A 57,671-nucleotide genomic window follows, 5' to 3' on the forward strand; every position below is an offset into this window, starting at 1 on the left:
CCGCCATGCCCGGGGCCACCGAGTTGATGTCCACGGCGCCCGCCATGGCCGCCACGACGAACACCAGCATGATGCCGATCACGGTGCCGAACAGGCCGACATACGGCGCGCCTTCGATGGTGGTCGAGAGCCAGATCATGCGTTTCGACATGCGTTCGCTTTCGCGCACCATCACGCCATCCATGGCGGCGCGGATGGCGCCGATGGTCGCGTTCGAGACGGCGTTCAAGTCGTAGCCGCGGTCGTGGCGGCGGCGCATCTCGTCGATGGCCACGTCATACAGACGCCACAGCGAGGAATCCGTTTTCACGGAAGCGCTCAGCTTGCCGTTGCGCGCCAGGTGATCGAGCGGCGCGCCGGCCGCTTCGTGGAACGACTGCATGAACTGGGCATTGGCGCGCGAGATGGCGCCATAGCTGCGGCCCTTGCCGATCATGATGATCCACGACAAGACCATCATCAGGCCCAGCACGCCGACGACGATCCAGGCGTCGAGCGGCATGGCGGCGATGATGAAGCCGAAATGGCTTTTGCCGGCCTGCTGTTCATCGGCGCCAAACACGGCCAGGCGCGATTCGGAGCCTTGCGAGACGGCGTCGGCCAGCAGCAGGGCGTCGGGACGGGCCGTGCGCGACAGGCGCAGCTCGTCGATGGCGCCCGTGAAGTTGGCCAGTGCGGCGCCACCGGCGACCGGCGGCGCGTCGGTACCCACCGAGGCGGCCGTGCTGAATGCCGGCAGGGCGGTGGCCAGCGAGACGGCCGGACGGCCGCCCACGTACAGGGCCACATTGTTCTTGTCGGCCTTGACGGCCAGGTGCGACCATTGCGCGGCCTGGATAGGCTGGCCCGGCTTGCTGCGCTGGCCATTGACCTGCACGAAGGGCACGCCCTGGTCCACGCCGATCAGCAATTCATTGGCGCCGTCGCGGCGCGCATACAGCACTTGCTGGGCGCCCAGGCTGTCCGGACGCACCCAGGCGGAAAAGGTGAACGGCGCGCCGGCGGCCAGCGCCAGCGAAGGCGAGGCGGGCAGCATCAATGGCGTGGTGCCCAGGCGGGCGCCGGCGCCGATGACGGAACCGTCGAGCGCCGGCACGGCCGTCTGGGCATGGTTGCCGTAGGCGGTGCTGTCGCGCGAGGGCACGCCCGGTTCGCTGAAGTGATATACGAGGCTGTAGTCGGGGTCAAACGTACGCTGGCCGTTGCCGGAGGCGGGCGCCTTCGGATTGCCGTAGTACATCCACAGCTGCTGCGGCGTACCGGCCGTCAGGGCCGGCACGTCGACCCAGATCAGGGCGATGCCCAAGAGCGGATTGAATTGCTCGATCTGGTGGTTCAGCACCGTTTTATCGTCGCCCGCCACGAAGCGCAGGTCGGCGCCGTTATCGCTGACGCCTTCGAAGTTGAAGTTACCCGAATGCAAGCGCAGCAGCACGGGGATGCGGCCGGGATCGCCGCCCACCGCGCCCGCCTTCGGGCCGGCGTCGACGGTGACGGGTTTGCGGTAAGCCCAGTCGGGCTGCCACCAGGCATGCGCCAGGCCGGGAACGAGCGTGCCCAGGATCGTGAGCAGAAAAAGAAAACGTTGCATGACAGTGATTCTCCGAAGAAAAGTCTAAAAAAGTGCAGTGCTGTTGAGCTGGCCCGTCAGTAGCTGGCCGACAGGTTGAAATTGATGCGGCGCACGTGTTTGTGCGTGCGCGGGCCATCGCGCAGCGGATACGAAAAATCGATGCGGCCATTCAGGTAGCGCAGGAACTGGAAGCTGCTGCCCACGCCCACGGAGGCCAGGCCGAACAGGTCTTTCTGCTCGATCATCGGATCGCGCAGGCGCAGGCGCGCGCCATCGGCAAAGGCGAATAAACGCCAGTTTTCCAGGCGGCTGAAATACGTCAGCTGAGGCGTACGCCATTCGACGGTGCCGGACACGCCGTAGTCGCCCGTCGCTTCGGCCGACAGGTAGCCGCGCACGGAATTGGCGCCGCCGGCCGCCATCTGCTCGCCCGACACGAGCGCCGCATCGGCCAGCTGGCCCGCCAGCTTGCCGTACAGCTGCGCGCCGCTGCCCAGGGTATAGGTGGCGTTGGCGTCGCCCTTCAACACGAGGAAGCTGGGCGAGGCCTTGTAGCGCTTGTTGTCGTAGGCGGCGCTGTCGCTGCCGTAGCCGAACGAAGCGCGCGTGCCGGCCACCAGCGACAGGCCGAGGCCATACGTCGCCGCCTCCGTCTGCGCAAAGCCGTTATACGACACGCTGAGCGGCACATATTTCAGGGGAACGCTGGAACCGGCGCCATTGAGCTTGAGCGCTTCCTGGTTATCCTTGAAATCGATGCCGGCAGAAAAACTGTGCCACCAGATGCCGCTATTGGGCACCGTGTAGTTGACTTTCATGCCCAGCGCATGGCCCTTGCCCAGCACGCTGGTACCGCCCGTGCTGGCCACATTGCTGTTCGACTGGTAGCCGGTCGCTTCCACGCTCCAGCCCTGCGTGCCGATCGGCGCCACGTACGAGGCGGACCACACCTTGGTCTGGTTCAGGTCGCCCGGCGTGCCGAAAAAGCTGATGGTGGCGCTATGCCCGAGCTGCCACAGATTGTCGTGGCCGACCGACATGCTGGTACGCAATTTCTTCGTATCGGCGCTGTAATCGTTGTTCAAGCCCACGCTGGCGCGCCACGGGCTGCTGTCGTCCACTTTCAGGTCCACGTCCATGGTGCCGGGCAGGCTACCCTGCTTGACCAGCGGCATCACCTGGCGCTTGGGACCACGGTTCAGGGCCGTCAGTTCCACTTGCGCCTGCGTAAAGTCGGGCACCGTGCCTTCCGTCAGGGCCGGCACTTGCTGGCGCACGTCGAGCGGCGAGTTGTATTGCGCGCCGACCACGCGCAAGCGTCCCACCTTCGTTTCGCTCACCTGCAGCACCACCACGCCCTGCTCCACCTGCTGCTCCGGCAAGTCCACGTAGACGGACTGGTAGCCCCGGGATTGATATGCAGCAACGAGGGCGTCGCGCGCCCCTTCCACGTCCTTCAAAGTGCGGCCCGGCCCCAGGAAGGGCGTGACCGCCTCTTCGATGGCGCGGGCGTCGAGCACGGTATTGCCGCGCACCAGGTATTCCTCGATCGTCACTTGCCGTTCCGGCGCGGCCACGGGGGCCGCCGCCGGCACCGCATCCTGCGCGCGCGCCATGCCGGGCAACGCCAGCATGGCCAGGCACAGCATCGTCAAGGCGGTTGCAGGCGCCGCTGGCGGCACGCCCCTGCCCTTGGTTGTCATTTCACGCATCTTCCATTCACCTTAAAATCAAACGGTTGCCCTGTATTGCGGCGCTGGGCCGGCGTTTTTTTGTTGCTGATGTTCATCTACTGATGCCTAGACAGCCGCCGCGCGCGACGACTGCCGAATGTCATCAAATGTTCATAAAACTCACGGTTGCAGTCCGCGCCGCTCGTTCGGCGTGAGCGCCTGCAGCTGCGGCGCCGTCAACGGTCCCGCGCCCAGCACCTGCACCACGCCGGCCGGCTGGTAGCTGGACGCGTGCGGCTCGCCGCCCTGCTGCTTGCCGGTGCCGCCCTCATCCGCCTGCTCGTTGCCAAAACCCAACACTTTCACGGTGAACAACGATGGCTGCGCCTGGCGCGTGGCGGCCCGTTCGCGCTGCAGCACGTCCTGCGCCGCCGTCACGGCCTGTGTCGCGGCCGCGCTGGCATTGCTCAGTGCTCCCACGTTCACCGAGGCGACGGTTGGCACGCCCGTGGACTTGCCCTGCACCTGGATGTTTTCCGCATTCACCACCTGCAGGGCGGCCAGATTGACGTTGCCCGAGACGCGGATGCCCGCCTCGCCCGCATCGATGCTGCCCAGCGGGGCGATCAGGTCGATGTCGCCGGGCGGCACCTCCGGGATCGGATTGAGCGTGGCGATGCCGGCGCCCGTCGTCGGCGTGCTCGGCGACAGGCTGACGAGGCCGATGCTGTCGTACGCGCGGCGCTGCGGCGTGTAGACGACGGTGGACTTGGTGCCGCGGCCCGCGTTGATGTCGCCCGTGGCCGACCAGGCCAGGATGTTGCCGCCGAAGGTAGTAAAGATGCGGCTCTGGCCCAGCAGGATGCTGTCTTTCGCATACATCTGGATGTCGCCCTGTCCCTGCGTCAGCACGCCCGAGCCTTCGCCCGGCGCATAGCCGCCGTCGACGCCGATCAGCGCGCGGCCGCCCGGCACCGTGATGCCGATGTCGCCGCCGAAATCCGTGTGGATGCCGGCATCATTGACGGTCACGTAAGGCACGTTGTAGTCGGGACGGCCCGCCTCGGCCCATTCCTGCGGGCTCAGGTAGCGCACGCCCGCGACGGGACGCTTGGTGAACACGCCGCCGTATCCGCTGACGGTGTACAGCGCGCTGCTGAACATCGTCAGATCGCCCTGGTACTCGATCTTCTTGCCCGCCTTGTCCTGCGCCGGGAAGAGGGTAGCGATGGCTTCGCGGCCGCGCAGATAGCTGCCGCGGCGCGCGCCGTCCGCATCGTTGTACTCGCGTCCGGCCGCCTTCAGCTCGGCAAAGTAGACATTGCTCAGGTACACCTGCTGCTGTTCCTTCGGCAAGGCGGCAAAGAAGCTGCGCGCATCGGTGGCCGGGTCGTAGCGGATGCCCAGGCCGCTGTCGCCGCCAAAGCGCGTCGTCAGCCAGTTCACCAGGTGCAGCTGGCTGACCTGCGCGTATTCGCGCGCCAGGTCGCGCCGCACGCCGCCCGTCTGCGCCCCTGCCTTTTCCAGTTCGGCCTGCTTCGTGCCGAGGAAGGCGGCAGCGCCCGCCTCGTCGCCGCTGTAGGCGAACTGGCCGCGCAGCCAGTCGGCCAGGGTCAGCTTGCCGCCGTAGACATACACGGCGCTGCCGGCCTGGTCGGCCAGCGGCTTGCTTGGGTCGGCCAGCTTGGCCGGGTCCAGGTAGCGCGCCGCGAAGGCCGCATAGTCGGGACCGTTGCGGCCCACGCCGGCGGCCACGCTGATGCCGGCGCCATCGCCGCGCTTGTCCTGGCCGACATTGACGATGGAGCCGAGGCTGCGCAATTCCGCCTTGTCGGCCATGTACAGGTCGCGCCCGGCGCTCACATTGAGCTGGCCCGGCCCCGCCACATAGAAGGTGCTGTAGCGGATATCGCGCCCGGCGCTGACGACGGAAACGTCGTCGGCATGGCGGTGCACGAACAGATTGCCGCGCGCCGACGAGCTGCCGAAGACGACCGGCTTTTCCGGCAGCTCGGGACTGTTGGCAAAGGGCTGGCCGGTCCATCCCGCCGCGCCGTCCGGCACGCTCTCGACCGTTCCCAGCGGCGTGCCGGAGTTGACGATGTCGCGTCCGGCACGCACGGCCACGGCGCCGCCGCCCTCGTACCACAGGCCCAGCGGGCCCGTTTCGCCCTTCAGCTTCGCCCGGTACACGATGCCGCCCGTGCGCAGGCCGACGATGTCGCCGCTGTTGGCATAGAAGTGCGCGGGCAACTGGCCTGCCGGCACATAGTCGGAGACCGTCGGCGGCGTCATGCTAAACAGCGGATACACTTGCTGATTGGCATCGCTGGCGCCATTCGACGTCGTACCAAACCATTTCAATGGCCCCGGCGCCAGCGCATCGGCGCTGACGTTATGCAGCGGCAGCAGGCCAAACCAGACCTTGTCCAGTGCGCCGACGAAGCCCGGATTGAACGGATTCGGCAGCAGGCGCGGGTCGGCGCCCGATGGCGTGATCGGATAACCGGCCGCATGGATGGAGTCGGCGGCCAGCATTTCCAGCTGCCCCGTGCCCGTCCTGACAAATTGCGGCGCCACTGGCGACGGCGCCAGGATCACGCCGTTTTGCGGCATGTCCACCTTGCCGCCATCACCCAGCCTGCCCAGGCTGGCATTGCCGTAGTACAAGCTGCCGCTGGCGGCCACGGCGCGCAGCACTGATGGCATGACGAAGCGCCCGTCCGTCGGCGCGTGGTTGTCGCCGGCCATCGCATTGATCCAGGACGAGGTGGGCGTCAGGTTGCCGCCCGCGCTGAACAGGTCGATGGCCGTGGCCGGCGTCCACAGCGAGAACCAGCTCCAGCCTTCGCCCGTGCGCTCCACGCCCTGGTAGCTGAACGGCGAACCATAGCCCAGTTGCTTCACGCGGCCCGCATCGGCCACGCCGCCCAGCACCACGTCGCCGCGCGCATCGATGCGCACGCCGCTGTCGCCCGGCACCAGGATGGGCCCGCCGCTGGCGATCGCCGTGCCCGCCGTGTAGGTTTCGTACGGCCGCGATTCCGTCGGATCGGCGCGGTCGAAGCGCAATTCGATGCCGCCCACGGCGCCCGCCTCCAGGCGCAGCGCGCCGCGCAGGTTGGTGAAGGTGCTGTTGAGCGTGGGGTACTGGCGCTCGAAGCGCGTATCGGCATTCGCGAAGTCGCCGTTGCGGTCGAAGCTGCGCACCTCGGCCACGGGGTTCAGCCCGCCGCCGATGCGGATATCGAGGTCGCCGCCGCCCGTCAGCAGCAGCTTGCCGTCCGGCGTCACCCTGCCCGTGCTGCCCACGGCCACGTTCAGGCCCTGGCTGCGCGGCGCGAACTCGCCGCCCGGATCGGCGCGCGAGGCCAGCATGCCGGCGTCGCCGCCCGCCTGCAGCAGCAGATTGCCGCCGCCCAGGGTGCCGATGCCCGTGAAGCCCGACAGCCCCGGCAAGCCCGAGAACAGGTCGACGCCTTCGGGACGCGCGACATAGGTGCCGAAATTGATCCACCATGCCGTCGGCACGCCGCCCCCCGTGCTGCCGCTGCCCTGGCGCCACAGCCAGGTGCCGATGTCGCTGGTGTCCTGCTGCGCGCGCAGCCAGCCGATGGCATCCTCGCGGCGTTGCGTGGAGGTGCCCAGCGTATCGCCCTTGACGTCGCCCTGGGCGCGCAGCAGCAGATTGCCGCCGTGCTCGGGATACCAGGCGCGGTACAGGCTCTGGCTGCCGCCATCGACAAACGGCGTAAAGTCCGTGCCCAGCGCACCGAGCAGCTGGCCCTTGGCGTTCAGGCCGCGCGGCAGGTTGAACAGATCCTTGCCGCCGACCAGCGGCGAGGCCGACTGCGTGCCCGCCGTGTAGACGCCATACAGCGAACGCATGTCGAAGTCGCCCGCGGCGAGCAAATCGAGGTCGCCCGTGCCCGTGCGCAGCACGCTGAACAGGGGCTGGCGCGCCGGCTCCACGCTGGTCACCTTCTCAGGCGGCGTGCCGTCGGCCACCTTGACCACCAGATACGCGGCAAACTCCAACATGGTCTCTTCATTACCAAAGTACATCTCGATATCAACCTCGCCTTCGGGATATCCTTCGAGGAGAGCCGCTTCGCTGAAGATATATTTGGCCGGCGAACCCGTACCCGGCACGATGGAAGTCACCGCGTCCAGGCCGTAATGCGTATCGGCCAGCATCAGATGGGCGTCCTTCGCATGCGGTTTCAACGCGCGCGTGTCGGCCGCCGCCGTATCGGCGCCGCCCACCAGGCGCAGCGACCACGCTTGCGAACCCTGGGCCAGCATGGGCGCCAGCGCCAGGTTGCGGCCCTGGCTTCCGCTGCCATCCGCGCTGCGCAGCGACACCATGGTGACGTCGCCCGGCAGCCTGACCACGGTGCCGGCGGGCAGCACGCTGCCCTTGTCCAGCGCCAGCGCCGAGGCCAGCACCACGCCATTGACGGCATTCGTGCCATCGGCCACGTCCCACGGCCGGCCTTCCGGGAAAGGCAGGGCCACGTTCGCCGGCCACACCATGGCCGCCACCTGGGCCGCGCCAGGCAGGCGCAGGCCGGCATCGAGCTGCATGCCGCTCGATAAGGTCAGCGCCTTCGGCAAGACGGTGCCGGCCGCGTACAGCACGCTGCCGTCGGCATTGCGCACGGCGCCGCCCAGCACGCTGCCTGCAGGCAAGTTCAACTCCGCCGTCAAGGTGGCGCGCGCCGCCAGCAAGGTACCGCTGCGCAACTCCATGGCTTTCATCGGCACGGCGAAATTGACGCTCGTGCCCGATTTGAAATAGGTGTTTTCGGCCAGGGTCACCAGGCCCGCTTGTGGCACGACGACCTCGCCGCCCCACGGCAACCGGCCTTTCACCAGCTGCCAGCCCTTGTCATCGATCGTGACGGGCAGGACGCTGGTATCGAAACCATCGGTGATGCTGCCAAAGACGCTGAGCTTGCCGCCGGCGCGCAGCACCAGCGCACCGGCTTCGCCCGAGCCGTACACGCCGCTCAGGCGCGCCAGCGGATTGACGCCGTCATAGCGGTGGCCGGACAGGTCGATGTCGCCATCGATATGCAGGTCGCCGCCCGGCGTGGCGCTGACGATCTCGACGCCGGGGCGCAGGTGGAAAGCATTGGCGTCGCCGCGCAAGCCGCGCAGCTTGTTGTTCATCAAGTTGCCGTTCGCCAGCGCATTGGCCATGAAGGCCTGGCTGTCCCCGTGTTTCTCGTTCAGGTAAGCCTGGTTGATGCCCTGGTAGCTGCGGCCGTCCGCATCCTTGCCCGTGCCCGCTGGCGCATCCTTGTATTGCCAGAAGGCATTGACGTTGATCGTGCGCGCGCCGGCGATGTTCAGCGCACCGGCCGCGTCGATGTCGATGTCGTCGCCCGTGGCGCCGCCGAGGCGGCGCGCGTTCAGGTCGATGCTGCCGTAGTTGCCGCCCTTGTCTCCGCTGCGCAGGTCGAAACGCGCGCCGTTTTCCAGGGTCAGGCGGCCGCCAGGCGCGGCCAGTTCGATCACGGCGCGGTTCGGCGCCTCGATCACCTGGCCATAGCTGTCCGTGCGCAGCACCGTGCCGTGCGCATCGAGCACGGCGCCCGATTGGATGGTGACGCCGTCGCGGCCGGCCAGGCGGATGCTGCCCACCTGTTCGCCGCTGGCGTCGATGCGGCCGTTCACCGTCAGGCTGCCGGCATCGACGGAGACGCTCACTTCGCGCGCCTTGAGCTCGTCGCCGATGGCCAGATTGCCCTGTTTGAGCTGGAAGCTGCGGCTGCCGAACACCTTGCCCGTGGTCAGGCGCTGGTTCAAGCCGGCGAAATCGCCGACATGCTGGGCGCGCAGTTCCAGGCCGCCCGCCGCGTAGGCCACCTGAGTGCCGCCCGCGTCATAGCTGCCGCTGGCGCCGCCCAGCAGGCTGCCGCGCAAGTCGGCCGTGCCGGCCGCCTCGCCCGTGGCGATTACACTGAGCTTGCCGGCGCGGTTGTTCACGGCCGACACGTCGATCACGGAAGCGGCCGCCTGACGCACGTCGCCCTCGCGGCTGTCGAGGATCACGTCGCCGCCCCAGCTGTACTTGCTGGTGTCGTAGAAATCGATCTTGCGGCCCGCCAGGTCCAGCTTGGCCTTGTCACCCAGCAATACATCGCGCTCGGCCGACAGGGTCAATTTTCCGCTCGGCAAGACCACCGACGTATCCACGCTGACACTGTTACCGCTGAGGGCCACTTCTGCGCCCAGGGCACCGGCCAGCGCCGCATTCGTCGGCGTGGCGGCGGCGGCACCGGCCGGTGCGCTCACCTTGACGGCGCCGCCCGCCGTGATGCGGTTGACGGAACCGGCCGCGCCCGTCAACAGCGGCGTGTTGATCAGCAAATCGCCGCCGCTGTAGCGGTAGCCATTGGTGGCCGTATCCCACGCGCTCTGCGACTGGTAGACGGACAGGCTGCCCTTGTTGTTGGCCGTCAGCTGTTCGCTGGCATTGAGCGCCACCTGGCCAAAGCCCAGCACCAGACGGTCCAGCTTGTGGATGGTGTCGGGACGGCTGTCCGGCGTGAAGCCGAATTCGATGCGCCTGGCGTCGACCTGCAGGCGGCCGCTGCCCGTGCCGGGGCCATTGGCGACGACGGCGCCGGGCGCATTCGTCGCGCCCTGCCACACGAGGGTGTCCGTGTGGATGCGCGCCAGCGCGTCGGTGCCGCCATAGCCGTAGATGGCAGGCGTGTTGAGCACCAGGCGCGACAGCGACGACTTGCCCGTGGCCGCATCGATGGTCGACAGCTGCGACGAATCATAGAAATTGAAGGAATTGCGCGCCGTCAAACCCAGGTTTTCCAGCGCCGGTGCGCCCGTGCTGGTGTCGCCGCGCAGCAGGCGGTCGAGCACGCCCTGGTTCAGCGCCAGGCCGTCCGGCAGGGCGCCGCGCGCGCTGGCGTCCGCCAGCGACGCCTCGCTGCCGACATTGATCGACCCCATCGCCAGCACCAGGTTGCGCGTACCGTAGCGCACGTTGTCGCGCAGGGTAAACGCGCGCTCCGTCACGGCGGCGATGGTGCCCTCGGAATACAGCGAGGTGCTGCCGCCGCAGGCGCCGCCCGTTTTCGCACACGCGCCGATATCGATGATGCCGGGGCCATACGATTCGGACGACGGCGGCGCGGCCGGCAGCATGTCCAGCCAGCCGTTCGAGACGGCCAGCACGCTGCCCATCGGTTCGTACACATAGCCGTCGCGGGAATCCCAGGCGGCCTTGCCGCGGCCCAGCGTATTGATGCCGGAACCCTGTTCCAGAATGATGCCGTCGTCTTTTCTCGCCGTCACCAGAAACACTTCGGCCGCCTTCAGCACGGCGCCGTCGCGCAGCACGATGCCGCCCGCCGATTCCTTGATGGCGGCGATATTGGCGCGCTGGTTGCTGCCCGTGCCAAAGTCGCTGTAGGTCACGCGCGGCAAGCCGCCGATGCCCACGCGCTGGGCGCCGAAGGCATTGATCTGTGACGCATGCACGGAGACGCCATTGAAATCGGCCAGCGGCGCCGTGCCGTCGGCCAGCACCTCGTAGCGCGTCGACGCATGATTGCCCGTGCCCAGCAGCAGGGAGCCGCCGAAGCCGCCCTCGGCCGGCGCATACAGGGCGCTGCCATCCATCATCAACGGCGTATGGTTGTCCTTGACGCTGTGCACGGACGGGGCGATCAGCTGCACGCGCACGCCCTTGGCATCGCGCTCCAGCGCGGCGCGCGGCACGCCGTCGCGCGTGGCCTGCGCCACGGCGAAGGCGGCATAGCCCGTCTCGTTGTATTGGGAATAGGTGCGCAGCACGTCGGCCGGCGTGAGGATGGCCTGGCGCGCCACCACGTCGCGGATCGCCGTGCCGGCCACGCCCGTCTGCGCCGCCGTCGCATACGAGCCATTGCGCATGGCCACCGTGCCGCCCGCCTCGACGGCGCCCGCCAGGCCATTCAATTCCACGCGGAACGCACCAGGCAGCAGGGCGAAATTCGACGGCAGCAAGGTGTAGGTGCCGGCCGCCAGGCCGGGCACGCCCGCGCCGATAGTGATCTGACGTCCCACGGCGGGCTTGCCCGCGCCTTGCTCGGCCGTCAAGGGCGCCACGTCCGGCTGCACGCCGGGAAGGATGGCGTACACGGGGTTGGTGTTCAGGCCGGGCAGGGTGAAACCGCCGTTCGGCTTCATCTGCACCAGCGGATTGAGGCGCGCGTCGGTGGAGCCGCCGCGTCCGGCCAGGAAGGCCGCGCCCGTCAAGGTGCCGCCGCCCGACATGTCGAGCACGGCGCCTTGCTGCACGTCGATGGCGGCGCCCGTCAAGGCGATCTCCGGGCCGTTGCCCACGCCCTTGAACACGACATCATTGCCGTCATACAGGTAGCTCAAGCCATCGAGCGTGCCGCCGTAGGGCATCGTCAAGCCTTTCGCGCTGACCGAGGTCAGGCTGCCAGGCAACAAGTTGACGCGGCCCGTATTGGCTTCAAAGCCTTCGGCGCCCAGGTTGATCTGGCCCAGCGGCGCGCGCAGCACGCCATGCTGGTTGATGGTGGGCGCAACCAGGCTCAGGGTGCCGAACACGGAGAACGGCTGGTTCGGCATGGCGCCGTCGCCGCTGCGCCCGATATTGAGCGTGCGCAACGGGTCGAGCGTGACGCGGATATTGCCGTATTCGTCGATGCCGCTCTTCTGGCCCACCGTGACCATGCCGCTGTCGCCCGTGGCCGGGTAGATCTGCGCGGCGACCAGGGTGGCATTGCCGGGCTGGTACAGGGCGGCGCTGTTCGACAGGCGCATGTCGCCGCGGCTGCTCAGGGTCAGCTGCTCGAAGGCGTCGCGTTCGACCACCAGGTCGGCGCCGCTGCTCTGCGCGATGGTGCCGCGCGTGCCCATGTTGACCTCGCCCGCGATATCGAGCATGCCCGCATCGATCTGCAGCAGGGAATCTTCGGCCACCAGCGGCACGCCCAGCATGCCGCGTCCCTTGCCCAGGTTCTTCGAGCCTTTCACGGCATTGGGCACGATGTAATCGTCCTTCTGCGCACGCGCGGCCGTCCCCAGGCGCACATACGGCGCCGCCAGGTACACCTGGCTGGCGAGGCTGGCCGCCTTGTCCTCGCCATCGGGCAAAGGCTGCTGCGCCAGCCCCAGCGAACTGGCGCTCAGGCGCAGGCTCTGGCCCAGCGACAGGCTGACGTCGCCGTCAAAACTGAGCATGCCGTTCACGTGCAGGGCCAGGTTGTCGAAGCCGCCCGCCTGCACGCGGTCGGCGCCCAGGCGCGCGCTGCCGTAGCGCAGCGCCGCATCCTGCTGGCCGGCGCGCAAGTCGTCGGGCAAGGCGCTCTCGCCCTGCACCTGCGCCAGCTGCATTTCGCGCGGCACGCGCACCGCGTTGTCCACGTTGTCGCCTTGCAAGTTGTAACGGTTGACCTTGCCATAATTGGGCGTGTCCAGCGCCAGCGCCAGGGTGCCGCCGGCCGCCCCGGCGCCACCGGCCGCCGCGCGCAGGGTGCCGTCGGCAAAGATGCCGTTATACGAACTGAGCGAGATCAAACCGCCGTTGCCAGCCACGTTGACGGTGCCCTGCTGCGGCAAGTCCAGCGTGGCGTGCGCGCCGCTGGCGTCGAGCAGCGCGCCCGGACGCACGACGACAAAGGCATCGGCCGCGTCGACGCTGGCCGCATCGGCCTTGTAGCGGGCGCCGATTTCGATGCTGCCGCCCTGGTCGGCACGGCCATAGCGCCCGCCGCGCATGTCGGTGGCGACCGTGGCGCGGCCGGCCACGTCGAGCACGGCCTTGTCGCCGATCCAGATCGAGGTGGCTTGTCCCTTGCCGTTCGGCACATCCACCTCATTGCCCGTGCCAAACGTGCCCGGCAGGATGGTGATCTTGCCGCCCCAGGCGTCGAGGCGGCCGTCGATGGTGATCTGGTCATTGCCCGTCAGGCTGATCTGGCGGCCCGGATCGACCTTGATGGCGGCGCCTTCCTGCACCGCCAGGGCGCCCTTCACGTAGGAGCTGCCGGCCGTCAGCGACAGGTCGGCGCCGGTACGCTGCGTCAAGCGGGCCTTGCGCGCATCCTCCTGGTACAGCGGCGGCGTCCACACTTCCAGCGCGGCGCCCGGGTCGGTGCCGCCTGCCACCGTGTGGCCGGTGGCGGGATTAAAGCGCAGCACGGGCATGGTGACGTCGATGTGCGCGTCCTTGACCACCACCACGCCATCGCGGCCCGTGACGGCATAGTCGGCAAAGCCGCTCTGGAACAGGCTGGCGTCCAGCGCCAGCAGCGGCTTGACGGTCACGTCGCGCCCCAGCACCGTGCCGGCCGGCAGCAGCATGCCGCGCGGCGCGCGCAGGTCGTCGGTGGCGATGCTGCCGGCCGCATACTGCGTCGTCACCGGCGGGATCGGCAAGCCGTTCGGAAAGACCGCCGCCGAGACCACGAAGCCGACCGGCAGGTTGTTGACGGCTGTCAGCACGCTGCCGGCGCGAACGATGGAACCCTGGTAGACAGACGTGCCGCCGGCGATGACGACATAGGCGCCTGACGGCACCAGCAGGTCGGCTCCCAGCACCAGCGGTTTCTGCGCCGACACGTCCGCCGTCACGGGTTTGCTCAAAACCTGGCCCGGCTTGATCAGGCTGGTGCTGAGCGCAAGATCGAAGGGGATCTTCTCGCCCTGGGCGATCAGGAATTCATCGGCCAGGCGCAGGCCTGGCGCAGCGCCGGTCCCCGCCGCCAGCACGTCGCCGCCCTGCAGCTTGCCGCCGATGCTGACGGCCGCGCCGCTGTCGATCACCAGGCGTCCGCCGCCCTTCACGCCATGGCCGCGCAATTCGCCGTCGAGCTTGAGCATGGCGCCCGTCGGCGCTTTCTCCGTCGGCAGGTCGACGGCCAGGGTGATGTCGCCGCCCCGCCCGCCCTGCAGGCTGCCATTGCCCATCAGGGCGGCGCCGGACGAGACGTCGATGACGCTGCCGCCCGTCAGGTCGATGCCGCCGGAGCTCTTCAGGGTAACCTTGCCGCCATTCACATACGGCAAACCGGCGACCGCGCCCGGGTCGAGTTCCAGGTTGCTCCACAGGCCGCGCGCATCGAGGCGCACGCCGGGCGCCACGCGCACACCGGCCGTTCCCGTGGGACGGTTGTCCGGCACCAGCTTGCCTTCAGCCCATACGTCGCCCGCCCCCGCCAGGTAGCGCGAAACGATGTCGCCGGCGGCGATGCTGCCGCCGCGCGCGCTGACATTCGCCTTGATGGCCACGTCGGTGGCGTGCAGGGCGATGTCGCCGCCATCGGCCACGCGCACGTCGGCATTGACGTCGAGCTTGTCGTAGGCGTAGATATTCAGGGCACCCAATTCCAGCCCGTTGAGCCAGTCCGCATCGAGCTGCAAGGTCTTGCTGCGCGCGGCCGGCAAGGCTTCGCCCAGCAGCTGGCCATCGGCGATGCCCGCCACCTTGCTGATTTGCACCTTTTCCAGCACGGCTTGCGGGCTGTCGCGCAGCTGGCCCGCCTTCGGATCGAAGACGGGCGTCATTTTGCCAACGATCAATTGACCGGCACGCGCCGCCGCCGTCTGCGCCTGCTTGTAGCTGTCCATGCCGTCATCGCGCTTGCGCTGCTGGCGCTCGCCCTGGAAGACGGAGGTGTCGATATCGCCTTCGAGCACGGCGGCGCCCGTGGACACGATCAGGCGGCCCGCGTCGCGGCCCACCGTATAGCCGTTTTCCAGGCGTTCGCGCGGGCCGATCAGGGCATTCGCGTACGTTTCCGTCGTGTTCGCGCCCCAGCGCGCATGCGTGCTTTCATAGCCGCGGTACAGGCCCGTGTACAAATTGTCGCCGGGCGCCGTGCTCAGCTTGTACATCGCGCCATCGGCGCCCTTCAGCCACGTCTGCTTGACCATGCCCGTCTGCACGTCGAGCGAGCCGCCGGCGATGTTGATGCGCGAACCGGCCTGCGTCACCACTTCGCCGCCGCCAAAGCCGACGGTGCCGCCCTGGGCCGCCCATTCGCCGATGCCGTGGCCGCTGGTGTTCAGGTAGCCGCTCACTTCCAGCAAGCCGCCGGCCGTGTACCAGCGGTCCGTGGCGTAGCCATTCGTGCCGGCCGGCACCAGCACCAGGTCGCGGCGGTCAACCCACACGTCGCTGTTGTTCAGGTATTTCGCGTCGCGGCTGCCCGGTGCGTCGCGCTGTTCGTTGCCTTGCACGTTGATCAGCACATTGTTGCTGCTCATGTCGACCTTCACGCCGACGGCGCCCGAGACGTCGATGGCGGCGTCGCGCGCCACGTGGCTGCGGCGGGCCGCGTCGACCAGCACCTGGCCGCCCGTGGCCAGGGTCAGCGAATCGCCTTCGAACTCGACATTGCCAGCGGAGACGATGCGCACCAGCGACTGGTCGCGCCGGTCCTGCGGCGTGTCCGTGCCCTTGCCCGTGTCCTTCAGCAAGGTATCGCGCTGCACGTCGAGCGCCGTGGCGCCGTTGTCGTCGATGACAATGGCGCTGACGCTGCCGCGCGCCAGGGTGACGCCGGCATTCTCGCCCGCCGCCGCCAGGTGGATGCTGCCGCGTCCGTTGACGCTGGTGCTCGACAGCAGCACGCCATCCTGGCGCAGCGTGTTGCCGCTCAGCGTGATGTCGCCGCCGGCCGCCTGGATCAGCCCATTGTTGACGACGCTGCCCGCCTTGCTGTCCGCCGCGCGCAGCATCTCGACTTCATTGCCGCGCGTGCTCGAGTACTGGTTCTTGTCCGTGCCCTGGCCCGGGCGCACGATGATGGCGTCGCCGGCGGCCAGGGTGGTCTGGCCATTCGGCGTGGTGATGGCACCCGCGTTGTCGACGCTGCGGCCGGCCAGCAGCACGTAGCCGCCGCCTTCCGTCACCGTCTGCGGCTTGCGCGTGTCGATGCGCGCGCCGGCGGCGACGACGACGTCCGCCTCGGCCTTGCCATGCGTGGAGGTATTCTGGCCCAGCAGCAAGTCATTCGCGAAGGTCGGCACGGCGCCCGTGCCCTGCGCCTTGCCGTACAGGCCGCTCTTGAACTGGCTGTCGCTCATGCCCATGGCGGCCGCCGCCAGGTTGCGCGTATCGACCTGGCTGCTGCCCGTAAACACGATGCCGTTGCGGTTGACGATCATCACCGTGCCGTCGGCCTTGATCTGGCCCTGGATCTGGCTGGGGCGCGCCAGCGGATCATTGACCCGGTTCAATACGGACCAGTTCGATTTCTGGTCGAATTGCAAGCTGGTGTTCTTACCGACGTTAAAACTTTCCCAGTTCAGTATCGCCTTGTCGTCCGTCTGCACGACCTTCACGACGGTCTTCCCGTCGGCCTGGGTCTGCACAGGGCCCTGGGCATTGAGCCAGCCGGCCGTCAGGCTGTTCGTGTCGACCTGCAAGCCGCCCTTGACCAGGCCATCGGGCGCGCCGCCCGCCGCCAGCGCCGCCTGGCGCGCGGCCGCCTGCACCGCCTGCTCGGCGGCGATGCCGCGCGCGGCCAGCAACAGGTTATTCAGCGATTGCTGCAGCTTGCCTTCGGCCTTTTGCTGCTGCAGCAGGGGATTGTTCAGCGAGGTAGCCGGCTGGCCATTCGGCAGGCGCCCCGTGGTGGCGGCCGTGCCCTGCTGCGCACCCTTGCCCGCGAACCAGGCGCCGCTGAACGGCTGCTGCGCCTGCGCGCCGCCCGCCTGCAGCAGCATGGCGATGGCCAACGCCAGCGGTTTCAGACGCACCGGGAGACCGGTCCGGTTGCCCGCCATGGCGGATGAGGATGCGTGTTTCGTGACCGACTTGCTTCGCTGCATGGCGACATTCCCTTTTCATGTTCCGTTGCTGACCGATATCGCGAGGCGGCGCGCACCACGCACGGGGCGGGCGGCAGGCACTGATTCGCGGCTTCCAGCAGCATTGACAGGGAACAAGGTCCGGGACTGCAAAAGGTCATCAAAATGTCATAATTGGCGCTCCGCCTTGGCGCGCCAAGGCGGGGTTCAGCCGAACAGCACGATGCCGCCCGGCAGCCGCGTCACGCGCGCGCCATACGCATCCTGGATCAGGGCGATCACGTCGTCGAGGCGGTCGAGCGAAAAGCTCGCTTGCACGCGCGTCTGTTTCAAGGCGTCGCCATTGAGGATCAGCTTGCCGGGACGGTAGCGGTTCACCTCGTCCACCACCTCGGCCAGGGTGCTTTGTTTAAAAACCAGCAGCCGGTGGCGCCAGGCGCTGACGTCGCTCTTGGCCACCGCGCGGGCAATGCCGAAATGCTCGGGCCGGTAGCGCAGCTGCTGGCCCGCCGCCAGTTCCGCATCGTGGCCGGCCTGCGCCACGCGCAAGCGGCCCGCCAGGCACGTCACGCACACTTCCTGGCCGAACAGGCGGATATTGAAGCGCGCGCTGCCGGCCGACACGCTGCCGTCGCCCGCCTGCACGCGCACCCGCGCCGCGCCGCGCAGGCCGGCCTGGAATTCCGCCTCGCCCGCCAGCAGCACCAGCGATGCGGCGCCGTCCTGCACGGGCGCCGCGTCGAGGCGCGTCTGCGTATTCATCTGCACCAGCACGCCGCCATCGAGCGCCACTTCGCGCTGCTCGCCCGTGCCCGTGGCGTAGTCGGCGGCCAGGCCCGCCACGGCCGGCCACAGGTCCGTCGGCGGGCGCAGCACCAGCAAGCCCAGCGAGGCGGCCACGCCGGCGCCCAGCCAGGCGCGCCGCGCCGTATTCACCGGCGCCTGTGCCCGCTTGACGGCGCGCGCGGCCGGCGCCATGGCGCCCCACACGGCGCGCGCCTCGGCAAACGCCGTCGCATGCCTGCGGCTGCGCGCGCACCAGTGGCGAAACACTTGCGCATCGCGTTCGCTGACCTGGCCCGAGGCCAGGCGCACGACCCATGCCTGCGCTTCCTTCTGGATGACACTCATGTCGTCTTCCGCTTGTTCAATCATGATGTTTAGACGTTTTTCCCGCGCCGGGACCGAAGCGCTGAATGAAATCGCGTCCCATGCGCTCGCAGCAATGTTCGAGGCCGGCGCGCAATTCCTTCTCCACCGTGCGGGCGGAAATGCCGAAGCGTTCGGCGATGTCGCGGTGCGGCAACTGGTCGACGCGGGCGGCGATGACGATGGCGCGCCGGCGTTTCGGCAACTCCTGCAAGGCCCGTTCCAGTTCTTCCAGTTCGGCGCGCGCGCTGAAGGTGCGGGCCGGGTCGGCCAGCTCGTCGGCCATCTCGTACAAGTCGTCGATATCGGGAAGGCTGAGCAGGCGCGCATTGTCGCGGCGTTGATCTTCCGCAATGTTGATGGCGATGCGCATCAGATACGCGGATGGGTAGCTGATCGCCTCGGGCGCGTTCATCCGCTCCACGCGCAAATACGTTTCATGCAGCGCGTCGTTGGCCAGGTCTTCCGAGCCCAGGCGGCGCTGCAGGTGGCGGCGAAACTGTCCATAGCGTTCCAGGAACAGCTTGCGCAAGGTGGCTTTCAGCAAGTCCGACATGCTCAAGTCGCTCCGGCCGGCAGGTAGGGCGCACAATCGGCAGCTGGGTCGGGCCGCGGCGTCAACAGGATCGTCAGCGGCTGCGGCAAGCCCGCCGGTGGCGCGCCGTCCATCAGCAGGCTGCGCAGGCGCTGCACTACGGCGTTGTCGCGCTGTTCCACACCGCTCGCTTCCAGCACGTGCACGGCGCGCACCTTGCCCCGCTCGTCGAGCCACAACTGGAAGGCCAGGCGGTAGCGGCCGAAAGCGTCCGGATGCAAGCGGCACAGGGCGCGCGTGAGCGAACGCTGCAGGATGACCGCATAGCCTTGCAGCGGTGGCGCGGCAGGAGCGGCCTGGGCCGGCAAGGGCGCCGGCGCTGCCGGGGCGTCGGCCAGCGCCAGCAAGGTAAACGCATTGCTGCCGCTAAAGCGCGCGCCCAGTTGCGTGCCGGCCAGCAAGCGCTGCAGCGCTTCAGCCGGCGTGTAGTCGCCGCGCACGGGCGCTGCCACTCTGCCGGCCGCCAGCTGGCTGCTGACGAGCACGGAATACCCGGTCACTTCGCCAAACGCCACCAGGGCCGCGTCGAGCGGCTGGGCAGGCAAGTCGAAGCGCAGGGTAGAGTGCGCGCCGGCATCAGCGCCATCCGCACCGGTAGCGGGCCGCGCGAATGTCATCAATGTCATCAATGTCATCAGCAAGCAGGCGGACAGGGCATTGCCCCTTGCGGCGCGGCGGTGGCTTAGTGTCATTTTCCAGGGGACGCAACGAAAAATCCTGCTCATGAAGTGTCTTGACTGCAATGTTGTCTGCAGAATGGCAGGATGGTAGCTTCATAAAATGACAACTGCATGACATGGCGCCAGCCCGCGTCCCGCTCTGTGTCATCGCCGCGACACATGACCTTGCTATGCTGGACGCTTATTCACCGCTCCGGGAGCCGCCATGGCACGCCTGTTATCACTGTTGCTGTTGATCTGCGCCGCCCTGCCCGCGCAGGCGGACGAGCACACCGTCGTCGTGAAGGCCGCCGCGCCGCCAAAGGGCTGCGTGGAAGTGGAAGCGAATGGCCGGCGCGCGCCATCGATGTCTTGCCTGAATGAAAAATTATTGCCGAATAGCAACACCATGAACGGGCCGCCGCCCGCCCTGTCCGGCGCCGAAGCGATCATGCAGCGGCCATCGAACCAGCTGGGCCTGTACAACCGCGCCGCCCTCGAACACCGCATGGGCAATGCCTTTGGCAAGTCCGTCACGCCGCAAAGGCCGCCAGCTCCCACGCCCGCCAGCCCGCTGCTGCCGGCTCGCTAGGCCGCTTGTCAACGCACAGTCCATTTGCGCTGTCAAGATTGCGCAATCGCGCCGATTGCGTATCATTCCAGGCTTGATCGCTCTGGAAACAACCATGCTGCCCACTATCGAACAACGCCTTGCCCTTGAACTTGCCGCCAAACCGGTGCAGGTTGCCGCCGCCATCGAACTGCTCGACGAAGGCGCCACCGTGCCCTTCATCGCCCGTTACCGCAAGGAAGCGACCGGCGGCCTCGACGATATCCAGCTGCGCCTGCTCGAAGAGCGCCTGCGCTACCTGCGCGAACTGGAAGAGCGGCGTGCCGCCATCGTGGCGTCGATCACGGAACAGAACAAGATGACGCCCGAGCTGCTCGACGCCGTCATGCACGCGGAAGACAAGACCCGCCTGGAAGACCTGTATTTGCCATACAAACAGAAGCGCCGCACGAAGGCGCAGATCGCCATCGAAGCGGGCCTGATGCCGCTGGCCGACGGCTTGCTGGAAAACCCGGAACTGACGCCGGAAATGGAAGCGGGCAAGTTCCTGCGCGAGGCGTTTACGAGTGCCGACGGCAACAACCCGGGCGTGGCCGACACCAAGGCGGCCCTCGACGGCGCGCGCCAGATCCTGATGGAGCGCTTCGCCGAAGACGCGACCCTGCTGCAAACCTTGCGCGAATACGTGCAGGAACACGGCATCGTCGAATCGAAAGTGGTGGAAGGCAAGCAGGACGAAGGCGAGAAATTCGCCGATTATTTCGACTACTCGGAAACCATTTCCACCGTGCCATCGCACCGCGCGCTGGCGCTGCTGCGCGGCCGCCGCGAAGGCATCCTCGACGTCACCCTGCGCCTGGACACGGAAGCGGAAAAACCGAAATGGGATGCGCCGCACAATCCGTGCGAGGGCCGCATCGCCGCCCGCTTCGGCATCAAGCAGCAAGGCCGTCCGGCCGACAAGTGGCTGGCGGACACGGCGCGCTGGACCTGGCGCGTGAAAAGCTTCATGCACCTGGAAACTGAACTGATGGGCGCGCTGCGCGAACGCTCGGAACTCGACGCGATCAACGTCTTCGCCACCAATCTGAAAGCGCTGCTGCTGGCCGCGCCGGCCGGCCAGCGCGCCACCATGGGCCTCGATCCCGGCTTGCGCACGGGCGTCAAGGTCGCCGTGGTCGATGCCACCGGTAAAGTGGTCGACACGGCCGTGATCTACCCGCACCAGCCGAAGAACGACTGGGATGGCTCCTTGCACACGCTGGGTCGTCTTGCCGCCAAGCACAATGTGTCCTTGATTTCCATCGGCAACGGCACCGCGTCGCGCGAAACGGACAAGTTGGCGCAGGATTTGATCAAGCAGCACCCGGAAGCGAAGATGACGAAGATCGTCGTCTCGGAAGCGGGCGCGTCGGTGTATTCGGCGTCCGAGTTCGCCTCGAAGGAATTGCCGGACATGGATGTGTCGTTGCGCGGCGCCGTCTCGATCGCGCGCCGCTTGCAAGACCCGCTGGCCGAGCTGGTCAAGATTGACCCGAAATCGATCGGCGTGGGCCAGTACCAGCATGACGTGAGTCAAAGCCAGCTGGCTCGCTCGCTCGATGCCGTGGTGGAAGATTGCGTAAATGCCGTGGGCGTGGACGTCAACACGGCGTCCGCTCCCCTGCTGGCGCGCGTGTCCGGCCTGTCGGCCAGCGTGGCGCAAAGCATCGTCACCTACCGCGACATGAAGGGCGCGTTCACCTCGCGCGCGGCCTTGAAGGCGGTGCCGCGTCTGGGCGACAAGACCTACGAACAGGCGGCGGGCTTCCTGCGCGTGATGGGCGGAGAGAACCCGCTGGACGCCTCGGCCGTCCACCCGGAATCGTACCCGCTGGTGGAAAAGATTTTGGCCGACATCAAGAAGGATATCAAGGCCGTCATCGGTGAGACCGCCTTGCTGAAAACCCTCAGCCCGGCAAAATACGCGGATGAAACCTTCGGCGTGCCGACCATTAGCGATATTCTGAAGGAACTGGAAAAGCCGGGCCGCGACCCGCGTCCGGAATTTACCACCGCCACCTTCAAGGAAGGCGTGGAAGAAATCCGCGACTTGCGCCCGGACATGATTCTCGAAGGCGTGGTCACCAACGTGGCCGCCTTTGGCGCCTTTGTCGATATCGGCGTGCACCAGGATGGCCTCGTGCACATCTCGGCCCTGTCGAACACGTTTGTGAAAGACCCGCACACGGTGGTGAAAGCAGGCCAGGTCGTGCGCGTGAAAGTGCTGGAAGTCGACGAGAAGCGCAAGCGCATCGCGCTGACCATGCGCCTGACGGACAGCGCGCCGCAAGCGGGCAGCAAGCCCGAGCAGCGTGGCGACCGCAACGACCGCCGCAGCATGGCGCAGCACCAGTCGCAGTCGCGCAACGCGCCCGAGCCGGCCGGCAGCATGGCCGCCGCCTTCGCCAAGCTGCGCGGCTAAGCCCATGGCCGCCGGGCGTGACCTCGTCATCCTGGCGGTGGACGCCGCCAGCCCGGATGCCCAGCTGCTGCTCGACGCATTGTCGGACGCGCTGCTGCGCATCAATGGCGACAGCGGCCGTTCCTCCTTCGATGTCGAAGCGGCAACGCCGCGCGGCGGCTTTTACCTGGCCCGCGATGCGGCTGGAGCACTGCTCGGTTGCGCCGCCCTGCGCCCGCTGGGCGGGCCGGACAGTTCCATAGGCGAACTCAAGCGCATGTATGCGCATCCCGGCAGCACAGGCGTGGGCGCGGCCCTGCTGGCCCACGTGGAGGCGCAGGCGCGCCGGCATGGCTATCAGGCCCTGCACCTGTCCACCCGCGTGGCAAATGCCCGCGCGGTAGCGTTTTATGCCAGGCACGGCTATGTGCCGGTCCTTGCCTGGGGCAAATACGTGGGCGCGGCACAATCGACCTGTCTGGGCAAAACCTTATAAGCGTCAACGTGGCTGACTTGCCCGATTTATGACTTGAGCGCATACCCGTGCCGTCGTTTTCTTATAAAATGACGGCATCTATTTATTTACCCATCAGAGGCAGCTATGAGCGACGTACAAACCTGGATCAAAGAAACCGTGACGAACACGCCAGTCGTGCTGTTCATGAAGGGCACGGCCCAGTTCCCGCAGTGCGGCTTTTCCGGCCGCGCCATCCAGATCCTGAAAGCGTGCGGCGTGGAAAACATCGCTACCGTCAACGTGCTGGATGACCCGGAAGTTCGCCAAGGCATCAAGGATTACTCGAACTGGCCGACCATTCCGCAGCTGTATGTCAAAGGCGAGTTCATCGGTGGTTCCGATATCATGAATGAAATGTTTGAATCGGGCGAATTGAAGTCCCTGCTGGATGCCTAATCAGCAGCAGCGGCCGCGCCGTGTCGTCGTGGCCATCACGGGCGCCACGGGTGCCGTGTATGGCTTGCGGCTGCTGCAATTGCTCGGCGCCATCCCCGGCGTCGAGACGCATCTGGTCCTGTCCGATGCCGCTGTTTTGACCCTGCACCAGGAAACGGGCGTGGGACGCAAGGACGTCGAAGCGCAGGCGCACGTGGTGCACAAGCTGCGCGACATCGGCGCGTCGATCGCCAGCGGCTCGTTTCAATCCGATGGCATGGTCGTCGCGCCGTGCTCGATGAAGACCCTGGCGGCCGTCGCGCACGGCTTGTCGGATAATCTGATCACGCGGGCCGCCGATGTGGTGCTCAAGGAGCGCCGGCGCCTGATCCTGATGGTGCGCGAAACGCCGTTCAACCTGGCGCACCTGCGCAATATGACGGCCGTGACCGAAATGGGCGGCATCATCTTCCCGCCCTTACCGAGCTTTTATCACCACCCGCACAGCATTGCGGACATGGTCGACCATACGGTGGCGAGGGTCATCGACCTGCTCGGCATCGAGCACGACCTGGCACCGCGGTGGAATGGTCTTAAAGCGTCAGAAACCTGACATCACCAACGCAATCAAAGCGGGGAAACCCCTGCCAAGTCACGATGCCTGACAAAAGCGTAGCGAGCGTCAGTGATTTGTGGCCGAGAAGCGCAACCGTGCTGAAGCACGGTGAGCATCGCCGGCCGCAAAGCGCGACGCGCAGTAGCTTTGGTCAGGCATCCCTCACCGCTTGTCGAACTGATGAGCACTGGCCTGCTTCAAATCCCTGGCTTCTTCAACCATCCTGCGGTGGGCGATCCGTTTGCGCATCACTTCCGCATGTTGCGCGGCAGTCATGGGGGGCACGGTCATCAAGTCCTTCAGCTGCGCGGTATTGCTGTAGTTACTTTTCATAAGACGGCTCAAATGCTCGGCTCCGTAGTGGATGAACTGGCTGCTTCTGATGTGATTATGCGCTGGTATTGGCCGCTGCGCCGCTGCGTACGGGATTATTGTCAAATAATTCCGCTGCAGCGCAACATGCGAGGTCTTATTGTGCGGCAAAATCATGTCTCCAGTATGACCTTGCGCAAATAAAAGGACAGGGGGAGCGCCGCCAGCGTAAGGCGGACGGCGCCGGCCGGGGAGGGCCTGGATGCTTACTTTTGGTAGTTGACTCTCACCAGCATGCGAATAAATTCTCGCGCGATTTGACGATGATGTTCATCTAATCTTTGCAAATCGGCAATTAATTTCACATCGGCGGACTCAAAGCGCGATAAAGCGCTGCCCGCTTCGCCATTCGGCGTGGCGCTTTCCGGACCGCCAAAACGCAACCATTCCGCGGGAACGCCCAACCATTGGGCAATCATGCGCAATTTTTCTTGCGTGGGAATTGCTTCACCTACTAACCATTTCCTAGCTGCATGCACAGTAATCGGGCGTCCATCGAAACGGATGTTGAATTCCCGGGCCAGTCTGGTCGGGCTGTCTGGAGAGTAATGGGCGTTTTTGAGAGCCAACTGAAGTCGCTGGCTGAAGCTTTCGCGTTCGTTAGAAGAATTCATAGGTGTACTATTTCATGTTGTAACATGAAAGTCAGTTTCTTGAATGACCATACAGATTGTTACATTTGAAAAGAGTATCAATTAACAATTAACACTCCGGCCGGGCTTTTCAGGTCAAAAAGTGGGCCGAATTTTCTCTTGCGATTCTGCGTGGCTTCGGGTCAAATTCGCGGCTAGCCTTGATTTTCGCACTGCAGCACGATTCAAAGCCTCGGTTTGGCATTACAACGTACGGTATCGGATAATGCCCTCCTCTACCGATACATGCAATGCCCATGTCATACAATTTCTTGTAGACAAAGTTTTCAGAAGGGCCATTTTGTTTCCAATATGGAAACGACATGAACAACGTGTTCATAGTGAAACGTTGTTTTTTGATCGTGCCTACTGGAAAGAATCTGCACCTAAAAAATTTTACTGCCATCGCAGCGAAAAGAATGTCGCCGTTATGCCAGGAAAGCTCTTTTTGGTGTCATCTTGGCCACCAACTCTCGATCTTAAGCTCGTTTGTGCAAGAAGAATCAATTTATTTTCAGTAATTGTTGTCTGATTCGCCAAATTCTCCCTTTACGCCTTCTTTTTTCTTTGTTGCAGCACGGGCAGGGCACGCTACAATAGTATTGACGTTGACGTAAACGGCACTTTGCCACCACCTGTCTCGCCGCATCCCATCTGACGACCGACCACCCATGCAACCGACACCGCCCGCACCCATGACGACCTATACCATTACCGAACTGGCGCGGGAATTCGACATCACGGCGCGCGCCATCCGTTTCTATGAAGACCAGGGCTTGCTCAGCCCGAAACGCGAAGGCGCAGGCGGCCGCAGCCGCGTCTACACGCCGCGCGACCGCACCCGCCTGAAACTGACCCTGCGCGGCAAGCGCCTGGGCCTGGCCTTGTCGGAGATCAAGAGCCTGGTCGACATGTACGAGTCGCCGAAGGACACGCGCGCGCAGATGGACCGCTTCCTGGGCGTGCTGGCGCAGCACCGGCAGACCCTGGAGCAGCAACGCATCGATATCGAAATGGCGCTGGCGGAAATCAGCGCGCATGAAGACGCGTGCGCGCGCATGCTGGCGGACTTGAACCTTGATAAGGCGCAAACAAGCTAGCAAGGCAAGCGGCGCACACCTGCCGCGCGCGCCACTTTACGTTTACGTAAACGTCACAACTGAGTATCATAGCTTCACTGACCCGGCACCCATGACCGCCACACTTATAACGACGACGAGGACGACATGCTCCATCTCCCAGGCTTGACCTTTGACCACGGCGACGACATCGCCTCCCTGCGCGAAGCGATCCAACAATTTGCCGCCGCCGAAATCGCGCCGCGCGCGGCCGAGATCGACCGCACCGACCAGTTCCCCATGGACCTGTGGCGCAAGATGGGCGACATGGGCTTGCTCGGCATCACCGTCAGCGAAGAATACGGCGGCGCCGGCATGGGCTATCTGGCGCACATCATCGCCATGGAAGAGATCTCGCGCGCCTCGGCTTCCGTCGGCCTGTCCTACGGCGCCCACTCGAACCTGTGCGTGAACCAGATCAAGCGCAACGGCACGGCCGAGCAAAAGGCGAAGTACCTGCCGAAACTGATCACGGGCGAGCACATCGGCGCCCTGGCCATGTCGGAACCGAACGCGGGCTCGGACGTCGTCAGCATGAAGCTGCGCGCCGACTTCAAGGGCGACCGCTGGGTCTTGAACGGCACCAAGATGTGGATCACCAACGGTCCCGACGCGGACGTGCTGGTGGTGTACGCGAAGAACGACCTGGAAGCGGGTCCGCGCGGCATGACGGCTTTCCTGATCGAAAAGAATTTCAAGGGCTTTTCCATCGCGCAAAAGCTCGACAAGCTGGGCATGCGCGGCTCGCACACGGGCGAACTGGTATTCCAGGATTGCGAAGTACCGGCCGAAAACGTGCTCGGCGGCCTGGGCAAGGGCGTCAACGTGCTGATGTCGGGCCTCGATTTCGAGCGCACCGTGCTGTCCGGCGGCCCGCTGGGCATCATGCAGGCCTGCATGGACCTGGTCGTGCCCTACGTGCATGACCGCAAGCAATTCGGCCAGCCCATCGGCGAATTCCAGTTGATGCAAGGTAAGCTGGCCGATATGTATTCGACCATGATGGCGTGCAAGGCCTATGTCTACGCCGTGGGCCAGGCTTGCGACCGCGCCACCACGCCGGAAGCCGTGCGCCAGTTGCGCAAGGATGCGGCCGGTGCCATTCTGTATAGTGCGGAAAAGGCGACCTGGATGGCGGGCGAAGCGATCCAGGCGCTGGGCGGCAACGGCTACATCAACGAGTATCCGGCTGGCCGCCTGTGGCGCGATGCCAAGCTGTACGAAATCGGCGCCGGGACCAGCGAAATCCGCCGCATGCTGATAGGCCGCGAACTGTTTGCGGAAACCAAGTAAGCACGGGCGCGCGGCGATCGACTGGGTGAGGAGCCATTCATGCGAGCACAGCTATGACGCACATTGCCTTCCCCAAATTGCTCTCTTCCCAGATTGCATTCGATATCGCGCGCACCATCCGCGACGGCTTCGACAAGCATTACCGCCTGTTCCGCGCAACGAGCCAGCAAGCCAAGCGGTATTTCGAGCAAGGCGCCTGGAGCGCGGCACAGACGGCGGCCCGCGAACGCATCGACTTCTATGACAAGCGCGTGCAGGAATGCGTGCAGATGCTTGAAGATGAGTACGAAGAGTCGGAGTTGAGCGACGAAGTGTGGCGAGAACTCAAGCTGCACTACATCGGCATGCTGACGGAACACAAGCAGCCGGAACTGGCGGAAACCTTCTTCAATTCCGTCTGCTGCAACATCCTGCACCGCACGTATTTCAATAACGACTATATTTTCGTGCGCCCCGTTGTTTCCACGGAATACATCGAAACGCAAGACCCCGCACCCACCTACCGCGTGTATTACCCGGGCCAGGACGGCTTGCGCGATACCCTGACGCGCATGGTGAACAACTTCCAGCTGGACTGCGCATTTGCCAACCTGGAGCGCGACGTGGCCCAGGTGGAAGCGCGCCTGCAGCAGCTGTTCGGCAGCGACCGGCTGGAGCCGAACCACCAGCTCCAGGTCCTGACCAGTTTGTTCTACCGCAACAAGGGCGCCTACCTGGTCGGCAAGGCCATCAACGGCAACCGCGAATACCCGTTCGTCGTACCCATCCTGCACAACCGCCACGGCAAGCTGGTGCTCGACACGGTGCTGTTCGAGCAGCAGCAGATCGCCGTGCTGTTTTCGTTTACGCGCGCGTATTTCCTGGTGGATATGGAAGTACCGTCCGCCTACGTACAATTTCTCCGAAGTTTGCTCCCGCGCAAGCCTCGCAGTGAGATTTATACGATACTGGGCTTGCAAAAGCAGGGCAAGACCTTGTTTTACCGCGACTACCTGCAGCATTTAAAACACTCGTCGGACCACTTCGAGAGCGCCCCCGGCATTCGCGGCCTGGTGATGCTGGTATTTGCCCTGCCGTCGTTTCCGTATGTCTTCAAGGTGATCAAGGATTTCTTTCCTCCTCCCAAGGAAACCACGCGCGCGCAAGTCCAGCAAAAGTATTTGCTGGTGAAACACCACGACCGCGTGGGCCGCATGGCCGACACGCTCGAGTATTCCAACGTGGCTTTTCCCCGCGCCCGCTTTGCCGCGGAACTGCTGGCCGAGCTGAAGCAGTTCGCCCCCTCGCTGATCGAAGAAGAGCACGGGCAGATCATCATCCGCCACCTGTACATCGAGCGGCGCATGGTGCCGCTGAACATGTGGCTGAGCAATGCCGAGAAGGAAGGCCGCGATGACCTGGTGGAACACGCCATCATCGAGTACGGCAACGCCATCAAGGAATTGGTGGCGGCGAATATTTTCCCTGGCGACATGCTGTATAAAAACTTTGGCGTGACCCGTCATCAGCGTGTCGTATTTTACGATTACGATGAAATCGAGTACATCACCGATTGCCAGTTCCGCGTCATCCCGCAAGCCCGCACGGAGGAGGAAGAAATGTCGGCCGAACCGTGGTATCCCATCGGCAAGCACGATGTGTTTCCCGAACAATTCGGCACCTTCCTGCTGGGCAATCCCCGTATCCGCAGCTATTTCATGCAGCACCATGCCGACCTGCTGACGGCCGCCTACTGGCAGGCGCGCAAGCAGCGCATCGAAGACGGCCATATCGAGGACGTCTTCCCGTATCCGCAGCACCTGCGTTTTTGTATGCAGTCACCTTCCCACCCCTCAACCGGAGATCCAACATGAATGATCCAGTCGTAATCGTCGGTGCCGCGCGCACCCCCATGGGCGCCTTCCAGGGCGACTTTGCCAACGTCACCGCCAGCGACCTGGGCGCCGTGGCCATCCGCGCCGCCGTCGAACGGGCCGGCGTGGCGCCGGATGCCGTTGAACACGTGTTTTTCGGTAATTGCCTGATGGCTGGCCAGGGCCAGGCGCCCGCGCGCCAGGCCTTGCGCAAGGCAGGCTTGCCCGATTCCACGGGCGCCGTGACCCTGTCGAAAATGTGCGGCTCGGCCATGCAGACGACCATGTTCGCGCACGACACCTTGCTCGCCGGCAGCGCCGACGTGGTGGTGGCGGGCGGCATGGAATCGATGACCAACGCCCCCTACCTGGTGCCGAAGGCGCGCGGCGGCTACCGCATCGGCCACGGCATGATCTATGACCACATGATGATGGATGGCCTGGAAGACGCCTACAGCCGCGACGAAAAGGGCAATGCCCGCTCGATGGGCACGTTCGCCGAAGAGTGCGCCAGTCAGTACAGCTTCACGCGCGAAGCGCAGGACGCGTTTGCCATTGAATCCGTGAAACGCGCGCAGGCGGCCACCAAGGATGGCAGTTTCGAATGGGAAATCGTGCCCGTGACCGTTTCCGGCCGCGGCGGCGACACCGTCGTCAGCATCGATGAAGGCCCGCAAAAAGCCCGCCTGGAAAAAATCCCGACCCTGAAGGCCGCATTCAAGAAGGATGGCACCATCACGGCCGCCTCGTCCTCGTCGATCAACGATGGCGCGGCAGCCCTGGTGCTGATGCGCGAATCGACGGCGAAAAAACTGGGCTGCACCGTCATCGCGAAAATCCACGGCCACGCCACGCACGCGCAGGCGCCGAACGAATTCACCACGGCCCCCATCGGAGCCATCAAGAAGCTGTATGCGAAAACGGGCTGGAGCAGCAGCAAGGTGGACTTGTTCGAGATCAACGAAGCGTTCGCCGCCGTGCCGATGGCCGCCATGCACGACCTCGACATTCCGCACAGCAAGATCAACATCCACGGCGGCGCGTGCGCGCTGGGCCATCCGATCGGCGCCTCGGGCGCGCGCATCATCGTCACCCTGCTGGGCGCCCTGAAGAAAACCGGCGGCAAGCGCGGCGTGGCGGCCCTGTGCATCGGCGGCGGCGAAGCGACGGCGATGGCAATCGAACTGGTATAAGCTGTTCCTGAGCACGGGCGCGCACTGCGGTTCACGGTGCGCGCCTTTCATTTTATTTTCAGGGAGAAAACATATGCCTACCGCATTGATCATCGGCGCCTCGCGCGGCATCGGCCACGAAATCGTCCGTCAATACCGCCACGACGGCTGGCGAGTGATCGCCACGGCGCGCACGCCGGACGCCTGCGAGGCCCTCAAGCAACTGGGCGCGGAAGCGCACCAGCTCGACGTGACGGATGTGGAAGGCTGTGCCGGCCTGGGCTGGAAGCTCGACGATGAAAAACTCGACGTGGCCATCCTCAACGCGGGCGTGTATGGCCCCCGCCACGACGGGTTTCCTGCGCAAGCCGATTTTGACCTCGTCATGCACACGAACGTGCTGGCGGCCATGCGGCTGCTGCCGATATTGGCGCCGCTGGTGGCTAACGCCAAGGGCAAGCTGGCCGTGCTGTCCTCGCACATGGGTTCCCTGAGCGAGCGCGGCAACCCCAGCGGTTCGCTGTACCGCGCCAGCAAGGCCGCCTTGAATTCCGTGCTGATCGACACGTCCCTCGTGCATGGCCCGCAAGGCGTCAGCTGCGTCGCTTTCCACCCGGGTTGGGTACGCACGGACATGGGCGGCGCCGGCGCTGATATTTCACCGGAAGAAAGTGCTGCCGGCATCCGCGCCACCCTGGCCAGCCTGCCGGCCACGGACAAGGCCGTGTTCCGCAACTACGACGGCAAACCCATCGCCTGGTAATTCCCTGAATCCACCATAAAAACAAACGAGACGACGTCCCATGATACTCAATGAAGAACAATCGATGATCCAGGAAGCGCTGCGCAGTTTTTCGCGCGAGCGCCTGGCGCCCAATGCGGCTCGCTGGGACAAGGAACATCATTTCCCCAAGGAAGAATTGCAGGAACTGGCCGCGCTGGGCGCCTTTGGCGTGGCCGTGCCGGAAGCGCTCGGTGGCGCCGGCCTCGACTACGTGTCCTTGGCCCTGGTGCTGGAAGAAATCGCCGCCGGCGATGGCGGCACGTCGACCATCATTTCCGTGAATAATTGCCCCGTGTGCAGCATCGCCATGATGTATGCCAATGATGCGCAAAAGGAACAGTGGCTGCGTCCGCTGGCGCAAGGCACGATGCTGGGGGCGTTTTGCCTGACGGAACCGCACACGGGCAGCGACGCCTCCGCCCTGCGCACCACGGCCACCCGCGATGGCAATGCATATGTAATCAATGGCACGAAGCAGTTCATTACCAGCGGCAAGTATGCGGACGTGGCCATCGTCATGGCCGTCACCGACAAGGCGGCCGGCAAGCGCGGCATCAGCGCCTTCTGGGTGCCGACGAACACGCCAGGCTACATCGTGGCGGGACTGGAACAGAAGATGGGCCAGCATTCGTCGGACACGGCGCAAATCCTGTTCGAGAATTGCCGCATCCCCGCGGAAAATCTGATAGGCGAAGAGGGCCAAGGCTACAAGATCGCCCTGTCCGGCCTGGAAGGCGGACGCATCGGCATCGCTTCGCAAGCCGTGGGCATGGCGCGCGCCGCGTATGAAGCAGCCTTGCAGTACGCACGCGAGCGCGAAAGTTTTGGCAAACCCATCTATGAACACCAGGCCGTGCAATTCCGCCTGGCCGACATGGCCACGCAGATCGAAGCGGCGCGCCAGCTGATCCGCCACGCGGCGGCCATGAAGGATGCGGGCCTGCCCTGCCTGAAGGAAGCGGCCATGGCCAAGCTGTTTGCGTCGGAGATGGCGGAAAAAGTGTGCTCGGACGCCATCCAGGTGCACGGCGGCTACGGTTATGTGTCCGATTTCCCCGTCGAGCGCATCTACCGCGACGTGCGCGTGTGCCAGATTTACGAGGGCACGAGCGATATCCAGAAAATCCTGATCGCCAGGGCCTTGTAAAAGTATTTGGAAGTAACAGTCTCGGCGCTTTTAGAAACCGTAGCGAGCAAGCCCGATATCGGATTGAGTAACGCAGCCGTACTTCGGTACGGCGAGTAACGCCGATTCGAGAGCGGGCTGCGCAGTAGGTTTATAAACGCGCCCACCAGACGAAAAAAAAGCCCGCTAGCGCGGGCTTCGTTCCAATGTATTACCAATGCTTTAATCGTGTCATGGACGCCAGTGCTATCTGCAAAGTGCCTCCTGATTTTCGGACTCCCATGCTATCTGCATGGTGACTCCAAGGTGTAAATCGACCATCGTATCCGGAATTACAAAATCCATTTCTTCGCACTGTCACGCCATCGACATTACACCTGTCGGTCGCCGCGCTGAAACTGGATGGCGAGATAATTTGTTGCCAAATCTCAATCACTGAACGGAGTATAGCACAGCTTTTTGTGCAATGCAACAATGAATTGAAGCCATACGTTAAATCAAGTCCTTAGCGCCAGCGGCTTGTCTTCTTCGCCGCCACGGGCCACTCTTTCGTACTCGGAAATCACTTGCGCGCCCAGCAGCAGCAGGGTGGCGCCGATTTCCAGACTGAACATGACGACGATGGCCGTCGTCATCGAGCCGTACACGACATTGACCTGCGACAAGGTCGAAAAATACCAGACCAGCACATGGCGGGCAATTTCCCACAGCAGGGCCGCCGTCACGCCGCCGATCAGCGCATGCGTGATCGACAATCTTCCCACCGGCATGACCAGGTAAATAGAACTGAGTACGAGGATTTCGCCACCCAGCCCCAGCAGATACAGCAGCACGCCGGACACGCCTTCCAGGCCCCAGTCGTGGCGTAAGAAGCGCACGCTTTCCTCGCCCATCACCTGCAGGCTGCCCGCCACCAGCGTGATGAGCAAGATGCCCACGCCCAGGCACAGGATGTAGCAGTACGGCAGCACGGCGGAAATGAGGAAATGGCGGCGGCGGATGGCGACGCGGTGGACAAAGATCACGCTCATGGCGTTTTCCAGCACGGTAAACGCCAGCGAGCTGAAAAAGAGCATGGTCAGCAGCAGCAGCCAGCCGATCACGCCCCGGTTGTCGAGAAAATGCGCAATCTCGCCCACGATGGCCTTCGATTGCCCCGGCACCAGCCATTCCAGGTAATGGCCGATTGTCTGCAGCAATTCATCCTGCGCGATCACGTGCGACAGTGCCACCACCACCAGCATCAGCAAGGGCACGATGGACAGCAGCGAGTAATACGCGACGGCGCCCGCCAGCAGCAAGCCCTGGTTGGCGCGGAAACCCTTGAGCACCTGCAGCGCGAAGGCCAGCGGGTGGCTGAGGATGTAGGTACTGGCGTGGCGGTTGATCATGTCGGATGCGGTGAGGAAGGCGGCGCGGCCTCGTGCCACGCCTTATCACACTAGCATACTGACAATCGCCCCGCTGCACCGTACGCTAGCAGACGGCCGGCTCCAGCAGGGTCAAGGTTTGCCGGTCCGCATCCAGGGTCGCCAATATGCCCATCGGTAGCGTGAACTGGTGGCGGATGTGGCCAAACGAATAACCGCTGACGGCCGGCACGCGCAAAGGCTGCAGATGCTGGTCCAGGGTAGCATCGAGGGTCAGCGCCGTGTCGCCCTCGGCCGCCTCGCAATGCTCGAAGATGCCCAGCATCAAGGCCGCCGCGTGCTTGAAACCGACGGACAGGTCGAGCTGGCATAGCATGCGGTCGATGCGGTACGGCACTTCATTGATTTCTTCGAGGAAAAGGATATGCTCGCGGAAATCGGCCGCATACGGCGTGCCGGCCAGCGCGCTGACCATGCACAGGTTGCCGCCCGTCAAGCGTCCCGTCGCCTGGCCGCCATGCACGGCGCGGATGGCGAAGTTCGGTTGCGTCTGCGCGCGGCGGTGGTTGTCCAGCGCCATCGGTATCGTGTAGCTGTCTTGCGGCGTCATCAGCACATTGCGCAGCTGCGTCACCGTGTAGTCGGAAAACGTGGACGAGGCCACGGGCCCATGGAAAGTCACCAGGCCCGTCTGGCTGGCGATGCCCAGATGCAGGGCCGTGATGTCGGAATAGCCGATCAGCACTTTCGGATTGCGCTGGATCAAGGCGTAATCGAGCAGCGCCAGCAGCGAAATGCAGCCGGAACCGCCACGGATGGCCCAGATCGCCTTAACCTCGGGATCGGCGAACGCCGCATGCAGATCGTCGAGGCGTTGCTGCACCGTGCCCGCATAGTTGCCGTGCACGGCGCGGATGTTGGCGCCCAGACTGGCGCGCAGTCCCAGCGATTCGATATTGCGCTGGGCCTTGGCGATGGATTCCTCATCCGTAAAACCGCCCGGCGCGATGATGGCCACCAGGTCGCCGTCGCGCAGGCGCGCCGGTTTGATCAATGCGTGGTGCTGTTGCATGCGTTTGTCCTTCCCTTGCGCGGCCGCCGCCCACGCCGGTGTGCCTACCGCCCCCACGGTGGCGGCCAGCAAGCCGCCGAAGCGGCGCCGGCTGAGATTGGTCTGACTGGACATGCGGCCCTTTCCTGGAATAAAAACGGCGACGCCAGGCGCCGCCGCACGAGGTTAGCATGCCGACGGGATCGCCGCCGGCATGACCGCCTTACATGAACTTGTACTTCAGCTGGAACGACAGCGAGCGGCCGCGCGGGTCGGCCACGCGCGGGTCCCAGCCGGCGCCCACCACGTCATCCACGTTGTGCGCAGTGAATGGCGGGTCGCGGTCGAACAAGTTCTGGATACCCACTGTGATGGTGGTATTTTTGAAGCCCGTGTACGTGCCCGACAAGCTGTACGTGGTGTAACTGGACACATCGGATTTGAAACCTGGTGGCGGCGTCCCCTTGCCATCATTCGGTACCTGGTCCTTGTAGCCGGAAGCAAAACTCTGCACGAGCAAACCGCTCCAGTCGCCGCGCGATACGCTGAAGCTGGCATTGTGTTTCCAGCGCAAGTACAAATCACGCGTGTAGAAGTTGCCAACCAGCTCCTTGTATTCTTGCCCCTTGTATTCGGCAAACTTGAAGCTGTCCATATACGTGCCGTCCAGGGTTGCAGTCCATTTCGCGTCCTGGACCTTGCCTTCGCCGCGCAAGCTCACGTCCAGGCCGCGCACGCGGCTGCCACCCGCATTGAACCAGCCCGCCTGCACGTAATCGATGGTGCCATCGGGTTTGCGGAAGATGTACTGGTTCAGCGCCTGGTAATTGGCCAGCACGACTTGCGGCGTGCGTTTCAGGAGCTGGTCCTGGGTATTGATGGCCCAGTAATCGAACGAGGCGGAGTAACCCTTCACCGGTTCGATGACGATACCGACGCTGCCCTGCTTCGACGTCTCCGGCTTCAGGTTCAGGTTGCCGCCCGTCGTGTAAATGAGGCGGGGAATGGAACAGTATTCGGTCACGCCGGGATGCTTGATACAGCCTTCCGGATCTTTCACACCATTCGGCAATTCCTGCGTCAATACACCTGAATAGAGCTGGTCGAAACTCGGCGCCAGGAATCCCTTGCTGGCCGAGGCGCGGAACAGGACGAACTCGGCCGGTTGGTAACGCAAGGCAACCTTGGGATTCGTGGTGGCGCCCACTTGGCTGTAATCGTCACGACGCACGGCCAGCTGCATTTCCAGGTCTTTCATGATGGGTACCAGCAACTCGGCATACACGGCCTTGACGTTGCGACTGACATCCTTCAAGGCGGCATTTCCTGGCGCCAATAGAATCAGGTTGGCATCGACATCCTGTCCAAAACTGTAGCCCTCGCGGCGTAAATCAAAGCCGGCGGCCATCGCCACGGCGCCAGCCGGCAGTTGGAACAGCTCGCCGGATACGGAACCGTCGATCTGCGTCAGGGTCGTCTTGCCATGCTGGAAGTCGCCACGGAACTTGGTCGATTCGATCAATTGCCTGGCCGCTTCCGTCTGGCTCTGGCCGGCGCCCACCCATGGATTGATGATCCCTGTCCCCAAGGCCGCATATAACTTGTCCGTGTAGGAATAGCCATCTGTCAGCTTGGTCTTGGTGGTACTCTGTGCGTAGGAAACGCCGGTCTTGTAATCCCACTTGCCGAAGTTGCCTTCAAAACCCAGCAGCACGCGCGCATTGTCGGTGGTGTTTTCCTGCGTGCGGTTACCGATCTCATTGGCGCGCCATTTGTAGGCAATCGGCTTGGTATTGTCGAACGTGGGAATATAGGCCGATAAATCCTGGTAATACGCGCCGCCCACCGGATACACGGCCTTGTTGGCGATGCTCGTCTGCACCTGCATCGGCGTCAGGATCGCCGTGGCCTTGGTGCGCGAACCGAGCACTTCTACAAACATGCGGTGGTCGGGCGCCAGTTGGACAGTTCCACGCGACAGGAAATTGGCCCGCTCGACGGGAAATTGCAGCACATAGTCGGCGCCGTAATCATACGCACACGAATGCGTGGTGCTGCGCGGTGAGGTCACGTCTTTCCACAGTGCCGTCTGATACTGCGACATGCCGGCGATGCTGTCGCACTTGCCCTGGAAGCTCAGGGGATTGGCTTGCAGATACACCGTCGGGTCGCCAGGCAAGGTGTAACCGCCAATAAACGTCCCTGGTTTTGTCGGATCAGGATTGGGGATTTGCAGTGCCGTGCCCGGCCCCGACATCTGGTTGGCGAATGGCGTGCCCGTGGTGTCGGGCGACAGGCCACGGCCCGGCTGGTAGCCGTTGACGAAGGAGCGGTCACGGCCATTGAGCTGTTGCGCTTTATCGACGGTCAGGCTGGCCATGATGTTGTAGCGGTCTTCTTCCAGCGAACCCCTGCCGGCCAGGAGCGAGGCGCGGCGCGTGGCGCCGCCGCCTGCCTGCGTATCGTTGGTGGAAACGGACGCTTCCACGCCGCTGTAATTGGTTTTCAGAATGAAATTGATCACGCCGCCGATGGCGTCCGTGCCGTAGATGGCCGAGGCGCCATCCTTGAGGATTTCCACACGAGAAATTGCGCCCAGCGGAATGGAATTCAAGTCGACGGCACGGCCACTGGCACCGTGCGTGGCCACGCGGCGGCCATTCAGCAGTACCAAAGTCGCGCCCGGTCCCAGCCCGCGCAGCGAGGCGAACGAGGCGCCACCGGCAAGACGGTCGGCGTCGGCGCCAAACACGTTATTGCCCGAAGTCATGTTTTCGGCACCTGTGCCATTCGCCGACAGGGTGCGCACCAGTTGCTCGGCCGTCGTGATGCCCTGCTTTTCCATCTGGTCAAAGGTGATGACTTGCACCGGCAGCGCGCCTTCCTTGGCCACGCGCTTGATGCTGCTGCCCGTCACTTCGACCCGTTGCATTGCTGGCTCCGCCGCTTCCTGTGCCATCACCGGCCCCACCACCCCCATCAATGCCACCAACTGCGCTAGTTTCTTCAATTTCACTGGTCTCTCCTTGTTGGGCAATCGAAACTTGAGTTCTCAAGTCCAGGCTGTTTTGTAAGGTCGCGGCGTCTGTCTCGCGGTACATTTTTTTATGACGCCAGCGCTTTACTTTATTTGTTTTCATTTTCAGAGTAGCGCGATGCGTCCGGGCCCAGCCAATGAAAAATGCTTTCCTAACCATAACTTTTTGGAATGAATGCCCTTTTCAGCGACGTGGTCACTTGCCTGCGGGGCGGCCCTTGGTTTTATCCACGTCCAGATAGCGCCAGGACGTGAATTCCACGGGGTGGCGCCTGTAGTTTTTTAGCCACGGTTGCTGCAGGTCGGCAGAGATGGGATGCGTCAGCAGCACCCACGGCGTGTAAGCGTGGATCAGCTGAAACAGGTCGAAGTACAGACTGCGTCGGCGCGGCGTATCGGATAGCAGGCGCGCCTCCTCATAGCGTTTATTGTAATCGGGCAAGTTGAAGCGGGCATAGTTGGCGCGGCCGACGTTGCCGCCATACAACAATTGCATAAAGTTATCACCATCGGGGAAGTCGGCGATCCAATTGGTCTCGAACATCTGCACCTTGCCCAGGCGCGACGCCTTGATGATTTCCGTCTTCTTGTCGCTTTTAAACTCCACGCGCAGGCCGATGGCGTTCAGGTTGCGCCGCCACAATTCATCGCGCAGCCGGCCCACCGTGCTCGGCTCCGTGTGCATGGTGAGGATCAAGGGCGTGCCGTCGGGCTGCGTGCGGAAACCGTCGGCGCCCGCCTTGTAGCCGAAGCGCTCCAGCAAGGCGCGCGCCAGCGCCGGATCGTAGCCGACGGGGCTGCGGTAATCCTTGTCGTAGCCGAGCACGTTGGGCGGCAGCGGCGACTGCGCCGGCAAAGCCAGGCCTTTCTTTAATAACGCGATGTCTTCGCGGCTGTTGTAGCTGAGGGCGATGGCACGGCGCAGGGCCAGCTTGTCCTTGCTCATGCCGCCCAGCACGGGATCGTCCATATTCATCCACATGTAATACGTCTGCAGCACGGGAAAGCGCGTCAGCTGCAAACCCTTGGCAGCCAATGCCGGTTTCAGGGCGCCGTTTTCCAGCACCATGTCCGTCATCGATTCCGGCACTTGCTCCAGGTAATCGAATTCGCCTTTCAGGAATCCCAGCATGCGCGATTGATATTCCTCAACGATCCGCACCTCGATGCGCCCGACCAGGGGCAAACGTTTACCCTCCAGCGCGGCGGCGATGGCGCGCGCGTCGGCCGGCAAGGCGGCCAGCGCAGTGGTTTCCGTATGGAACACGGCAGGACGGAAAGTCGGGTTGGCTTGCAGCACGATCTTGTCGCTGCGCTTCCATTCCTTCACCAGGAACGGTCCCGTGCCCACGGGATGGTTGCCGATCTGCCCTGCCGCCGGGTACGCTTCAGCCACTTCGCGCGCCACCACGGCGGTCGCCGGCATGGCCAGGTAGAACAGGAAATTCGGATCGATGGCGTTCAGGCGGATGCGCAAGGTGTATTTGTCCAGCGCCTGCAAACCGGCGATCGGCGTGTCGTAGCTGAATTTGGCTTTCAGGGCCGCGTCGCCGACTAGCTTGTCTTCCAGCAAGAACAGCCACGGCGACTTCAGGCTGGGGTCATACAGCCGCGTCAGGCTGTACACATAATCCTGCGCCGTCACTTCGCGCGGCTGGCCCTTGAAAGCGGGATCGGGGGTGAAGAAAATACCCGGCTGCAAGTGAAAGGTATACATGCGGCCGCCGTCTTCCACGGTCGGCAAGCCGCGCGCCGTATTGCCCTGCAGCTGTACCGGGCGCGCCAGGTAGTCGTAGCGCAGCAAGGGGTCAAAAATGTTTTCCATCAAATTCAGGCTGGCCAGGTCCGAGGCCACGGCCGGGTCCAGGCCCGTCTCGCTGGTGCTTAAAAATAAGTGCAGGGTCTTGTTCGCGCGGGCATCGGTGGCGGCCTCGGCGGGCGCGGTAAACAGCGTCAACAGGGCCAGGCCGGCGGCGCAGGCGGTTTTGCGTAAAAACATCATCAGTGATCCAGTGCAGACAAGGGTAACGAACAGCGATAAGCGACAGACATCCCCCACACTACGCGGGCAAGCTACGGGGCGCCAATGAAAACAGGCTGCCAGCTTATAACTTTTTGGCATGCGATTGCTGCATTCTTTCATCAACTCGTATCGGGCTGCCTCTATACTTTGCTTGCAGCACCTTTTCACCTCCCCGAAATACAGAACTGATCGCATATGGCACTTAATTACATCTGGTCCGGCTTTTTCCTCGTTGGCTTCCTGGCCGCAGTGCTGCAGTGGCTGTTTCTCGGCGATACCGATATCTTCAAGCGCATCATCGACGGCACGTTCGAAACGGCGCGCATGGGCGTGATGGATATCGCCCTGCCGCTGGCGGGCGTGATGACCTTGTGGCTCGGCATCATGAACATCGGTGAAAAGGCGGGCATCGTCGGCTGGCTGGCAAAAGTCATCGCGCCGTTCTTTTCGCGCATCTTCCCGGAAATTCCGAAAGACCATCCGGCCACGGGCCACATGGTGATGAATTTCTCGGCCAACCTGCTGGGCCTGGACAATGCGGCCACGCCGTTCGGTTTAAAGGCCATGGAAAGCCTGCAAACCTTGAACCCGAACAAGGAAGAGGCGACGAATGCGCAAATCATGTTTTTGGTGCTGCACACCTCGGGCCTGACCCTGATTCCGCTGGCCATCATGGCGCAGCGCTCGATCCTCGGCGCGGCCGATCCGTCCGACATCTTTATCCCGTGCATGATCGCCACCTATGTCGCCACCATGGTCGGTATCATCACGGTATCCATCAAGCAGCGCATCAACTTGCTCAACAGGGTTGTGCTGGGCTGGATGGGCGGCATGACGAGCGCCATCGTCGCCATGATCTGGTATTTCACGCAGTACCTGACGAAGCAGGAAATCGAGCTGGTCTCGAAAGTGGTCAGCAACCTGGTGTTGATCAGCGTCATTGCCATCTTCATCATCGGCGCCCTGCGCAAGAAGGTGAACGTGTATGACGCCTTCATCGAAGGGGCGAAAGGCGGCATCCAGACCTCGATCACCGTGATTCCCTATCTGGTCGGCATGCTGGTGGCCATCAGCGTCATCCGCAACGCGGGCGTGTTCAATTTCCTGATGAGCGGCATGAACTGGTTTTTCGCCAACCTGGGCATCAATACGGACTTCGTGCCCGCCCTGCCGACGGCCATGATGAAGCCGCTCAGCGGTTCCGGCTCGAAAGCCATGATGATCGACGCCATGAATACCTACGGCGTCGACTCCTTCGTCGGCCGCCTGGCCTGCGTCTTCCAGGGCTCGGCCGACACCACCTTCTATATCGTGGCCCTGTACTTCGGCTCGGTGGGCATCCGCAAGACGCGCTATGCCATTACGGCCGGCCTGATCGCCGATCTGGCTGGCGTGGTCACGGCTGTCTTCGTCGCCTACGTCTTTTTCCATTAAGGAGCGCCATGTTTCGTCCCATCCTCATCGCCGCCTTGCTGGCTGGCATCGGCTTGTCGAATGCCCAGGCGCAATTGCCCGAATCCGTCAGCCTGCTATTGCGCAGCGCGAATATCCCCGAAGACGCCATGGGCGCCATCGTCTTGCGCGGCAACACCACCGTGCTGTCGCATGGGGCCGAGCGCAGCATGCAGCCCGCATCCACCATGAAGCTGGTGACGACGGCCGTGGGCCTGGAACAGCTGGGCCCCATCTTCCGCGGCCGCACGGAGCTGCGCACCAGCGCCGACGTCATCAATGGCGTGCTGAAGGGCGACCTGATCCTGCGCGGCGGCGCCGACACGGATTTCAACGGGGACGTGCTGGCGCACATGCTGCAAACCCTGCGCAACCAAGGCATCGTGAAAATCAAGGGCGACCTGATCCTGGACCGCCAGCTGTTCCAGCCGGCCCGGCCCGACATCGGCGCGCCGCCGTTCGACGAGTCGGCCGAGTTCCGCTACAACGTCATCCCCGATGCCTTGTTGTTGAACACTAATTTGCTCGATATCAATATGAACTCGACGGACCGGCAATTGAGCATCCTCATGCAGCCGCCGCTCGAGAATGTCAGCATCACGAGCGACATGAAACTGGTCAAGGGCAATTGCGCGCGATGGGAAGATGGCTGGCGTCCGCCAGAATACCGGCGCGATGCGAGCGGCAAGCTGCAAGTGATTCTGCACGGCACTTTCCCGCAAAACTGCAGCAAGGCGACCAGCATCAATGTGCTTGACCGCAACGATTATGCAGACCGCTTGTTCCGCGCCACGTGGAAACGCCTGGGCGGCACGATTACGGGCACGGTGCGCGAAGCGCCGTTGACCGGCTTGCCGCCGACGGCCGAACCCGTCGGCACGCGCATGCTGGCCGACCACGTGGCGCGCGCCTTGCCGGAAGTATTACGCGATATCAACAAGACCTCCGACAACACCCTGGCCCGCACCCTGTTCCTCAGCTTGGGCAGCTTGCAAAGCGATGGCTGGCTAGGCAGCCGCCCCGTCGCCATGGCTGCGCCGGAAGACACGGCCAGCCGGGCGCGGCAAGTGATCCAGGAATGGTTTCAGCGGCACCATATCGACACCCAGGGCATGCTGGTCGACAACGGTTCCGGCTTGTCGCGCACGGGACGCATTGCGCCAGCGCAAATGGCTGGCGTGCTGCAGGCGATGCAGCAAAGCCCGTGGGCGCCCGAGTTCCAATCCAGCCTGCCCATCGTGGCGCTGGACGGCACCATGCGCAAGCGCTTGCTGAACAGCCCGGCCGCCGCGCGGGCCCGCATCAAGACGGGGACATTAAAAAATGTGGTCGCCATCGCCGGCTACGTACCTGATGCGAATAATCAACAGTGCGTAGTGGTCGCCATGATCAATAGCGACTTGGTGGGCAACGGCAATGGCCGCGCCGCCGTCGATGCGCTGATCGAGTGGGTGGCCAGGAGCGGCGCCGTGCCGGTGGTGGCCGGCCAATAAGGCCGGTAGCGGCCTAGCGTGGTGCGCTGGCAAACGCCAGGCGCAGCACATACGCGGCGACAGCGCCGATTAGCAGGATCGTCACCAGCGACGCTTCCACACCGAAGGCGCCGCCCGTCAGCATGACATTGCCCGCCAGTTCGCCGCGCAGCAGGCCGTCCGTGGCCGCGTGGCCCGATACCGTCGAGGAAAACACTTGGCTGACACAGTAATTCCAGCCGACATGCGTGCCGATGCACACCCACAGGCGGCGCGTCCGCATGTACAGTGCGGCCTGCAGCACGCCATAGGTGACAATCGCGGCGATGGCCAGCAGCGAAAAACCGGCATTGGGCAAATGGGCCAGGGCGAACACCAGCGATGAAATCACGATGGCGGCCTTGCTGCCCAGCGCACGTGCCGTCACGCCGAACAGGATGCCGCGAAACATCATCTCCTCGGCCATGCCGACCAGCACGAGTTCCGCCAGCGGCAGCAGCAACATGAAGCTCGGGGCGTTGACGCCGCTAAACTGATATACGCCCAGCGCTGCCAGCACGACAAAGGTGAGAAAGACCAGTCCGGCGCCGAGCAGCAATCCGCGTCCCAGTTCACGCGCCATGCCCGGCATTGCCAATTCGGCCGGCTGGCGCTTCTCGATGCACCGCACATAGAAACGGTAGCCGCACCACACGAGCAGCGCCGCCAGCAACTGCGGCCACAGGATGCGGTAGGGCTTTTCCACCAGTTGGGAAGCGGTGCCCATTACCAGCGGTATCCCGGCAAAGGTAAGGACCATGCCCAGCACAATCTGCACCAGGGGATAGGCCATCAGGCGGGCCAGAGGGGATTTTTTTGTTGCCATGCTCAGGGTATTGTCCATCGTCGCTTTCCTCAGATAGTTTTCAGGGCGTTGTTTTTAGCTGCTTGCTTGTATCGCGGATACGCTCGCCAAATGAGCGCTGTTCCAGCATCGTGATGGCTTGCGCCAGGCATGTGGATAAAGGAAATGCCAATTCCGCATCCAGGCTGTCGGCAGCACACTTGGTCGCCTGCCAGCACCTCTGCAGATGGGGCAGCAGGGCCTCACCCTGGCTACTCAGGCGTACCACGCGCTGACGGCCATCCTCGCCACCGGCTGCCACCAGCAGCAAGCCTTCCTTTTTCATCAATGCCACCGTTTGGGTGACGGCCGGCTGCGTGATGCCCGCCAGCTCGGCCAACTGGCCGATGGTCGCGCTCTGCTGTTGCGCCAGCACCCGCATCACGGGCGTGTAGCGCGGCCGGTAATCGAGACCCGCGTCCGCGTAGGCTTGCTGGACGGCGCCGTCCAGCAGTTCGATCAGGTGGCGTAGTTGTGTTCCGAGTCCTTGTTTCATGTAGCGATAGTAACAGCATTTACATAAGCACTTATATAAATGCTGAAAGCTGTTGCATTTTATGCACAAAGTAGCAGGGGGTAGCTGAAAAGAGGAGGAGTGGCGAGGAATCGCCAGACGAAAAAAAACCCCACCGGAGTCCGGCGGGGTTTTTCTCTACTGCGAATAACAAGCCTGACGATAACCTACTTTCACACTGGTTGCAGCACTATCATCGGCGCAAAGTTGTTTCACGGTCCTGTTCGGGATGGGAAGGGGTGGGACCAACTTGCTATGGTCATCAGGCATAACTTGTACCGGCGTTTGTCTCCTGTAGGACGACAAGGCCATGAATCTGGAAGAAGCAAAGATTGGGGTAATGAATTGGTGTATCAACACACACGCAACGTTGTACCGTCTTATCCTCTGTACCTGCTAAGGTTATAGGGACAAGCCGTACGGGCAATTAGTACTGGTTAGCTTAATGCATTACTGCACTTCCACACCCAGCCTATCAACGTCCTGGTCTCGAACGACCCTTCAAAGAGCTCAAGGCTCTGGGAAATCTCATCTCAAGGCAAGTTTCCCGCTTAGATGCTTTCAGCGGTTATCTCTTCCGAACTTAGCTACCCGGCAATGCCACTGGCGTGACAACCGGTACACCAGAGGTTCGTCCACTCCGGTCCTCTCGTACTAGGAGCAGCCCCCTTCAAATTTCCAACGCCCACGGCAGATAGGGACCAAACTGTCTCACGACGTTTTAAACCCAGCTCACGTACCACTTTAAATGGCGAACAGCCATACCCTTGGGACCGGCTACAGCCCCAGGATGTGATGAGCCGACATCGAGGTGCCAAACTCCCCCGTCGATATGAACTCTTGGGAGGAATCAGCCTGTTATCCCCAGAGTACCTTTTATCCGTTGAGCGATGGCCCTTCCATACAGAACCACCGGATCACTATGTCCTACTTTCGTACCTGCTCGACTTGTCAGTCTCGCAGTTAAGCACGCTTATGCCATTGCACTATCAACACGATGTCCGACCGTATCTAGCGTACCTTCGAACTCCTCCGTTACACTTTAGGAGGAGACCGCCCCAGTCAAACTGCCTACCATGCACTGTCCCCGATCCGGATAACGGACCAAGGTTAGAACCTCAAACAAACCAGGGTGGTATTTCAAGGTTGGCTCCACGAGAACTAGCGTCCCCGCTTCAAAGCCTCCCACCTATCCTACACAGATTGGTTCAAAGTCCAATGCAAAGCTACAGTAAAGGTTCATGGGGTCTTTCCGTCTAGCCGCGGGTAGATTGCATCATCACAAACATTTCAACTTCGCTGAGTCTCGGGAGGAGACAGTGTGGCCATCGTTACGCCATTCGTGCAGGTCGGAACTTACCCGACAAGGAATTTCGCTACCTTAGGACCGTTATAGTTACGGCCGCCGTTTACTGGGACTTCAATCAAGAGCTTGCACCCCATCATTTAATCTTCCAGCACCGGGCAGGCGTCACACCCTATACGTCCACTTTCGTGTTTGCAGAGTGCTGTGTTTTTATTAAACAGTCGCAGCCACCAGTTTATTGCAACCCTTTCACCCTTCTGGAGTAAACCAGTCAAGCTACCGGGGCGTACCTTTTCCCGAAGTTACGGTACCAATTTGCCGAGTTCCTTCTCCCGAGTTCTCTCAAGCGCCTTAGAATACTCATCTCGCCCACCTGTGTCGGTTTGCGGTACGGTCTCGTATGACTGAAGCTTAGAGGCTTTTCTTGGAACCACTTCCGATTGCTTCGTGAACAAGTTCACTCGTCCCATCCCCTTGAATTCCGCGCCCGGATTTGCCTAAGCGCCTTCTATGAGACAGAAACTGACTATTCCAACAGTCAGACAACCTTCCGCGATCCGTCCCCCCATCGCATCATACGACGGTGCAGGAATATTAACCTGCTTCCCATCAGCTACGCATCTCTGCCTCGCCTTAGGGGCCGACTCACCCTGCTCCGATGAACGTTGAACAGGAAACCTTGGGCTTACGGCGTGGAGGCTTTTCACCCCCATTATCGCTACTCATGTCAGCATTCGCACTTCTGATACCTCCAGCATCCTTTACAAGACACCTTCGCAGGCTTACAGAACGCTCTCCTACCATATATATCTGTGATAAATCACAGAACAATATCCGCAGCTTCGGTGACTGGCTTAGCCCCGTTACATCTTCCGCGCAGGACGACTCGATCAGTGAGCTATTACGCTTTCTTTAAATGATGGCTGCTTCTAAGCCAACATCCTGACTGTTTTAGCCTTCCCACTTCGTTTTCCACTTAGCCAATCTTTGGGACCTTAGCTGGCGGTCTGGGTTGTTTCCCTCTTGACGCCGGACGTTAGCACCCGACGTCTGTCTCCCAAGCTCGCACTCATCGGTATTCGGAGTTTGCAATGGTTTGGTAAGTCGCAATGACCCCCTAGCCATAACAGTGCTCTACCCCCGATGGTGATACTTGAGGCACTACCTAAATAGTTTTCGGAGAGAACCAGCTATTTCCAAGTTTGTTTAGCCTTTCACCCCTACCCACAGCTCATCCCCTAATTTTTCAACATTAGTGGGTTCGGACCTCCAGGGCGTGTTACCGCACCTTCATCCTGGCCATGAGTAGATCACTTGGTTTCGGGTCTACACCCAGCGACTGATCGCCCTATTCGGACTCGATTTCTCTACGGCTTCCCTATGCGGTTAACCTTGCCACTGAATGTAAGTCGCTGACCCATTATACAAAAGGTACGCAGTCACGGAACAAGTCCGCTCCTACTGTTTGTATGCACACGGTTTCAGGATCTATTTCACTCCCCTTCCGGGGTTCTTTTCGCCTTTCCCTCACGGTACTGGTTCACTATCGGTCGATTACGAGTATTTAGCCTTGGAGGATGGTCCCCCCATATTCAGACAGGATGTCACGTGTCCCGCCCTACTTGTCGTACGCTTAGTACCACCGGTCCGATTTCACATACGGGGCTATCACCCGCTATGGCTCCTATTTCCAGAGGATTCTGTTATCGGTCCGACTATCACGTACAGGCTCTTCCCATTTCGCTCGCCGCTACTTTGGGAATCTCGGTTGATTTCTTTTCCTGCAGCTACTTAGATGTTTCAGTTCGCCGCGTTCGCCTTGCATACCTATGTATTCAGTATGCAATACCCTAAAAGGGTGGGTTGCCCCATTCGGAAATCTGCGGATCAAAGTGTGTTTGCTCACTCCCCGCAGCTTATCGCAAGCTACTACGTCCTTCATCGCCTGTAATCGCCAAGGCATCCACCATGTGCACTTATTCGCTTGTCCCTATAACGTTAGCCTCTGATCACCGAGGTGATCAAAGAGCGCTACAGGGATAAGAAAGTACAACGTTGTTGCTTGTTTGTTGATACATACAATCATTACCCATCGATTTGCTTTTTACGGCAAACCGATCAATAAATAATCTTTACTTCTTCCAGATTGTTAAAGAACGAAACAGCTTTGATCGCTAAAAGATCAAATCTAAACCTGAGTCTATTTGACTGGCTTACATTTGCACTTTCGGGTAAAACTTTGGTGGAGGATGACGGGATCGAACCGACGACCCCCTGCTTGCAAAGCAGGTGCTCTCCCAGCTGAGCTAATCCCCCAGGATATTTCTACGACTCGGGTCTTACTGGTAGGGCTGGTTGGACTCGAACCAACGACCCCCGCGTTATCAACACGGTGCTCTAACCAGCTGAGCTACAGCCCCAACGCGGAACTTCTACGACTACTGTTTCTTCTTTGACTAACAGCCGATAAGTGTGAACATTTGATGCGTGAATCATTTACATGATTCGTGCAAACTCTAGAAAGGAGGTGATCCAGCCGCACCTTCCGATACGGCTACCTTGTTACGACTTCACCCCAGTCACGAATCCTACCGTGGTAAGCGCCCTCCTTACGGTTAAGCTACCTACTTCTGGTAAAACCCGCTCCCATGGTGTGACGGGCGGTGTGTACAAGACCCGGGAACGTATTCACCGCGACATGCTGATCCGCGATTACTAGCGATTCCAACTTCATGCAGTCGAGTTGCAGACTACAATCCGGACTACGATACACTTTCTGCGATTAGCTCCCCCTCGCGGGTTGGCGGCGCTCTGTATGTACCATTGTATGACGTGTGAAGCCCTACCCATAAGGGCCATGAGGACTTGACGTCATCCCCACCTTCCTCCGGTTTGTCACCGGCAGTCTCATTAGAGTGCCCTTTCGTAGCAACTAATGACAAGGGTTGCGCTCGTTGCGGGACTTAACCCAACATCTCACGACACGAGCTGACGACAGCCATGCAGCACCTGTGTACTGGTTCTCTTTCGAGCACTCCCCAATCTCTCGGGGATTCCAGCCATGTCAAGGGTAGGTAAGGTTTTTCGCGTTGCATCGAATTAATCCACATCATCCACCGCTTGTGCGGGTCCCCGTCAATTCCTTTGAGTTTTAATCTTGCGACCGTACTCCCCAGGCGGTCTACTTCACGCGTTAGCTGCGTTACCAAGTCAATTAAGACCCGACAACTAGTAGACATCGTTTAGGGCGTGGACTACCAGGGTATCTAATCCTGTTTGCTCCCCACGCTTTCGTGCATGAGCGTCAATCTTGACCCAGGGGGCTGCCTTCGCCATCGGTGTTCCTCCACATATCTACGCATTTCACTGCTACACGTGGAATTCTACCCCCCTCTGCCAGATTCTAGCCTTGCAGTCTCCAATGCAATTCCCAGGTTGAGCCCGGGGATTTCACATCAGACTTACAAAACCGCCTGCGCACGCTTTACGCCCAGTAATTCCGATTAACGCTTGCACCCTACGTATTACCGCGGCTGCTGGCACGTAGTTAGCCGGTGCTTATTCTTCAGGTACCGTCATTAGCAAGAGATATTAGCTCTCACCGTTTCTTCCCTGACAAAAGAGCTTTACAACCCGAAGGCCTTCTTCACTCACGCGGCATTGCTGGATCAGGCTTTCGCCCATTGTCCAAAATTCCCCACTGCTGCCTCCCGTAGGAGTCTGGACCGTGTCTCAGTTCCAGTGTGGCTGGTCGTCCTCTCAGACCAGCTACTGATCGATGCCTTGGTAGGCTTTTACCCTACCAACTAGCTAATCAGATATCGGCCGCTCCACGAGCATGAGGTCTTGCGATCCCCCACTTTCATCCGTAGATCGTATGCGGTATTAGCGTAACTTTCGCTACGTTATCCCCCACTCCAGGGTACGTTCCGATATATTACTCACCCGTTCGCCACTCGCCACCAGAGCAAGCTCCGTGCTGCCGTTCGACTTGCATGTGTAAGGCATGCCGCCAGCGTTCAATCTGAGCCAGGATCAAACTCTTCAGTTTAATCTCTGTTACTTTGCCGTTTTACCGGCACCGTCATTGCTGACGGGTCGCTCACTCAAAAAACTGACAGGCCACTACTTTCGTAGCGCCTATTTCATTATTTCTTGTGAACATTTGATATTTTAAGTTAGACGCCAATCCGAAGATTGACGCTGCACTTACATCAAATGCCCACACTTATCGACTGTTAATTGTTAAAGAACTGTATTCGGTGCTACTTTCGCGCTATCGACAAAGCGTTGTGTTTGTCAGCTGCGAAGAAGGAAGATTATGAAGCATTTCGCTAAATCCGTCAACCTTCTTTTTACTACCCTCACCGTTTCCAGTGATCCCGTTGTTTCGCAAACTGCAGCGTCTCATTGGGGAGGCGAACTATAGCAAAGCTATGCGAAGGCAGCAAGGTTTATTCTAAGAAAGTGTGAACTATCATTATTCAATGCTATATCAACATCAAATCGACCAGATAATTACATTCGGAATACCCGGCTAGCTGTTTCTACAGGTGCATTAAGCGGCATATTCATTGCATCTGCATTGGGTGGCGCCGGCCAGGCAACTGCACCAGGGCTGGTCGTAGGGTCGAATTGATCGGCTGGCATTGTTGTCGGATTACGCTACGCTAATCCGACCTACTGAACTTTACATGAGCGTAGGTCGGATCAGGCCGCAGGCCGTCATCCGACAACACTACGCTAATCCAGCCCACCCGACTTGGTCGATGTCGGTCGGCGCAGGCCGGCGTAGGTCGGCGCAGGCCGGCGTAGGTCGGCTTAGCGCAGCGTAAGCCGACACACCGCCAGCACATCCAACCACCAGACGAAAAAAAACCCCACCGGAGTCCGGCGGGGTTTTTCTCTTACTGCGTATAACAAGCCTGACGATAACCTACTTTCACACTGGTTGCAGCACTATCATCGGCGCAAAGTTGTTTCACGGTCCTGTTCGGGATGGGAAGGGGTGGGACCAACTTGCTATGGTCATCAGGCATAACTTGTACCGGCGTTTGTCTCCTGTAGGACGACAAGGCCATGAATCTGGAAGAAGCAAAGATTGGGGTAATGAATTGGTGTATCAACACACACGCAACGTTGTACCGTCTTATCCTCTGTACCTGCTAAGGTTATAGGGACAAGCCGTACGGGCAATTAGTACTGGTTAGCTTAATGCATTACTGCACTTCCACACCCAGCCTATCAACGTCCTGGTCTCGAACGACCCTTCAAAGAGCTCAAGGCTCTGGGAAATCTCATCTCAAGGCAAGTTTCCCGCTTAGATGCTTTCAGCGGTTATCTCTTCCGAACTTAGCTACCCGGCAATGCCACTGGCGTGACAACCGGTACACCAGAGGTTCGTCCACTCCGGTCCTCTCGTACTAGGAGCAGCCCCCTTCAAATTTCCAACGCCCACGGCAGATAGGGACCAAACTGTCTCACGACGTTTTAAACCCAGCTCACGTACCACTTTAAATGGCGAACAGCCATACCCTTGGGACCGGCTACAGCCCCAGGATGTGATGAGCCGACATCGAGGTGCCAAACTCCCCCGTCGATATGAACTCTTGGGAGGAATCAGCCTGTTATCCCCAGAGTACCTTTTATCCGTTGAGCGATGGCCCTTCCATACAGAACCACCGGATCACTATGTCCTACTTTCGTACCTGCTCGACTTGTCAGTCTCGCAGTTAAGCACGCTTATGCCATTGCACTATCAACACGATGTCCGACCGTATCTAGCGTACCTTCGAACTCCTCCGTTACACTTTAGGAGGAGACCGCCCCAGTCAAACTGCCTACCATGCACTGTCCCCGATCCGGATAACGGACCAAGGTTAGAACCTCAAACAAACCAGGGTGGTATTTCAAGGTTGGCTCCACGAGAACTAGCGTCCCCGCTTCAAAGCCTCCCACCTATCCTACACAGATTGGTTCAAAGTCCAATGCAAAGCTACAGTAAAGGTTCATGGGGTCTTTCCGTCTAGCCGCGGGTAGATTGCATCATCACAAACATTTCAACTTCGCTGAGTCTCGGGAGGAGACAGTGTGGCCATCGTTACGCCATTCGTGCAGGTCGGAACTTACCCGACAAGGAATTTCGCTACCTTAGGACCGTTATAGTTACGGCCGCCGTTTACTGGGACTTCAATCAAGAGCTTGCACCCCATCATTTAATCTTCCAGCACCGGGCAGGCGTCACACCCTATACGTCCACTTTCGTGTTTGCAGAGTGCTGTGTTTTTATTAAACAGTCGCAGCCACCAGTTTATTGCAACCCTTTCACCCTTCTGGAGTAAACCAGTCAAGCTACCGGGGCGTACCTTTTCCCGAAGTTACGGTACCAATTTGCCGAGTTCCTTCTCCCGAGTTCTCTCAAGCGCCTTAGAATACTCATCTCGCCCACCTGTGTCGGTTTGCGGTACGGTCTCGTATGACTGAAGCTTAGAGGCTTTTCTTGGAACCACTTCCGATTGCTTCGTGAACAAGTTCACTCGTCCCATCCCCTTGAATTCCGCGCCCGGATTTGCCTAAGCGCCTTCTATGAGACAGAAACTGACTATTCCAACAGTCAGACAACCTTCCGCGATCCGTCCCCCCATCGCATCATACGACGGTGCAGGAATATTAACCTGCTTCCCATCAGCTACGCATCTCTGCCTCGCCTTAGGGGCCGACTCACCCTGCTCCGATGAACGTTGAACAGGAAACCTTGGGCTTACGGCGTGGAGGCTTTTCACCCCCATTATCGCTACTCATGTCAGCATTCGCACTTCTGATACCTCCAGCATCCTTTACAAGACACCTTCGCAGGCTTACAGAACGCTCTCCTACCATATATATCTGTGATAAATCACAGAACAATATCCGCAGCTTCGGTGACTGGCTTAGCCCCGTTACATCTTCCGCGCAGGACGACTCGATCAGTGAGCTATTACGCTTTCTTTAAATGATGGCTGCTTCTAAGCCAACATCCTGACTGTTTTAGCCTTCCCACTTCGTTTTCCACTTAGCCAATCTTTGGGACCTTAGCTGGCGGTCTGGGTTGTTTCCCTCTTGACGCCGGACGTTAGCACCCGACGTCTGTCTCCCAAGCTCGCACTCATCGGTATTCGGAGTTTGCAATGGTTTGGTAAGTCGCAATGACCCCCTAGCCATAACAGTGCTCTACCCCCGATGGTGATACTTGAGGCACTACCTAAATAGTTTTCGGAGAGAACCAGCTATTTCCAAGTTTGTTTAGCCTTTCACCCCTACCCACAGCTCATCCCCTAATTTTTCAACATTAGTGGGTTCGGACCTCCAGGGCGTGTTACCGCACCTTCATCCTGGCCATGAGTAGATCACTTGGTTTCGGGTCTACACCCAGCGACTGATCGCCCTATTCGGACTCGATTTCTCTACGGCTTCCCTATGCGGTTAACCTTGCCACTGAATGTAAGTCGCTGACCCATTATACAAAAGGTACGCAGTCACGGAACAAGTCCGCTCCTACTGTTTGTATGCACACGGTTTCAGGATCTATTTCACTCCCCTTCCGGGGTTCTTTTCGCCTTTCCCTCACGGTACTGGTTCACTATCGGTCGATTACGAGTATTTAGCCTTGGAGGATGGTCCCCCCATATTCAGACAGGATGTCACGTGTCCCGCCCTACTTGTCGTACGCTTAGTACCACCGGTCCGATTTCACATACGGGGCTATCACCCGCTATGGCTCCTATTTCCAGAGGATTCTGTTATCGGTCCGACTATCACGTACAGGCTCCTCCCATTTCGCTCGCCGCTACTTTGGGAATCTCGGTTGATTTCTTTTCCTGCAGCTACTTAGATGTTTCAGTTCGCCGCGTTCGCCTTGCATACCTATGTATTCAGTATGCAATACCCTAAAAGGGTGGGTTGCCCCATTCGGAAATCTGCGGATCAAAGTGTGTTTGCTCACTCCCCGCAGCTTATCGCAAGCTACTACGTCCTTCATCGCCTGTAATCGCCAAGGCATCCACCATGTGCACTTATTCGCTTGTCCCTATAACGTTAGCCTCTGATAGTCGAAACCATCAAAGAGCGCTACAGGGATAAGAAAGTACAACGTTGTTGCTTGTTTGTTGATACATACAATCATTACCCATCGATTTGCGTTTTACGGCAAACCGATCAATAAATAATCTTTACTTCTTCCAGATTGTTAAAGAACATACAGCACTTGATCTCGAAAAGACCAAACCTAAATCCCGGCGCCATCTGCGCTGATTTACGTTTGAACTTTTGGTGGAGGATGACGGGATCGAACCGACGACCCCCTGCTTGCAAAGCAGGTGCTCTCCCAGCTGAGCTAATCCCCCTATGGGTATTTCCAGACTACAGAAACTGGTAGGGCTGGTTGGACTCGAACCAACGACCCCCGCGTTATCAACACGGTGCTCTAACCAGCTGAGCTACAGCCCCAAATGCTGTTCTTCTTTATTAACAGCCGATAAGTGTGAACATTTGATGCGTGAATCATTTACATGATTCGTGCAAACTCTAGAAAGGAGGTGATCCAGCCGCACCTTCCGATACGGCTACCTTGTTACGACTTCACCCCAGTCACGAATCCTACCGTGGTAAGCGCCCTCCTTACGGTTAAGCTACCTACTTCTGGTAAAACCCGCTCCCATGGTGTGACGGGCGGTGTGTACAAGACCCGGGAACGTATTCACCGCGACATGCTGATCCGCGATTACTAGCGATTCCAACTTCATGCAGTCGAGTTGCAGACTACAATCCGGACTACGATACACTTTCTGCGATTAGCTCCCCCTCGCGGGTTGGCGGCGCTCTGTATGTACCATTGTATGACGTGTGAAGCCCTACCCATAAGGGCCATGAGGACTTGACGTCATCCCCACCTTCCTCCGGTTTGTCACCGGCAGTCTCATTAGAGTGCCCTTTCGTAGCAACTAATGACAAGGGTTGCGCTCGTTGCGGGACTTAACCCAACATCTCACGACACGAGCTGACGACAGCCATGCAGCACCTGTGTACTGGTTCTCTTTCGAGCACTCCCCAATCTCTCGGGGATTCCAGCCATGTCAAGGGTAGGTAAGGTTTTTCGCGTTGCATCGAATTAATCCACATCATCCACCGCTTGTGCGGGTCCCCGTCAATTCCTTTGAGTTTTAATCTTGCGACCGTACTCCCCAGGCGGTCTACTTCACGCGTTAGCTGCGTTACCAAGTCAATTAAGACCCGACAACTAGTAGACATCGTTTAGGGCGTGGACTACCAGGGTATCTAATCCTGTTTGCTCCCCACGCTTTCGTGCATGAGCGTCAATCTTGACCCAGGGGGCTGCCTTCGCCATCGGTGTTCCTCCACATATCTACGCATTTCACTGCTACACGTGGAATTCTACCCCCCTCTGCCAGATTCTAGCCTTGCAGTCTCCAATGCAATTCCCAGGTTGAGCCCGGGGATTTCACATCAGACTTACAAAACCGCCTGCGCACGCTTTACGCCCAGTAATTCCGATTAACGCTTGCACCCTACGTATTACCGCGGCTGCTGGCACGTAGTTAGCCGGTGCTTATTCTTCAGGTACCGTCATTAGCAAGAGATATTAGCTCTCACCGTTTCTTCCCTGACAAAAGAGCTTTACAACCCGAAGGCCTTCTTCACTCACGCGGCATTGCTGGATCAGGCTTTCGCCCATTGTCCAAAATTCCCCACTGCTGCCTCCCGTAGGAGTCTGGACCGTGTCTCAGTTCCAGTGTGGCTGGTCGTCCTCTCAGACCAGCTACTGATCGATGCCTTGGTAGGCTTTTACCCTACCAACTAGCTAATCAGATATCGGCCGCTCCACGAGCATGAGGTCTTGCGATCCCCCACTTTCATCCGTAGATCGTATGCGGTATTAGCGTAACTTTCGCTACGTTATCCCCCACTCCAGGGTACGTTCCGATATATTACTCACCCGTTCGCCACTCGCCACCAGAGCAAGCTCCGTGCTGCCGTTCGACTTGCATGTGTAAGGCATGCCGCCAGCGTTCAATCTGAGCCAGGATCAAACTCTTCAGTTTAATCTCTGTTACTTTGCCATTTTATTGGCACCGTCATTGCTGACGGGTCGCTCACTCAAAAAACTGACAGGCCACTACTTGCGTAGCGCCTATTTCATTATTTCTTGTGAACATTTGATATTTTAAGTATTACAGCGACCCGAAAATCACTGCTGCACTACATCAAATGTCCACACTTATCGACTGTTAATTGTTAAAGAACTGTATTCGGTGCTACTTTCGCGCCATCGACAAAGCGTTGTGTTTGTCAGCTGCGAAGAAGGAAGAGTATGAAGCATTTCACTACATCCGTCAACTCCTTCTTTTCCTGCTCATCGCCGTTTCCGGTGATCCTCAAGTGCCGCATTTGACTGCGTCTCATTGGGGAGGCGAACTATAGCAAAGCGCCCCAGCGGAAGCAAGGCTTTTCCGGGGCTTTTGCGGCCAACTGCTACAATTTCGCCCCCTCCGCGCCAAACGGCGCTTGTCTATATATAGAACCATAGAAGATTCACCATGAAACAACAAGCTCAAGGATCAGGCCTGACCCTGAAACGAGCTGGCTTTACCACTGGCTTCGGCGTGCTCGCCGCCACCCTCGGTTCCGCAGTCGGTCTCGGCAATATCTGGAAGTTCCCCTATCTGACAGGCGCCAATGGCGGCGCCGGCTTCCTGCTCATCTATCTGCTCGCTACCTTATTGGTAGGCCTGCCCGTGATGATCGCGGAAATCACCCTGGGGCGCCGCGCCAAAGTCAATCCCATCTCCACCATGGAACAGCTGGCACCGAAGGGCAAGCCCTGGTGGCTGGTCGGCTTTATCGGCATGGTCGCCGCCTTCCTGATCGTCGCGTTTTATTCGGAAGTGGTGGGCTGGGTGTTTGCGTACATCGCCAAGGCCATCGACGGCTCCATCTTGAGCAGCGACAAGCTGGTGACGGAAGCGGCCTTCGCCTCGCTGATCAGCAATCCTTTGCAATCGCTGTTCTGGCAATGGGGCGTGCTGCTGTTTATCGGCGGCATATTGATGCTGGGCGTGACCAAGGGCATCGAGGCGATCGCCAAGAAGCTGATGCCGCTGCTGTTCCTGCTGCTGCTGTTGCTGTGCGCGGTGAGCCTGTCGCTCGATAAGGCGGGCGAAGGCTTGGCTTTCCTGTTCCGCCCTGATTTTTCCAAGCTGACGGCTTCCGTCGTGCTGACGGCCATGGGCCTGGCCTTCTTTAAATTATCCGTCGGCATGGGTACGATGATGACCTACGGCAGCTATTTCCGCGATGACCAGAATATCCCCGTCACCACTTTGCGGGTGATGGCGGCCGACCTCGGTGTATCGATGCTGGCCGGTATCGCCATCTTCCCCGCCGTGTTCACGTTTGGCTTCGCCCCCAGCGCGGGACCGTCGCTGGTGTTCATCACGATTCCGGCCGTGTTTTCGCAAATTCCCATGGGACAAGTGCTGATGGTGGTGTTCTTCATCCTGGCCGCTGTCGCCGCCACGGGGGCGATGCTGTCGCTAATGGAAGTGCCCGTGGTGATTTTCCACGAACGTTTCGGCTGGACGCGCACCAAGTCCACCATCGTGACCATGCTACTGCTGGCCGTGCTCGGTTCCGTGTGCGCGCTGAGCAACAGTACCCTGGCGGACTTCAAGCTGTTTAACTTGAATATGTTTGATCTGTTCGACTTCGTCTCATCGAATATCTTCCTGCCCGTGGGCGGCATCGCGATTGCCTTGTTTACAGGCTGGGCCTGGGGCAAGCAGCATTTCATCGAGGCGATCAGCAATCATGGCCAGTTGCAAAATCAAACTCTGGCGCACGTACTGCTGTTCCTGCTGCGCTTTGTCTCGCCAGTGCTGATCCTGATCGTGATGCTGAAGGGATTAAAGGTCTTCTAATCAGAGTACCCGGGTGTAGGTCTGGCGCACCAGCACCCGGTCGCCGCAATCGAAATGCCACCATTCGCTGTTGATGCCAAAAAAGCCCGCCTGGAACATGGCGTCGCGCAACAAGCGGCGGTGCGCCACTTGCTCCTCGGTAATTTCCCCCTTTTCCAGCAAGACGAGCTCCAGTGCCGGGTGCGAGCGCTCACTCAGATCATCAAAACCCGTGCCCATGTCCAATTCCCGGCCGTCCGGGCCGACGATGGTGATGTCGAGCGCCATGCC

Annotated in this window: 29 protein-coding genes, 4 tRNA genes and 6 rRNA genes (2 of these 39 cut by a window edge); 15 read left to right on the top strand and 24 right to left on the bottom strand. The window is 61.2% G+C overall.

Annotated features, from left to right (window positions below; translation table 11 throughout):
- The 6 genes from AC3RCG_RS00740 to AC3RCG_RS00765 form a co-directional block, all read right to left on the bottom strand.
- A protein-coding gene (locus AC3RCG_RS00740; RefSeq protein ID WP_121670715.1) for a DUF2341 domain-containing protein crosses the window boundary here: on the bottom strand, positions 1-1,591 show its 5' portion. It extends 188 nt beyond the left edge of the window; 1,591 of the gene's 1,779 nt are visible here — the first part of the coding sequence; its start codon is at positions 1,589-1,591; the stop codon falls past the left edge of the window.
- A 56-nt stretch (positions 1,592-1,647) separates the two neighbouring features.
- On the bottom strand, positions 1,648-3,285 hold the full coding sequence (locus AC3RCG_RS00745; protein ID WP_492404867.1) for a ShlB/FhaC/HecB family hemolysin secretion/activation protein: 1,638 nt from the start codon (positions 3,283-3,285) through the stop codon (positions 1,648-1,650).
- A 141-nt stretch (positions 3,286-3,426) separates the two neighbouring features.
- Positions 3,427-17,067, bottom strand: coding sequence for a filamentous hemagglutinin family protein (locus AC3RCG_RS00750; RefSeq protein WP_492404865.1), 13,641 nt, complete (start codon positions 17,065-17,067; stop codon positions 3,427-3,429).
- Positions 17,068-17,253: 186 nt separating this feature from the next.
- Positions 17,254-18,177 carry a FecR family protein gene (locus AC3RCG_RS00755; RefSeq protein WP_492490399.1) on the bottom strand — a complete coding sequence of 308 codons (924 nt, stop codon included), beginning with the start codon at positions 18,175-18,177 and terminating at the stop codon, positions 17,254-17,256.
- Between the two features lie 16 nt (positions 18,178-18,193).
- On the bottom strand, positions 18,194-18,751 hold the full coding sequence (locus AC3RCG_RS00760; protein ID WP_131689786.1) for an RNA polymerase sigma factor: 558 nt from the start codon (positions 18,749-18,751) through the stop codon (positions 18,194-18,196).
- 2 nt (positions 18,752-18,753) lie between these two features.
- Positions 18,754-19,416 carry a secretin and TonB N-terminal domain-containing protein gene (locus tag AC3RCG_RS00765; RefSeq protein ID WP_492404861.1) on the bottom strand — a complete coding sequence of 221 codons (663 nt, stop codon included), beginning with the start codon at positions 19,414-19,416 and terminating at the stop codon, positions 18,754-18,756.
- 259 nt (positions 19,417-19,675) lie between these two features.
- On the opposite strand from AC3RCG_RS00765, the gene AC3RCG_RS00770 reads away from it, so the two are divergent.
- From AC3RCG_RS00770 to AC3RCG_RS00795, 6 genes are all read left to right on the top strand, one after another.
- Positions 19,676-20,041, top strand: coding sequence for a hypothetical protein (locus AC3RCG_RS00770; RefSeq protein WP_475416720.1), 366 nt, complete (start codon positions 19,676-19,678; stop codon positions 20,039-20,041).
- A 94-nt stretch (positions 20,042-20,135) separates the two neighbouring features.
- Positions 20,136-22,484: a Tex family protein gene (locus AC3RCG_RS00775; protein ID WP_077398246.1), complete on the top strand. Its 2,349-nt coding sequence runs from the start codon at positions 20,136-20,138 to the stop codon at positions 22,482-22,484.
- 4 nt (positions 22,485-22,488) lie between these two features.
- The gene (locus tag AC3RCG_RS00780) at positions 22,489-22,959 is read left to right on the top strand and encodes a GNAT family N-acetyltransferase (protein ID WP_070221738.1); all 471 of its coding nucleotides are present in this window, start codon (positions 22,489-22,491) and stop codon (positions 22,957-22,959) included.
- 105 nt (positions 22,960-23,064) lie between these two features.
- Positions 23,065-23,376 carry a Grx4 family monothiol glutaredoxin gene (gene grxD / locus AC3RCG_RS00785; RefSeq protein ID WP_034753766.1) on the top strand — a complete coding sequence of 104 codons (312 nt, stop codon included), beginning with the start codon at positions 23,065-23,067 and terminating at the stop codon, positions 23,374-23,376.
- Positions 23,369-23,968, top strand: a complete 600-nt coding sequence (locus AC3RCG_RS00790; RefSeq protein ID WP_492404858.1) for a UbiX family flavin prenyltransferase — start codon at positions 23,369-23,371, stop codon at positions 23,966-23,968. The genes grxD and AC3RCG_RS00790 overlap by 8 nt, the downstream gene beginning before the upstream one ends.
- A 111-nt stretch (positions 23,969-24,079) precedes the next feature.
- A complete protein-coding gene (locus AC3RCG_RS00795; RefSeq protein ID WP_175444817.1) occupies positions 24,080-24,487 on the top strand; it encodes a hypothetical protein in 408 nt (135 codons plus the stop codon).
- Between the two features lie 62 nt (positions 24,488-24,549).
- On the opposite strand, the gene AC3RCG_RS00800 is transcribed toward AC3RCG_RS00795, so the two are convergent.
- Complete coding sequence (locus AC3RCG_RS00800; RefSeq protein WP_034753756.1) at positions 24,550-24,957, bottom strand: hypothetical protein; 408 nt, start codon at positions 24,955-24,957, stop codon at positions 24,550-24,552.
- A 713-nt stretch (positions 24,958-25,670) separates the two neighbouring features.
- On the opposite strand from AC3RCG_RS00800, the gene AC3RCG_RS00805 reads away from it, so the two are divergent.
- The 6 genes from AC3RCG_RS00805 to AC3RCG_RS00830 all read left to right on the top strand — a co-directional run bounded on the left by AC3RCG_RS00805 (position 25,671) and on the right by AC3RCG_RS00830 (position 32,342).
- Complete coding sequence (locus tag AC3RCG_RS00805; RefSeq protein ID WP_046683171.1) at positions 25,671-26,075, top strand: MerR family transcriptional regulator; 405 nt, start codon at positions 25,671-25,673, stop codon at positions 26,073-26,075.
- A 126-nt stretch (positions 26,076-26,201) separates the two neighbouring features.
- Complete coding sequence (locus AC3RCG_RS00810; RefSeq protein ID WP_070260712.1) at positions 26,202-27,386, top strand: isovaleryl-CoA dehydrogenase; 1,185 nt, start codon at positions 26,202-26,204, stop codon at positions 27,384-27,386.
- A 53-nt stretch (positions 27,387-27,439) separates the two neighbouring features.
- Positions 27,440-29,239, top strand: coding sequence for a bifunctional isocitrate dehydrogenase kinase/phosphatase (gene aceK, locus AC3RCG_RS00815; RefSeq protein ID WP_492404855.1), 1,800 nt, complete (start codon positions 27,440-27,442; stop codon positions 29,237-29,239).
- Complete coding sequence (locus tag AC3RCG_RS00820; RefSeq protein WP_492404853.1) at positions 29,236-30,432, top strand: acetyl-CoA C-acyltransferase; 1,197 nt, start codon at positions 29,236-29,238, stop codon at positions 30,430-30,432. Before aceK ends, AC3RCG_RS00820 begins: the two co-directional genes overlap by 4 nt.
- A 73-nt stretch (positions 30,433-30,505) precedes the next feature.
- Positions 30,506-31,174, top strand: a complete 669-nt coding sequence (locus AC3RCG_RS00825) for an SDR family oxidoreductase (RefSeq protein ID WP_070221733.1) — start codon at positions 30,506-30,508, stop codon at positions 31,172-31,174.
- Positions 31,175-31,214: 40 nt separating this feature from the next.
- The gene (locus AC3RCG_RS00830; RefSeq protein ID WP_492404851.1) at positions 31,215-32,342 is read left to right on the top strand and encodes an acyl-CoA dehydrogenase family protein; all 1,128 of its coding nucleotides are present in this window, start codon (positions 31,215-31,217) and stop codon (positions 32,340-32,342) included.
- Between the two features lie 476 nt (positions 32,343-32,818).
- On the opposite strand, the gene AC3RCG_RS00835 is transcribed toward AC3RCG_RS00830, so the two are convergent.
- From AC3RCG_RS00835 to AC3RCG_RS00850, 4 genes are all read right to left on the bottom strand, one after another.
- On the bottom strand, positions 32,819-33,712 hold the full coding sequence (locus tag AC3RCG_RS00835; protein WP_070221731.1) for a YihY/virulence factor BrkB family protein: 894 nt from the start codon (positions 33,710-33,712) through the stop codon (positions 32,819-32,821).
- A gap of 85 nt (positions 33,713-33,797) precedes the next feature.
- A complete protein-coding gene (locus tag AC3RCG_RS00840; RefSeq protein ID WP_492404850.1) occupies positions 33,798-34,877 on the bottom strand; it encodes a S66 peptidase family protein in 1,080 nt (359 codons plus the stop codon).
- An 88-nt stretch (positions 34,878-34,965) separates the two neighbouring features.
- On the bottom strand, positions 34,966-37,758 hold the full coding sequence (locus tag AC3RCG_RS00845; RefSeq protein ID WP_409027554.1) for a TonB-dependent receptor: 2,793 nt from the start codon (positions 37,756-37,758) through the stop codon (positions 34,966-34,968).
- Positions 37,759-37,975: 217 nt separating this feature from the next.
- A complete protein-coding gene (locus AC3RCG_RS00850) occupies positions 37,976-39,781 on the bottom strand; it encodes an ABC transporter substrate-binding protein (protein WP_492404847.1) in 1,806 nt (601 codons plus the stop codon).
- A gap of 216 nt (positions 39,782-39,997) precedes the next feature.
- Between AC3RCG_RS00850 and AC3RCG_RS00855 the strand changes: the two genes are divergently transcribed.
- Both AC3RCG_RS00855 and dacB read left to right on the top strand, forming a co-directional pair.
- On the top strand, positions 39,998-41,236 hold the full coding sequence (locus AC3RCG_RS00855; RefSeq protein WP_070221728.1) for a nucleoside recognition domain-containing protein: 1,239 nt from the start codon (positions 39,998-40,000) through the stop codon (positions 41,234-41,236).
- An 8-nt stretch (positions 41,237-41,244) separates the two neighbouring features.
- Positions 41,245-42,747: a D-alanyl-D-alanine carboxypeptidase/D-alanyl-D-alanine endopeptidase gene (gene dacB, locus AC3RCG_RS00860; RefSeq protein ID WP_492404844.1), complete on the top strand. Its 1,503-nt coding sequence runs from the start codon at positions 41,245-41,247 to the stop codon at positions 42,745-42,747.
- Positions 42,748-42,760: 13 nt separating this feature from the next.
- On the opposite strand, the gene AC3RCG_RS00865 is transcribed toward dacB, so the two are convergent.
- The 12 genes from AC3RCG_RS00865 to AC3RCG_RS00920 all read right to left on the bottom strand — a co-directional run bounded on the left by AC3RCG_RS00865 (position 42,761) and on the right by AC3RCG_RS00920 (position 55,526).
- Positions 42,761-43,609: a CPBP family intramembrane glutamic endopeptidase gene (locus AC3RCG_RS00865; RefSeq protein ID WP_409027550.1), complete on the bottom strand. Its 849-nt coding sequence runs from the start codon at positions 43,607-43,609 to the stop codon at positions 42,761-42,763.
- Positions 43,610-43,631: 22 nt separating this feature from the next.
- On the bottom strand, positions 43,632-44,105 hold the full coding sequence (locus AC3RCG_RS00870; RefSeq protein ID WP_070221725.1) for a MarR family winged helix-turn-helix transcriptional regulator: 474 nt from the start codon (positions 44,103-44,105) through the stop codon (positions 43,632-43,634).
- Between the two features lie 172 nt (positions 44,106-44,277).
- A 5S ribosomal RNA gene (gene rrf / locus AC3RCG_RS00875) occupies positions 44,278-44,390 on the bottom strand.
- A 139-nt stretch (positions 44,391-44,529) separates the two neighbouring features.
- Positions 44,530-47,419 (bottom strand): 23S ribosomal RNA (locus AC3RCG_RS00880).
- 250 nt (positions 47,420-47,669) lie between these two features.
- Positions 47,670-47,745 (bottom strand) — tRNA-Ala (locus tag AC3RCG_RS00885).
- Positions 47,746-47,772: 27 nt separating this feature from the next.
- Positions 47,773-47,849, bottom strand: a tRNA-Ile gene (locus tag AC3RCG_RS00890).
- 100 nt (positions 47,850-47,949) lie between these two features.
- Positions 47,950-49,480 (bottom strand): 16S ribosomal RNA (locus tag AC3RCG_RS00895).
- An 872-nt stretch (positions 49,481-50,352) separates the two neighbouring features.
- Positions 50,353-50,465 (bottom strand): 5S ribosomal RNA (gene rrf, locus AC3RCG_RS00900).
- Positions 50,466-50,604: 139 nt separating this feature from the next.
- Positions 50,605-53,494 (bottom strand): 23S ribosomal RNA (locus tag AC3RCG_RS00905).
- A gap of 240 nt (positions 53,495-53,734) precedes the next feature.
- A tRNA-Ala gene (locus tag AC3RCG_RS00910) sits at positions 53,735-53,810 on the bottom strand.
- Between the two features lie 26 nt (positions 53,811-53,836).
- Positions 53,837-53,913, bottom strand: a tRNA-Ile gene (locus AC3RCG_RS00915).
- Positions 53,914-53,995: 82 nt separating this feature from the next.
- Positions 53,996-55,526: ribosomal RNA gene (locus AC3RCG_RS00920) — 16S ribosomal RNA — on the bottom strand.
- The 16S, 23S and 5S rRNA genes sit together here with 4 tRNA genes alongside, the layout of an rRNA operon.
- Before the next feature lie 495 nt (positions 55,527-56,021).
- Here AC3RCG_RS00920 and AC3RCG_RS00925 point away from each other — a divergent pair.
- A complete protein-coding gene (locus tag AC3RCG_RS00925; RefSeq protein ID WP_070223147.1) occupies positions 56,022-57,401 on the top strand; it encodes a sodium-dependent transporter in 1,380 nt (459 codons plus the stop codon).
- Here the strand turns inward: AC3RCG_RS00925 and AC3RCG_RS00930 are convergent, their stop codons facing one another.
- Positions 57,402-57,671 carry the 3' end of a M15 family metallopeptidase gene (locus AC3RCG_RS00930; protein WP_492402550.1) on the bottom strand. Its footprint extends 345 nt past the window's final position, so 270 of the gene's 615 nt are visible here — the last part of the coding sequence; the start codon falls outside the window, past its right edge; the stop codon is at positions 57,402-57,404. It lies immediately after the preceding gene.

The sequence above is a fragment of the Janthinobacterium sp. GW823-FHT01H08 genome, from assembly GCF_058797855.1.

Coding starts and splice junctions, on each gene's coding strand:
- AC3RCG_RS00745 (WP_492404867.1), bottom strand. CDS start 3,285: ATGCGTGAAATGACAACCAAGGGCAGGGGCGTGCCGCCAGCGGCGCCT.
- AC3RCG_RS00750 (WP_492404865.1), bottom strand. CDS start 17,067: ATGCAGCGAAGCAAGTCGGTCACGAAACACGCATCCTCATCCGCCATG.
- AC3RCG_RS00755 (WP_492490399.1), bottom strand. CDS start 18,177: ATGAGTGTCATCCAGAAGGAAGCGCAGGCATGGGTCGTGCGCCTGGCC.
- AC3RCG_RS00760 (WP_131689786.1), bottom strand. CDS start 18,751: ATGTCGGACTTGCTGAAAGCCACCTTGCGCAAGCTGTTCCTGGAACGC.
- AC3RCG_RS00765 (WP_492404861.1), bottom strand. CDS start 19,416: ATGACATTGATGACATTCGCGCGGCCCGCTACCGGTGCGGATGGCGCT.
- AC3RCG_RS00770 (WP_475416720.1), top strand. CDS start 19,676: ATGGCACGCCTGTTATCACTGTTGCTGTTGATCTGCGCCGCCCTGCCC.
- AC3RCG_RS00775 (WP_077398246.1), top strand. CDS start 20,136: ATGCTGCCCACTATCGAACAACGCCTTGCCCTTGAACTTGCCGCCAAA.
- AC3RCG_RS00780 (WP_070221738.1), top strand. CDS start 22,489: ATGGCCGCCGGGCGTGACCTCGTCATCCTGGCGGTGGACGCCGCCAGC.
- grxD (WP_034753766.1), top strand. CDS start 23,065: ATGAGCGACGTACAAACCTGGATCAAAGAAACCGTGACGAACACGCCA.
- AC3RCG_RS00790 (WP_492404858.1), top strand. CDS start 23,369: ATGCCTAATCAGCAGCAGCGGCCGCGCCGTGTCGTCGTGGCCATCACG.
- AC3RCG_RS00800 (WP_034753756.1), bottom strand. CDS start 24,957: ATGAATTCTTCTAACGAACGCGAAAGCTTCAGCCAGCGACTTCAGTTG.
- AC3RCG_RS00805 (WP_046683171.1), top strand. CDS start 25,671: ATGACGACCTATACCATTACCGAACTGGCGCGGGAATTCGACATCACG.
- AC3RCG_RS00810 (WP_070260712.1), top strand. CDS start 26,202: ATGCTCCATCTCCCAGGCTTGACCTTTGACCACGGCGACGACATCGCC.
- aceK (WP_492404855.1), top strand. CDS start 27,440: ATGACGCACATTGCCTTCCCCAAATTGCTCTCTTCCCAGATTGCATTC.
- AC3RCG_RS00820 (WP_492404853.1), top strand. CDS start 29,236: ATGAATGATCCAGTCGTAATCGTCGGTGCCGCGCGCACCCCCATGGGC.
- AC3RCG_RS00825 (WP_070221733.1), top strand. CDS start 30,506: ATGCCTACCGCATTGATCATCGGCGCCTCGCGCGGCATCGGCCACGAA.
- AC3RCG_RS00830 (WP_492404851.1), top strand. CDS start 31,215: ATGATACTCAATGAAGAACAATCGATGATCCAGGAAGCGCTGCGCAGT.
- AC3RCG_RS00835 (WP_070221731.1), bottom strand. CDS start 33,712: ATGATCAACCGCCACGCCAGTACCTACATCCTCAGCCACCCGCTGGCC.
- AC3RCG_RS00840 (WP_492404850.1), bottom strand. CDS start 34,877: ATGTCCAGTCAGACCAATCTCAGCCGGCGCCGCTTCGGCGGCTTGCTG.
- AC3RCG_RS00850 (WP_492404847.1), bottom strand. CDS start 39,781: ATGATGTTTTTACGCAAAACCGCCTGCGCCGCCGGCCTGGCCCTGTTG.
- AC3RCG_RS00855 (WP_070221728.1), top strand. CDS start 39,998: ATGGCACTTAATTACATCTGGTCCGGCTTTTTCCTCGTTGGCTTCCTG.
- dacB (WP_492404844.1), top strand. CDS start 41,245: ATGTTTCGTCCCATCCTCATCGCCGCCTTGCTGGCTGGCATCGGCTTG.
- AC3RCG_RS00865 (WP_409027550.1), bottom strand. CDS start 43,609: ATGGACAATACCCTGAGCATGGCAACAAAAAAATCCCCTCTGGCCCGC.
- AC3RCG_RS00870 (WP_070221725.1), bottom strand. CDS start 44,105: ATGAAACAAGGACTCGGAACACAACTACGCCACCTGATCGAACTGCTG.
- AC3RCG_RS00925 (WP_070223147.1), top strand. CDS start 56,022: ATGAAACAACAAGCTCAAGGATCAGGCCTGACCCTGAAACGAGCTGGC.